General features: G+C 61.0%; 57 protein-coding genes and 1 other RNA gene. 22 read left to right on the forward strand and 36 right to left on the reverse strand.

What is annotated here, in order from left to right:
* On the reverse strand, positions 1-489 hold a 489-nt coding region (locus HX801_RS15685), incomplete at its 3' end, for a DUF523 domain-containing protein (RefSeq protein ID WP_177022451.1).
* Positions 490-491: 2 nt separating this feature from the next.
* Entirely contained in the window at positions 492-1124 is a 633-nt protein-coding gene (locus tag HX801_RS15690) for a 2OG-Fe(II) oxygenase (RefSeq protein ID WP_003213854.1), read from the reverse strand.
* Positions 1125-1255: 131 nt separating this feature from the next.
* Here HX801_RS15690 and HX801_RS15695 point away from each other — a divergent pair, with 131 nt between their 5' ends.
* A complete protein-coding gene (locus HX801_RS15695) occupies positions 1256-2008 on the forward strand; it encodes a DUF2059 domain-containing protein (RefSeq protein WP_008438922.1) in 753 nt (250 codons plus the stop codon).
* 104 nt (positions 2009-2112) lie between these two features.
* Here the strand turns inward: HX801_RS15695 and HX801_RS15700 are convergent, their stop codons facing one another.
* Positions 2113-3054, reverse strand: a complete 942-nt coding sequence (locus HX801_RS15700; RefSeq protein WP_177022349.1) for an alpha/beta hydrolase — start codon at positions 3052-3054, stop codon at positions 2113-2115.
* 111 nt (positions 3055-3165) lie between these two features.
* Here HX801_RS15700 and HX801_RS15705 point away from each other — a divergent pair, with 111 nt between their 5' ends.
* From HX801_RS15705 to HX801_RS15720, 4 genes are all read left to right on the forward strand, one after another.
* Complete coding sequence (locus HX801_RS15705; protein WP_003213861.1) at positions 3166-3750, forward strand: DUF6436 domain-containing protein; 585 nt, start codon at positions 3166-3168, stop codon at positions 3748-3750.
* Positions 3751-3857: 107 nt separating this feature from the next.
* Positions 3858-4214 carry an EamA family transporter gene (locus HX801_RS15710; protein ID WP_167664061.1) on the forward strand — a complete coding sequence of 119 codons (357 nt, stop codon included), beginning with the start codon at positions 3858-3860 and terminating at the stop codon, positions 4212-4214.
* Complete coding sequence (locus HX801_RS15715) at positions 4214-4627, forward strand: multidrug efflux SMR transporter (RefSeq protein WP_008438917.1); 414 nt, start codon at positions 4214-4216, stop codon at positions 4625-4627. The genes HX801_RS15710 and HX801_RS15715 overlap by 1 nt, the downstream gene beginning before the upstream one ends.
* Positions 4624-5850 carry a DegT/DnrJ/EryC1/StrS family aminotransferase gene (locus tag HX801_RS15720; RefSeq protein WP_008438915.1) on the forward strand — a complete coding sequence of 409 codons (1227 nt, stop codon included), beginning with the start codon at positions 4624-4626 and terminating at the stop codon, positions 5848-5850. The genes HX801_RS15715 and HX801_RS15720 overlap by 4 nt, the downstream gene beginning before the upstream one ends.
* Here HX801_RS15720 and HX801_RS15725 read toward each other — a convergent pair.
* Positions 5847-6722 (reverse strand): hypothetical protein, encoded by an 876-nt coding sequence (locus tag HX801_RS15725; protein ID WP_087693269.1) that lies wholly within the window; start codon positions 6720-6722, stop codon positions 5847-5849. The genes HX801_RS15720 and HX801_RS15725 overlap by 4 nt on opposite strands.
* Entirely contained in the window at positions 6719-7804 is a 1086-nt protein-coding gene (locus tag HX801_RS15730) for a GNAT family N-acetyltransferase (RefSeq protein ID WP_177022350.1), read from the reverse strand. Before HX801_RS15730 ends, HX801_RS15725 begins: the two co-directional genes overlap by 4 nt.
* Positions 7805-8043: 239 nt before the next feature.
* Between HX801_RS15730 and HX801_RS15735 the strand changes: the two genes are divergently transcribed.
* Positions 8044-10407, forward strand: a complete 2364-nt coding sequence (locus tag HX801_RS15735) for a penicillin acylase family protein (protein WP_177022351.1) — start codon at positions 8044-8046, stop codon at positions 10405-10407.
* A gap of 131 nt (positions 10408-10538) precedes the next feature.
* Here the strand turns inward: HX801_RS15735 and HX801_RS15740 are convergent, their stop codons facing one another.
* Complete coding sequence (locus HX801_RS15740) at positions 10539-11441, reverse strand: AraC family transcriptional regulator (protein WP_177022352.1); 903 nt, start codon at positions 11439-11441, stop codon at positions 10539-10541.
* 99 nt (positions 11442-11540) lie between these two features.
* Between HX801_RS15740 and HX801_RS15745 the strand changes: the two genes are divergently transcribed.
* Entirely contained in the window at positions 11541-11894 is a 354-nt protein-coding gene (locus tag HX801_RS15745; RefSeq protein ID WP_078739652.1) for a carboxymuconolactone decarboxylase family protein, read from the forward strand.
* On the opposite strand, the gene HX801_RS15750 is transcribed toward HX801_RS15745, so the two are convergent.
* The gene (locus HX801_RS15750) at positions 11872-12837 is read right to left on the reverse strand and encodes a GlxA family transcriptional regulator (RefSeq protein ID WP_177022353.1); all 966 of its coding nucleotides are present in this window, start codon (positions 12835-12837) and stop codon (positions 11872-11874) included. The two genes, HX801_RS15745 and HX801_RS15750, sit on opposite strands and share 23 nt — an antisense overlap.
* A gap of 264 nt (positions 12838-13101) precedes the next feature.
* Here HX801_RS15750 and HX801_RS15755 point away from each other — a divergent pair, with 264 nt between their 5' ends.
* Complete coding sequence (locus HX801_RS15755) at positions 13102-13743, forward strand: HD domain-containing protein (RefSeq protein ID WP_003213877.1); 642 nt, start codon at positions 13102-13104, stop codon at positions 13741-13743.
* A 144-nt stretch (positions 13744-13887) separates the two neighbouring features.
* Here HX801_RS15755 and HX801_RS15760 read toward each other — a convergent pair whose 3' ends face one another.
* The 8 genes from HX801_RS15760 to HX801_RS15795 form a co-directional block, all read right to left on the reverse strand.
* The gene (locus HX801_RS15760; RefSeq protein WP_008438909.1) at positions 13888-14775 is read right to left on the reverse strand and encodes an ABC transporter permease subunit; all 888 of its coding nucleotides are present in this window, start codon (positions 14773-14775) and stop codon (positions 13888-13890) included.
* Positions 14772-15692 carry an ABC transporter permease subunit gene (locus HX801_RS15765; RefSeq protein WP_003213882.1) on the reverse strand — a complete coding sequence of 307 codons (921 nt, stop codon included), beginning with the start codon at positions 15690-15692 and terminating at the stop codon, positions 14772-14774. The genes HX801_RS15760 and HX801_RS15765 overlap by 4 nt, the downstream gene beginning before the upstream one ends.
* A complete protein-coding gene (locus tag HX801_RS15770; RefSeq protein ID WP_003195240.1) occupies positions 15689-16831 on the reverse strand; it encodes an ABC transporter ATP-binding protein in 1143 nt (380 codons plus the stop codon). Before HX801_RS15770 ends, HX801_RS15765 begins: the two co-directional genes overlap by 4 nt.
* A gap of 75 nt (positions 16832-16906) precedes the next feature.
* Positions 16907-18001 carry a polyamine ABC transporter substrate-binding protein gene (locus tag HX801_RS15775; protein ID WP_177022354.1) on the reverse strand — a complete coding sequence of 365 codons (1095 nt, stop codon included), beginning with the start codon at positions 17999-18001 and terminating at the stop codon, positions 16907-16909.
* Positions 18002-18166: 165 nt separating this feature from the next.
* A complete protein-coding gene (locus tag HX801_RS15780; RefSeq protein WP_003213887.1) occupies positions 18167-19261 on the reverse strand; it encodes a polyamine ABC transporter substrate-binding protein in 1095 nt (364 codons plus the stop codon).
* A gap of 207 nt (positions 19262-19468) precedes the next feature.
* Positions 19469-20833, reverse strand: a complete 1365-nt coding sequence (locus HX801_RS15785; protein ID WP_003213889.1) for an aspartate aminotransferase family protein — start codon at positions 20831-20833, stop codon at positions 19469-19471.
* 58 nt (positions 20834-20891) lie between these two features.
* Positions 20892-22250 (reverse strand): glutamine synthetase family protein, encoded by a 1359-nt coding sequence (locus tag HX801_RS15790; RefSeq protein ID WP_003213891.1) that lies wholly within the window; start codon positions 22248-22250, stop codon positions 20892-20894.
* Positions 22251-22289: 39 nt separating this feature from the next.
* Positions 22290-23069, reverse strand: coding sequence for a gamma-glutamyl-gamma-aminobutyrate hydrolase family protein (locus HX801_RS15795; RefSeq protein WP_003213893.1), 780 nt, complete (start codon positions 23067-23069; stop codon positions 22290-22292).
* Between the two features lie 278 nt (positions 23070-23347).
* On the opposite strand from HX801_RS15795, the gene HX801_RS15800 reads away from it, so the two are divergent.
* Together HX801_RS15800 and HX801_RS15805 are read left to right on the forward strand one after the other, a co-directional pair.
* Positions 23348-24724 carry a glutamine synthetase family protein gene (locus HX801_RS15800; RefSeq protein ID WP_003213894.1) on the forward strand — a complete coding sequence of 459 codons (1377 nt, stop codon included), beginning with the start codon at positions 23348-23350 and terminating at the stop codon, positions 24722-24724.
* A gap of 252 nt (positions 24725-24976) precedes the next feature.
* Complete coding sequence (locus tag HX801_RS15805; RefSeq protein WP_003213896.1) at positions 24977-25615, forward strand: TetR/AcrR family transcriptional regulator; 639 nt, start codon at positions 24977-24979, stop codon at positions 25613-25615.
* A 171-nt stretch (positions 25616-25786) separates the two neighbouring features.
* Here HX801_RS15805 and HX801_RS15810 read toward each other — a convergent pair whose 3' ends face one another.
* From HX801_RS15810 to argE, 10 genes are all read right to left on the reverse strand, one after another.
* Positions 25787-26002, reverse strand: coding sequence for a molybdopterin-binding protein (locus tag HX801_RS15810; protein ID WP_003213899.1), 216 nt, complete (start codon positions 26000-26002; stop codon positions 25787-25789).
* 29 nt (positions 26003-26031) lie between these two features.
* Positions 26032-26838, reverse strand: coding sequence for an aliphatic sulfonates ABC transporter ATP-binding protein (gene ssuB / locus HX801_RS15815; RefSeq protein WP_003213901.1), 807 nt, complete (start codon positions 26836-26838; stop codon positions 26032-26034).
* Entirely contained in the window at positions 26835-27623 is a 789-nt protein-coding gene (ssuC, locus tag HX801_RS15820; RefSeq protein ID WP_008438905.1) for an aliphatic sulfonate ABC transporter permease SsuC, read from the reverse strand. Before ssuC ends, ssuB begins: the two co-directional genes overlap by 4 nt.
* A 9-nt stretch (positions 27624-27632) precedes the next feature.
* A complete protein-coding gene (gene ssuD, locus HX801_RS15825; RefSeq protein WP_003213905.1) occupies positions 27633-28781 on the reverse strand; it encodes an FMNH2-dependent alkanesulfonate monooxygenase in 1149 nt (382 codons plus the stop codon).
* 25 nt (positions 28782-28806) lie between these two features.
* Entirely contained in the window at positions 28807-29775 is a 969-nt protein-coding gene (locus HX801_RS15830; RefSeq protein WP_003213907.1) for a sulfonate ABC transporter substrate-binding protein, read from the reverse strand.
* Between the two features lie 108 nt (positions 29776-29883).
* Positions 29884-30477, reverse strand: coding sequence for an NADPH-dependent FMN reductase (ssuE, locus tag HX801_RS15835; protein WP_003213909.1), 594 nt, complete (start codon positions 30475-30477; stop codon positions 29884-29886).
* 317 nt (positions 30478-30794) lie between these two features.
* On the reverse strand, positions 30795-31433 hold the full coding sequence (locus HX801_RS15840; RefSeq protein WP_003213910.1) for a peroxiredoxin: 639 nt from the start codon (positions 31431-31433) through the stop codon (positions 30795-30797).
* Between the two features lie 273 nt (positions 31434-31706).
* Positions 31707-33065, reverse strand: coding sequence for an OprD family porin (locus HX801_RS15845; protein ID WP_003213912.1), 1359 nt, complete (start codon positions 33063-33065; stop codon positions 31707-31709).
* A 592-nt stretch (positions 33066-33657) separates the two neighbouring features.
* Positions 33658-34956, reverse strand: coding sequence for an amino-acid N-acetyltransferase (argA, locus tag HX801_RS15850; RefSeq protein WP_003213914.1), 1299 nt, complete (start codon positions 34954-34956; stop codon positions 33658-33660).
* Positions 34957-35092: 136 nt separating this feature from the next.
* On the reverse strand, positions 35093-36241 hold the full coding sequence (gene argE, locus HX801_RS15855) for an acetylornithine deacetylase (RefSeq protein WP_003213916.1): 1149 nt from the start codon (positions 36239-36241) through the stop codon (positions 35093-35095).
* A 158-nt stretch (positions 36242-36399) separates the two neighbouring features.
* Between argE and HX801_RS15860 the strand changes: the two genes are divergently transcribed.
* Positions 36400-37767 (forward strand): inorganic triphosphatase, encoded by a 1368-nt coding sequence (locus HX801_RS15860; protein ID WP_008438903.1) that lies wholly within the window; start codon positions 36400-36402, stop codon positions 37765-37767.
* A gap of 57 nt (positions 37768-37824) precedes the next feature.
* Here the strand turns inward: HX801_RS15860 and HX801_RS15865 are convergent, their stop codons facing one another.
* Positions 37825-38295: an Lrp/AsnC family transcriptional regulator gene (locus HX801_RS15865; RefSeq protein ID WP_008438902.1), complete on the reverse strand. Its 471-nt coding sequence runs from the start codon at positions 38293-38295 to the stop codon at positions 37825-37827.
* A 127-nt stretch (positions 38296-38422) separates the two neighbouring features.
* Between HX801_RS15865 and HX801_RS15870 the strand changes: the two genes are divergently transcribed.
* The 7 genes from HX801_RS15870 (at position 38423) to HX801_RS15900 (ending at position 44500) form a co-directional block, all read left to right on the forward strand.
* Positions 38423-38761 carry a hypothetical protein gene (locus tag HX801_RS15870; RefSeq protein ID WP_102604088.1) on the forward strand — a complete coding sequence of 113 codons (339 nt, stop codon included), beginning with the start codon at positions 38423-38425 and terminating at the stop codon, positions 38759-38761.
* 84 nt (positions 38762-38845) lie between these two features.
* Positions 38846-40549 (forward strand): GspE/PulE family protein, encoded by a 1704-nt coding sequence (locus HX801_RS15875; protein ID WP_177022355.1) that lies wholly within the window; start codon positions 38846-38848, stop codon positions 40547-40549.
* A 56-nt stretch (positions 40550-40605) separates the two neighbouring features.
* Positions 40606-41526 (forward strand): SPFH domain-containing protein, encoded by a 921-nt coding sequence (locus HX801_RS15880; protein ID WP_003213925.1) that lies wholly within the window; start codon positions 40606-40608, stop codon positions 41524-41526.
* Positions 41527-41536: 10 nt separating this feature from the next.
* Positions 41537-41983: an NfeD family protein gene (locus HX801_RS15885; RefSeq protein WP_008438897.1), complete on the forward strand. Its 447-nt coding sequence runs from the start codon at positions 41537-41539 to the stop codon at positions 41981-41983.
* Positions 41984-42052: 69 nt separating this feature from the next.
* A complete protein-coding gene (locus HX801_RS15890) occupies positions 42053-42370 on the forward strand; it encodes a DUF2388 domain-containing protein (RefSeq protein WP_008438896.1) in 318 nt (105 codons plus the stop codon).
* A gap of 160 nt (positions 42371-42530) precedes the next feature.
* Positions 42531-43202 carry an outer membrane protein gene (locus HX801_RS15895; protein ID WP_008438895.1) on the forward strand — a complete coding sequence of 224 codons (672 nt, stop codon included), beginning with the start codon at positions 42531-42533 and terminating at the stop codon, positions 43200-43202.
* A gap of 158 nt (positions 43203-43360) precedes the next feature.
* Positions 43361-44500, forward strand: a complete 1140-nt coding sequence (locus HX801_RS15900) for a DegT/DnrJ/EryC1/StrS aminotransferase family protein (protein ID WP_087693281.1) — start codon at positions 43361-43363, stop codon at positions 44498-44500.
* Positions 44501-44542: 42 nt separating this feature from the next.
* Here HX801_RS15900 and gcvH read toward each other — a convergent pair whose 3' ends face one another.
* The 9 genes from gcvH to HX801_RS15945 all read right to left on the reverse strand — a co-directional run bounded on the left by gcvH (position 44543) and on the right by HX801_RS15945 (position 53920).
* Complete coding sequence (gene gcvH / locus HX801_RS15905) at positions 44543-44926, reverse strand: glycine cleavage system protein GcvH (protein WP_177022356.1); 384 nt, start codon at positions 44924-44926, stop codon at positions 44543-44545.
* A 51-nt stretch (positions 44927-44977) separates the two neighbouring features.
* Positions 44978-46060, reverse strand: coding sequence for a glycine cleavage system aminomethyltransferase GcvT (gcvT, locus tag HX801_RS15910; RefSeq protein WP_003213938.1), 1083 nt, complete (start codon positions 46058-46060; stop codon positions 44978-44980).
* A 156-nt stretch (positions 46061-46216) separates the two neighbouring features.
* On the reverse strand, positions 46217-47833 hold the full coding sequence (locus HX801_RS15915; protein WP_177022357.1) for an iron ABC transporter permease: 1617 nt from the start codon (positions 47831-47833) through the stop codon (positions 46217-46219).
* A gap of 197 nt (positions 47834-48030) precedes the next feature.
* Positions 48031-49035 carry an extracellular solute-binding protein gene (locus HX801_RS15920; protein ID WP_003213942.1) on the reverse strand — a complete coding sequence of 335 codons (1005 nt, stop codon included), beginning with the start codon at positions 49033-49035 and terminating at the stop codon, positions 48031-48033.
* A 95-nt stretch (positions 49036-49130) separates the two neighbouring features.
* Complete coding sequence (locus HX801_RS15925) at positions 49131-50348, reverse strand: 2-octaprenyl-3-methyl-6-methoxy-1,4-benzoquinol hydroxylase (RefSeq protein WP_177020368.1); 1218 nt, start codon at positions 50346-50348, stop codon at positions 49131-49133.
* Positions 50349-50357: 9 nt separating this feature from the next.
* Positions 50358-50843 (reverse strand): DUF4442 domain-containing protein, encoded by a 486-nt coding sequence (locus HX801_RS15930; protein ID WP_177022358.1) that lies wholly within the window; start codon positions 50841-50843, stop codon positions 50358-50360.
* Entirely contained in the window at positions 50836-52023 is a 1188-nt protein-coding gene (ubiH, locus tag HX801_RS15935; RefSeq protein WP_177022359.1) for a 2-octaprenyl-6-methoxyphenyl hydroxylase, read from the reverse strand. The genes HX801_RS15930 and ubiH overlap by 8 nt, the downstream gene beginning before the upstream one ends.
* Entirely contained in the window at positions 52020-53342 is a 1323-nt protein-coding gene (pepP, locus tag HX801_RS15940) for a Xaa-Pro aminopeptidase (RefSeq protein ID WP_134327504.1), read from the reverse strand. The genes ubiH and pepP overlap by 4 nt, the downstream gene beginning before the upstream one ends.
* Positions 53343-53362: 20 nt before the next feature.
* Positions 53363-53920, reverse strand: a complete 558-nt coding sequence (locus tag HX801_RS15945) for a YecA family protein (RefSeq protein WP_003213952.1) — start codon at positions 53918-53920, stop codon at positions 53363-53365.
* 139 nt (positions 53921-54059) lie between these two features.
* Between HX801_RS15945 and HX801_RS15950 the strand changes: the two genes are divergently transcribed.
* From HX801_RS15950 to HX801_RS15965, 4 genes are all read left to right on the forward strand, one after another.
* On the forward strand, positions 54060-54269 hold the full coding sequence (locus HX801_RS15950) for a TIGR02449 family protein (protein WP_003213954.1): 210 nt from the start codon (positions 54060-54062) through the stop codon (positions 54267-54269).
* Positions 54266-54583, forward strand: a complete 318-nt coding sequence (locus HX801_RS15955; protein ID WP_003213956.1) for a cell division protein ZapA — start codon at positions 54266-54268, stop codon at positions 54581-54583. Before HX801_RS15950 ends, HX801_RS15955 begins: the two co-directional genes overlap by 4 nt.
* A 30-nt stretch (positions 54584-54613) precedes the next feature.
* A non-coding RNA gene (gene ssrS / locus HX801_RS15960) (6S RNA) lies at positions 54614-54792 on the forward strand.
* A 56-nt stretch (positions 54793-54848) separates the two neighbouring features.
* Positions 54849-55478: a 5-formyltetrahydrofolate cyclo-ligase gene (locus HX801_RS15965; RefSeq protein ID WP_102604083.1), complete on the forward strand. Its 630-nt coding sequence runs from the start codon at positions 54849-54851 to the stop codon at positions 55476-55478.
* Between the two features lie 7 nt (positions 55479-55485).
* Here HX801_RS15965 and HX801_RS15970 read toward each other — a convergent pair whose 3' ends face one another.
* Positions 55486-55635, reverse strand: a complete 150-nt coding sequence (locus HX801_RS15970; protein ID WP_003213959.1) for a hypothetical protein — start codon at positions 55633-55635, stop codon at positions 55486-55488.
* Between the last annotated feature and the right edge of the window lie 146 nt (positions 55636-55781).

Raw genomic sequence — 55781 nt, forward strand, 5'->3', positions numbered from 1 at the left:
CGGGCTTGAGCATTTTGCCAGGGCCGCTGCCGCTTCGGGCAATTCCAGCTCACTGAACACCAGCACCCCATGGCGCTTGAGCAATGCCGCCGTCACGCCTTCGCCCGTGACCTTCACGCCGGTGAAGGTACCGTCATAGGTCAGCAGATTGCCGCACGACGGGCTGTTGGCCTTGAGTACGGCGACGCGGATATTGTGACGCTGTACCAGCGCCAATGCCTGGCGGGCGCCATCGAGGAAGGCTTCGCTGAAGTCTTCCCCCTGGGCCGTCAGCACCTGGGCGCGGCCTTCCCACACGTCAATCCCCTGCCCGCCCGGGATTTCGGCAGACGGCCGTGGCGTCGGCAAGCCACCCGCCACTTCCGGGCACACGGCAACCACCCGGCCTTCGGCCTGCCACGCGGCCAGTTGGTCGAAAGGCCCGCTGGCCCCTCCGTCGTAGCGTACCCGGTGCCCCAGCAGGCAGCGGCTGACCAGAATTTTTTGCATCATCAAAACGGCTCGTTGCCCCGCCGGCGAAACCAGCCGGTGAGGGACAGGCGTTCGCGGGTGGCGGGCATGACTTCATGGGGGATTTCCCCCGACAGGAATACCACCAGGCAACCGCCGGTGGGCACCACATCGTATTCGACGTCGCCCTTGAGGTACATGCGCAACTGGCCGCCATGTTCCGGCAGCCAGGCGTTGTTCAAGTAGATCACTGCCGACACCATGCGCCGGTCGTCATCGCGAAAACGGTCCACATGCTTGAGGTAAAACGCCCCCGGGGGGTACATCGCGAAGTGGCTTTCGAAGTCTTCCAGGCCCAGGAACAGGCCACGGTTCATCGCCACCCGCAGGCTGTCCATCAGCTCCAGGTAGTTATCGCAGGCCACAACCTCGCCCGGCTCCAGCCACTGGATATGGTCACCCCGGATGCCCTCGCGAATCTCTTGGGACGGCCCCCGTCCGACCGCCGCGGGCGCCAATTCACCTTCGGCGGCGCGTTTTTGGCACTCAGCCGCCAGTTCGAGGGTCAGAGCCTCGGGCAGGAAGATATTCTGCTGCGACCAGCCTTGTGCGGCCAGGTCATCGACAATGCGTAACAGCAGCGGGTGATCGGAGGGTATGGGCATGGCGCGCATAGTATCCATACGCCTGTGAATCCGACAGAGCCGCCGAGCGTCTGAATACACTTTAGTCAGGTGACCGATAGGATTTCTCGACAAATCCTACGCCCGACACGGACAATAGTGGCCGACTGACAGGAGTCCATATGCGTCGTTTGTTTTTTTCCTTGCTGATGTTCTGCGTTTTGCCCGCCTGGGCAGACAGCCATGACCAGTTGTACAAGGTCGCCGGCTGGGCAGACCAGCGCGCGCATTTTAATGACGCCCTCAGTGCCGCCCAGCAACGCTACCGCAACAGCCTGCCGCCGGCGGTGTATCAGGCGCTGGTGGACAACAGCAATAAACGCTTCGCGCCCCAGTCGGTAGACCAGCGCGCCGAAGCGCAACTGCGCAAGAATTTGGCGGACCCTAAGCCGGCACTGGCCTTCTTCCAGTCGCCGCTGGGCCGCAAGATTGTCGCCGCCGAGTTGCTGGCCACCCGCCGCGATCAACTGGCGAAGAACGCCCAGGGCTTGCCGCACATGGAAGCCGATGCCACCCGCAGCCTGATCATCGGCCACCTGGCCCAGGCCCTGCCTGCGCGGGAAGCCGGGGCTGAAGTCAGCCTGGCGATTGCCGGCGTGGCGGCCGACAGCTTGAGCCAGATGATCCCCGGGCTGTTGGGCGGCGGCCAGGCGCAGGGCATGTTGAACGGCCAGCGTGAGCGCCTGATGCAGCAGATCGGCAACGATCTGAACAACACGCTGTTGTACGTCTACCGGGATTTGTCCGACCCGGAGCTGGAAGAGTTCGCGACGTTCGCGGAGTCGCCGGAGGGCAAGGCGTACTACAAGGCGGCACTGGCGGCGATTCGCGCCGGGCTGGCGGTCGGCCAAAGCACCTCGAGCCTGGCGCAGTAACCCTGTGGGAGCGGGCTTGCTCGCGAAGACGGTGTGCCAGTCACTGGTTATGCTAACTGATCGACCGCCTTCGCGAGCAAGCCCGCTCCCACATTTGGATTGCGTTATTTCAGGTGGTCGGTGAGAAACCCGAAGTATTGCTGCCGAATCTCCGGAATCTCATTCGCCAAGTGATGCCTGCCGCGCGGCAGCATCAACACCTCCGGTTGGTCGAACTTGCTGCGCAGCACCTTCAGGTTGTGCTGCCAGTCCACCGTCATGTCTTCCTCACCCTGCACGATCAACGGCCGCCGCGTGCTGCGTGGCGCCGCTTCAACACGTTTGATCCAGCGCGCCAGGGCGCCCACCCAGGCAGTCGGCAACTGCCGTGGCTGCAACGGGTCGGCCTCCAGGAACGGCTTGAACTGCGGGTCGTTGGTGTTATCGCTGAAACGCCGGGCAATGCCTTTGACGAAAGGCCTGAGCAGGTAATAGCTGAGCTGCGACCAACCCCAGGCGCGGGGCCGCACCAGCGGTGACAACAGGAACGTCTTGCCCTGGGCCGGGCTGTCGACGCCATGGCTAAGCAGGTGATCCACCACAATCGCGCCGCCGGTGCTTTGCCCGAACAAGTGCCACGGCTGCGGCAATTGCAGCGCCTTGGCCTGTTCAAACAACGCCTGCACCACGTCCTGGTACACCGCAAAGTCATCAATGCTGGCCCGCTCGCCGCTGGACAGGCCGTGGCCCGGCAAGTCGCAGGCGATCACCACAAAACCCTGATCCAGCGCCCAGTCCACGGCATGCCGGTACAGGCCCATATGGTCGTAGAACCCATGGAACAGGAACATCGTCGCCACCGGCACCGGTGGCCACCACACCTGGCAGACCACGTCGAACCCATCCACCGCAAACCGCCCCAGGCGGCTTGTCGCGGGCACCTTGCGGGCAGTGAGGTCCAGGCCGTAGAAGCGCTGGTAGACCCGGGCCTCGGCTGAAAGCGGCTGCGCGTCCACCAGTGGGCGCAAGCTTTCGCGTAGATGATCAGGGTCAAACGTAACGGGCATAAGAACTTCCAGAATGTGGCTTCAACGCATTGAACAGATGAATATCGAGCCGCGATATTCATCTGTCAGGGCAAGCATGGCAAGCTACGCGTCCTCCGAGGATTGATCCAAATGCGACAGCCCTACCGCACCACCCTCTTCGCCAGCCTGATCGTGATCATTTGCGCCGGGGTGTTGTGGGCGGCGTATGACTGGTTCCAGGGACGCTACCTGCGGGCATTCAGTGAGCATACGGCGGTGTTTTCCGGTGACAGCCTGAGCCTGCCGGCCGAGCTTGCCGGCCCGGGCCCGATCCGCCTGGTGCACTTCTGGGACCCCGCCTGCCCGTGCAATGTCGGCAACCAGCAGCACCTTGGCGAGTTGATCGAGCAGTACGCCCCCCAGGGCGTGGAGTTCTATTCCCTGCAGAAAGCCGGCAGCCACGGGCAGTTGCCCGCCACCCTGGGCTCGATGAAGGCCCTCAAGGCCGTGCCCGGTGCCCAGCATCTGCCGGCCAGCCCTGCCGTGGGCATCTGGGACCGCAGCGGCAAGCTGGCGTATTTCGGGCCCTACAGCGAAGGGTTGACGTGTAACTCCAGCAACAGCTTTATCGAGCCGATCCTGCAAGCCCTCGAAGGCGGACGCGAGGTCAATGCGACCCACACCCTGGCGGTGGGCTGTTATTGCGAGTGGAACGGGGAAACGTCTCCACCCTGACCCGGCAAGCTGAACAGACGCTGTTCGTTCGACAAACTCGAACAACTGTATCGGCACGCTCCTGTATCGTAAGCAACTAGCCGTACAAGCAGACGACACGGGAACACATGAGCCAATTAACCATCATCCTCTGGATACTCAACGTCATCGTTGATACGTCCGGCCAGTTGGCGTTTAAAGCCGCTGCCTCAGCCAGCGCCGAGCATGACGGCATGGCCCACTGGCGCCATATGCTCAAGCGTCCGTGGATCTGGCTGGGCATCATCTGCTATGTCTTCGAATTCGTGCTGTGGCTGGCCTTCCTGACGCTGGTACCGTTGTCGGTCGGGGTGATGCTGGGCTCCATCAATATTGTCGTGATCATGATTGCCGGGCGTTTCCTGTTCAAGGAAAGCCTGACCAAATGGCGGTTGATCGGCATCCTGCTGATCGCCTGTGGCGTGACCGTCGTGGGGTTCGAGTAATGAAACGGTTTTATATCCTCGGTTTTCTGTCGCTGATCATTTTCGATACCTTGGCGCAGGTCAGTTTCAAGTTCGCCTCGATTCATGCCGAACCGCTGACGATGGACGCCGCCTGGTTGATCCGCGTGTTCGGTGCGCCATGGATCTACGGCGCATTCGTGGGCTACATCGGCGCGTTTTTCACCTGGATGACGCTGTTGAAATACGCCCCGGTGGGCCCGGCGTTTGCGGCGTCACACCTGGAGCTGATCAGCGTGACGCTGATCTCCGTGTGGCTGTTCAACGACACCCTTACCCTGCCCAAAATCGTCGGTGGCGCGCTGATCATTGCGGGCATCCTGTGCCTGGCGCGCAGCGAAGACAAAGAAAGCAAGACCGTCGAGGCCGAACCCTCGCAGACGCTGGCGTCATGACGCCCGTTGTCAGCCAGCGGGAGATTCCGCCAACGGCGGGGCTTCCCCTGCGCTGGCAGGACTTGTTCAACCGCTCGGGCGACCTGGCCCGCGACCTGGCCCGACAGCTCGACATCCCGCTGCCGGCCCTGCCCTGCTCCGGCACCGCCGCGCTGATCATGGCGCTGCGGGTGTTGCAGCAGCGCACGCCGGGGCGCACCGAGCTTATCGTGCCGGCCTATACCTGCCCGCTGGTGGCCCTGGCGGCCCATCACTGCCCGCCTTTGCGCGTGGTGGCGTGCGATCTGCAGCCCGGCAGCATCGACCTGGACGAACACCAGCTGGCGCAGCTGTGCAACCAAAACACCTTGGCGATCGTCGTCACTCACCTGGCCGGGCGTGTGGCGGATGTGGAGGCTGCCAAGCGCATTGCCGAGCCACTCGGCATTGCGGTGATCGAAGACGCCGCCCAAGCCATGGGCGCACTGGATGATGGAAAAAGCGTCGGACTGAAAGGCGACATCGGCTTTTTCAGCATGGCGCTGGGCAAAGGCCTGACGACGGCTGAAGGCGGTGTGTTGTTCAGCCGGGATCCGGCGCTGCATCAGGCGTTGCACCAGCAATGCCGGCAGGACTTGCCCTTCAGCCTGCGCTGGGAAGTGCAACGCAGCGCCGAGCTGTGGGGCTATGCCGCGGCGTATCAGCCCCGCGGGCTGAAGTACGTGTACGGCAAGCCGCTGCGGGCGGCGTTGGCGCGGGGCGATGAAGTGGCGGCGGTAGGCGACGACTTTTCCGTCAACGATATTCCGTTGCACCGCCTCGGCGGCTATCGCCAGAAGGTCGGCGCCGCAGCCCTGGCACGCTTGCCCGAGCATTTGCAGCAAGGTCGCCTGCGGGCCTTGCGTCGCGTGGCGCAGTTGAGCAGCTTGCCCGGCGTGTCGGTGTTGACCGACAGCCCGGGCCAGCAAGGCACCTGGCCGTTCCTGATGGTGGTGATGCCCAGCGCACAAACCCGCGATACCGCGATGGCGCAGCTGTGGACGGCAGGCCTGGGCGTGACCCGCCTGTTCATCCACGTATTGCCGGGCTACCCGGCACTCACCCCGCTGTTACAGCAAGGCGCCGATATCCCCCGCGCGCAAAGCTTCGCCGCCCAGACACTGTCGATCAGCAATAGCCACTGGCTGACGGACGAGCTGTTCGAGCAAGTGCTGGATCATCTGCGGCGGATTCTTAAACGCTAGGCCCAGCTTTGATCGATACGGGTCAACAAGCGCGCATTCAGCTCATTCTGCTGCTGTTGCCAGATCACCACCTGGTTCTCCGGCAGCTCTTCCTGGCCATCCGACGCACTCAGCCAGCGCTTGAACTTGCTCTGGTAGTGGTAGGCGGACACGTCGCCGGTAATGTCCGCGCCAATAATGCTGCCGTGGCAGGCGTCGATCAGCGCATTCAAATGCTTCTCCAGAAACTCGCCCTGGTCCCAATTGGTATTCACCACCTGCGGGCTCAGCACGTCTTTGTCGATGGAGAGATACACCGGCAGCGAACGGTCTAGCTGCGCCAGGAACGCGCTCATCAACTCGTCCGCGCTGGTGAATGCACGATTGCTGCGGCCTGCGCCGATCCAGTTCAACCAGCGGGTATCGACGTTGGTGTTCCAGTAGGTCAGCTTGCGTTTCACCAGCGGCGACCAGTGATTCTCCCAGGCGTGCTTGAGGGAAATGTCCGGCGAGCCAATGCCCAGCACGTGAACGTGCTCGACCTGCGGCAGGCGGCTGGCCCAGTAGACCCAGGACCCACAATGGATGCCAAACGGATAACGCATGTTGTCCGGGTGGTTATCGCAAATGATCAGCTGGATCTTTTGCTGGGTGGGAAGACGGTTCAACAACAGCTGGCTGAGGTGGTGATAATCACCGCTGCCGGTAAACACACAGCCGTAATCGCTGGGCATCTGCGCGTGCAGGGCGCTCTCCAGCTCCTTGAACTGCGCCCAGCGGCAGCCGAAACGGATTTTCTCCTGCCAGGCTTGCAACGGCAGGGTAAGGGCGCCGGGAATGTTATTCACGGCCCCGTCAAAATCGAGGATCAATGCGGGACGGGCCTGGCTCATGCGGTTTGCTCCTGCTGCCACTGGGTATCGCTTTCAAAATGGTGCCGGAAACGGTTCATCACTTTGCGCAGCAGCGGGTTCCTCACCCACACCAGATGGCGGGTAAACGTGAACTTGGCGCCGAGGCTGGACTTGACCTGTGGGTCGGTCCACCCCGCGACATAAAACTGCAGGCCCTTTTCCAGGGCGAACTCCAGGTTCACAAACCAGCTGACGAAGTACAGGTTGTGCTCCAGCGCCAGCGGGTAGTTCAGGCCGATGTACTTGTCGAGCAACTTGCCGTCTTGCTGGTAGCACAGGTTATAGCCAACCAGTTCGTCTTCGTCCCAGTAGCAGAACACATGCCCGCCGCTGTCGGCATCGGTGAGCAACTGGATGAAGAATTCGGGCGTGAGCAAGTCGAAGTGGATTTCGCTCTGTGCGTACACCGCCTTGTACAGCCGATACAGTTCCTGCTGCCATTGCTCATCGCTGAAGCGGGCATCGCCGGTGTCCAGGATCTCGATGCGCAGCTCATCACGGCTGCGTAGCTTGCGGCGGATATTGCGGCGACGGCTGTGGGACAACCGCGACAGATACTCATCCGTCGAGCTGAAGTCGATCGGTACATAGGCCAGCGCCTGGCCCTCTACATTGATGAATCCGCGCTGGGTGCAGGCCTCGATCAACGCGTGTGCGTAGCGATTGTCCTCAACGCTGAGCAGCGGAGAATCCAGCGGCACATCCTTGACGATGGTGAGCTTGCGTTGCGGTGCACACTCCTGTTGCAGCCATTGCGCCATGTCCTGTGGCGGTACGTTCAGCGGGAACGGGGAATATTCGCTGACCGTGGTGCCGATAAAACAGGTGTCGATATGCAGCCATGACTGCCACAAACGGTACCCCGGCCAACTGCGCAGGCGGCTACGCAGCTCATCGTCGGCGGTGGTCTGCAGGTCGAACCGGGTAAAAAAGTACGGCAGTCCCTGTGCTGACAGCTGGGCAGTGAAACCCACCGGCGGGTATCGCAAAAAATTGCTGATCAGCGATGGCGTTTCCATGCAGCAGGCATAAGGCACCTGTGCACGGCTGGGATCTGTCATAAATTGCATTCCGAAAGTGATAGCAAAGGCGCGCCCGGATGACGGGGTGAATCATCGCGCCGCTGGTTTCATGTAACAGAGTAAACATAATACTCCGCCTACCCGCGGCGCACTTCAGAACCCCCACTTCATGCAGCTCAGGTTCAGGGAGCACGAACCCGAGAGCATTTTCCGCAGCGCTCGCCAAACCCACTAAACTGCCCGAATCTTCACGGTGACCGACTAATAAGGGACAACCCATGAAACGCATCCTGACCGCGCTGGCCATCCTGCTCGTAGCCCTTATGGTTGGCGCCGGCTGGTACGTGTACAGCAAGCAGCCGACCCGCCAGGGCACGGTGGAGCTGGCCCATCTGCAAGGTTCGGTCACGGTGCGCTACGACGACCGAGGCGTGCCGCATATCCGCGCCGAGAACGAGACTGACCTGTACCGTGCCCTCGGCTACGTACATGCCCAGGACCGGCTGTTCCAGATGGAAATCATGCGGCGCCTGTCCCGTGGCGAGCTGGCCGAGGTGCTGGGGCCCAAGCTGCTGGAGACCGACAAGCTATTTCGCAGCCTGCGCATTCGCGAGCGCGCCTTGAGCTACGTCGAGCACATGGACCATGAGTCTGCGTCCTGGAAGGCCCTGCAAGCCTACCTGGACGGGGTCAACCAGTATCAGGACAGCCACGCCAAACCCATGGAGTTCGACGTACTGGGCATCCCCAAGCGCCCGTTCACCGCCGAAGACACCATCAGCGTCGCCGGCTACCTGGCCTACAGCTTTGCCGCAGCCTTTCGCACCGAACCCTTGCTGACCTACGTACGCGATCAGTTGGGCAACGACTACCTGAAGGTCTTCGACCTCGACTGGCAGCCCAAGGGCGCGCTGAACCTGGCGGCCGGTGACTGGAAAGACCTCGGCGCCATTGCCCAGTTGAGCGAACAGGCCATGGCCGACAACGGCCTGCCGCAGTTCGAAGGCAGCAACGCCTGGGCCATCAGCGGCAGCCGCACCAAGAGCGGCAAACCTTTGCTGGCGGGTGACCCGCATATCCGTTTCTCGGTGCCGTCGGTGTGGTACGAGGCGCAGCTGTCGGCGCCGGGCTTCGAGCTGTACGGTTATCACAACGCGCTGGTGCCGGTGGCATTCCTGGGCCACAACAAGGATTTCGGCTGGAGCCTGACCATGTTCCAGAACGATGACCTCGACCTGATCGCCGAGAAGGTCAACCCGGACAACCCCAACCAGGTCTGGTACCACGACAAGTGGGTGGACATGACCAGCAGCGAGCAACAGATCGCGGTCAAGGGCCAGGACCCGGTAACCCTGACCCTGCGCACCTCGCCCCACGGTCCGATCATCAATGACGTGCTCGGCGAGAATGCCGGCAAGACGCCGATTGCCATGTGGTGGGCATTCCTGGATACCGAAAACCCGATCCTCGACGGTTTCTATCAGCTCAACCGTGCCGATACCCTCGCCAAAGCGCGTGCGGCGGCGGCCAAGGTCCAGGCGCCTGGCTTGAACATCGTATGGGCCAATGCCAAGGGCGATATCGGTTGGTGGGCGGCGGCGCAATTGCCGATCCGCCCGGCCGGGGTCAACCCGGGCTTTATCCTCGACGGCAGTACCGCCCAAGCGGACAAGCTCGGTTTCTACCCATTCAGCGCCAACCCCCAGGAAGAAAACCCGGCCCGCGGTTATGTGGTGTCCGCCAATGCCCAGCCCGCGTCACCCACCGGCATGCCGATCCCCGGGTATTACAACCTGGCGGACCGTGGCCAGCAGTTGAACGCGCAACTGAGCGACAACAGCGTGAAATGGGACGTGGACAACAGCCAGGCCTTGCAGCTCGGCACCACCACCGCCTACGGCCCACGGCTGCTGGCACCGCTGCTGCCGGTGCTGCGTGAGGTGGTCAAGGACCCGGCGCAGTTGAAGCTGGTGGAGCAACTGGCAGCCTGGAAAGGCGATTACCCGCTGGACTCCACCAGTGCCACGCTGTTCAACCAGTTCCTGTTCAACCTCACTGACGCGGCGTTCCACCCGAAACTGGGCGATGGGATGTTCAAGACCTTGCTCACCACTCGGGTAGTGGACGCAGCCTTGCCGCGCCTGGCCGCTTCAGCGGATTCGCCGTGGTGGGATGGCCACCGCGCCGAGACCGTCAAGCTTGCCTGGGACAACAGCCTGCAACACCTCAAGGCGACCTTTGGTGACGACCCATCGCAGTGGCAATGGGGCAAGGCCCACACCCTGACCCACGGCCATCCACTGGGCTCGCAGAAGCCGTTGGACAAGATCGTCAACGTAGGCCCGTTTGCCGCTCCCGGCACCCATGAAGTGCCCAACAACCAATCCGCACAGATCGGCCCGGCGCCGTGGCCGGTGACGTACGGGCCGTCGACCCGACGCCTGATTGATTTCGCCGATGCCGCCCATGGGCTGACCATCAACCCGGTCGGGCAGAGTGGTGTGCCGTTCGACAAGCACTATTCCGATCAGGCGGAGACGTACATCGAAGGCGGGTATGAGCAGGCGCATTTTAATGATGAGGAAGTGACGGCGAATACTCGTAGTACGCTCAAGCTATTGCCGGCCCGGACACCGCAATAACTGAAGAAACAAAAAACCAATGTGGGAGCGGGCTTGCTCGCGAATGCGGTGGATCAGTCAATACATCTGGTGACTGACACTCCGCATTCGCGAGCAAGCCCGCTCCCACATTTTGATCTGCGTTGTTGCTTCTAGCGGGTACGCAGCCGCCCCGGCGCCTCACCGTAGGTTTCCTTGAATTTCTTGCTGAACGCCGCCTGGGATTGATACCCCGCCCGAGCGGCAATATCCGTCAGGCTCAGCCGCGACTGATGCAGCAGGTTGAACGCCAGCTCCATGCGCAACTGCGTCAGCAACACCCACGGCGACACGCCCGCCACTTTGACAAACCCACGCATGAAGGTCGCCCGGGACATCGACGCGGCGCTGGCCAGGCTGTCGATGGTCCACTCATGCCCGGGATCCGCCAGCATCGCCTGCCAGGCCTTGCCCAGGCGTTTGTCGGTCAACAAGGCAAAGGTGCCCGCCACCGGTGCTTGCTGCGTCAGCCATGCCCGCAGGATCAGGGTGAACAACGCCGACGACAGCGCATCAATGAAAAACCGCGCCCCCAGCCGCTGCCCGTCCGCCTCGCTGCGCAGCAGTGCGATCAATGCCGCCAGCTGCCCATCGGCCTGCCATTGCCGGCTGGACACCACTAGGTAGTCCGGCAACGCACTGAACAGCAACGACTGGCGGTTGTAGCGAAAGCTGCCGCAGAGCATGTCCACGTCCGGCTGCTCACCGCCCAGGCGATGGATCGGCAGCAAGCCGCCTTCGATCACGGTCTGCGCCATCGGCTTTACCCGCGCGCCCTGGCTGCGCACCAGGTGCGTCGCGCCACCGGGCATCAACAGGATGTCGCCCTCCTCCAGCGTCACCTGCTGCCCGCCGGACAATTCGGCGCGGCAGGTGCCCGCCAGCACAATGTGATACGGCGCCACGCCCAGCGGCTCGGGCTCGTGGTCCATGGCCCAGGCGCCCTGGAACTGGCAACGCAGGTCCAGGCTGCCCTGCAGGTTGGCCAACGCGATGAGGGTGTCGATGGAGTTCATTTGCGAGCATCGGTCAAAAAGGTGAGTGGATCGAACAAAAGCGCCAAACCTGAACCGCGCACACTGGCTTCACACCCAACCCGTTCAGGAGTTAACACGATGTTCAATAACTGGTCCGACTTGCTGCCTACCGTGAAGAAAGCCTTTGGCGCGCTGGGCAAGAGCAACCCGAAGATGGTCAAAGCCTACATGGCGCTGGGGGAAGCAGCCGAGGAAAATGACGTCCTGGATGCCAAGACCCGCGAGCTGATTTCCATCGCCGTGGCCATCACCACCCGCTGTGACGGCTGCATCGGCGTGCATGCCGACGCGGCAATCAAGGCCGGCGCCACCCGCGAAGAAGTGGCCGCGACCCTGGCCACCGCAATCTCGCTGAATGCCGGCGCGGCGTATATCTACTCGCTGCGCGCCCTGGAAGCCTATGACACGCTCAAACCGGCGCCGCAAAGTTAAGCCGGAATTGTTGCGGCGTCACGCCCAGCCGGCGATTGAACACACTGCGCATGTGCTGGGCGTCGCGAAAGCCGCATTGATACGCCACGGTCTTGAGCGGTGCGTGGGTGCTTTCGAGCATCACCCGCGCCGCATCCACCCGCGCCCGCTCGACGAACTCCGCCGGAGTGATCTGCGCTTCCCGGGCAAATACCCGCGAGAAGTTGCGCGCGCTCATGTTGGCGGCTTTGGCCAGGTCGGCGATGGTCAGGTCGCCCGTCAGGTTGGCCAATACATACAGCTGCACCAGCGCCACCGCCGAGGTGGCTTGCGCGTGGGGTGTCAGGAACGGGCTGAACTGCGACTGCCCGCCGGAACGCTGGGTGAACACCACCAGGCGCTTGGCCACGCTGAGGGCGACTTCCGGGCCGTGGTCCTGGGCCAGCAGGTACAGCGACAGGTCGATGCCCGCCGTCACCCCGGCCGAGGTGTAGAGGTTGCCGTCCTGCACATAGAGGCGGTCGGCTTCGACCTGGGCCGATGGGCATAAGGCGGCCAGATCGGCAGCGTCGCCCCAGTGGGTGGTGACGGTGCGCCCGTCCAGCAACCCGGCGCGGGCGAGCATGAAGGCACCGTTGCAGATGGAGCCGAAGCGCCGGGCTCGCGCACTGGCGTCACGCAGCCATTGATTGAACACCGGGCCGAAATCCTCGAAGGGCAACTGCGGCCCGCCGGCCATCAATAGTAAATCGTAGGGCTCGACGGCCTCGCTGAAATGCCGGTGTGCCTGCAAGGACAAGCCGTTGGAACAGGCCATGTTGCCGTGCCCCAGGCCAATCACCTCCAGCTGGTAATGCGCCTCGGGCGGCAGAAAACGGTTGGCCTCGCAGAACACATCCAGGGGCCCGGTCACGTCCAGTGACTGGACGCCGGGGAAGATCAGGATGGCGACGGTTTTGCCCATGAGCAGGAACACCTTTTTCTAACTGAATAAACACAACCCTTGTAGGAGCTGGCTTGCCGGCGATGCAGACACCTCGGTGTAGCAGGTATACCGAGGTGATGCTATCGCAGGCAAGCCAGCTCCTACATTTGATCGCGCATAGCCTTGGCGCGATATCGCGGCACATTGGCCGGGATCGCATCCTCGCCGCGATGGCCCCTTCGCGGGCGCGCGACCAGACTGGACTCATCGGCGCCACCCGGCGCTTTCTTGAGGAGAACGACCATGAGCACCACCATCGCCGGCATCAAGATCCCGGACAGCGCCCTGGCCAAGGCCACCACCGAATACATCCGCGACATCGAATCCGACCTGTTGTACCACCACTCCCGCCGGGTGTTCCTGTTCGGCGCATTGAGCGGCGAGCGCCAGCAGTTGGCCTATAACCCGGAGTTGCTGTACGTCGGCGCGATGTTCCACGACCTGGGCCTGGTGGAAGGTCACCGCAGTGACGACGAACGCTTTGAAGTGGACGGCGCCAACGCGGCGGCGGACTTTCTCAAGCCTTACGGGTTGAGCGATGACGACATCGAACAGGTGTGGTTGTCCATCGCCCTGCACACCACACCGGGGGTGCCCAAGCACTTGCGTCCAACCGTGGCGCTGGTGACGGCGGGCGTGGAAATGGATGTGCTGGGAATGGAGTACGCGGCGTTTACCAGCGTGCAGCGCGAAGCGGTGGTGCATGCGCATCCACGGGGTGAAGGGTTCAAGGAGTGCATCATCTGCGCGTTTGCCGACGGCCTGCGCCATCGTCCGCAGACCACGTTTGGCAACGTGAAGACCGATGTGCTGGTGGATCAGGAGCCGGGGTTCAAGCCGATGAACTTCGTCGAGGTGATTCGCAAGTCGCCTTGGACTGCTTAACCCGAATTGGAATGCAATCAAAATGTGGGAGCGGGCTTGCTCGCGAAGGCAGTGGATCAGTCAATACATCCGGTGACTGACACTGCGCTTTCGCGAGCAAGCCCGCTCCCACATTTTTGATCCGGTTTCTTCAGGGCTACCTGATTAGACCGGCGCTGGAGCCCGACGCGAATCCGCCGGCTTCTCCCAACCATCCGCAGCCGCTTCTTCAATCGCCTGCTGGATCGCTTTCTTGCGGTGCTCTTCGGCACGACGGCTGAAGAACCACACCAGGAACGTCACGATCGACACCGCCAACAGAATCAGGCTGGCCACGGCGTTGATCTCGGGTTTAACCCCCAGGCGCACCGCCGAGAATACTTCCATCGGCAACGTGGTCGAACCCGGCCCCGACACGAAGCTGGCCAACACCAGGTCATCCAGCGACAGCGCGAACGACATCATGCCGCCCGCCGCCAGCGACGGCGCGATCATCGGGATGGTGATCAGGAAGAACACCTTCCACGGCCGCGCACCCAGGTCCATGGCTGCCTCTTCAATCGACAGGTCCAGCTCACGCAAGCGCGCCGACACCACCACCGCCACATACGCCGAACAGAACGTGGTGTGGGCGATCCAGATGGTCACCAGGCCACGTTCCTGCGGCCAGCCGATCATCTGCGCCATGGCCACGAACAGCAGCAACAGCGACAGGCCGGTGATCACTTCCGGCATCACCAGCGGCGCCGTCACCAGGCCGCCGAACAGCGTGCGGCCCTTGAACTGGCTGATGCGCGTCAGCACGAACGCCGCCAATGTACCGAGTGCCACCGCCGCAATCGCGGTGTAGCAGGCGATTTCCAGGGAGCGACCGACCGAGCCCATCAACTGGGTGTTGTCCAACAGGCCGACGTACCACTTGATCGACCAACCGCCCCACACCGTCACCAGTTTGGATTCGTTGAACGAGTAGATCACCAGGATCAGCATCGGCAGGTAGATGAACAGCAACCCCGCCACCAGCATGAAGCTTGAGAAACTGACGCGCTTCATATCTTGCCCTCCATCTCTTTGGCTTGGCTGCGGTTGAACAGGATGATCGGCACGATCAGGATCGCCAGCATCACCACCGCCAGGGCAGACGCCACCGGCCAGTCACGGTTGTTGAAGAATTCTTGCCACAACACTTTACCGATCATCAGGGTTTCCGGACCGCCCAGCAGTTCCGGGATCACGAACTCGCCCACCACCGGGATAAACACCAGCATGCAGCCGGCGATGATGCCGTTCTTGGACAGCGGCACGGTGATTTTCCAGAAGCTGTTGAAGGTACTCGAACCCAGGTCCGATGCGGCCTCCAGCAGGCTCTGGTCGTGCTTCACCAGGTTGGCGTACAGCGGCAGGATCATGAACGGCAGGTACGAATAGACCACGCCGATATACACCGCGATGTTGGTGTTGAGAATCTGCAGCGGTTCGTTGATCAACCCGATGGACATCAGGAAGCCGTTGAGCAACCCGTTGTTGCTGAGGATGCCCATCCACGCATAGACCCGGATCAGGATCGCAGTCCAGGTCGGCATCATGATCAGCAGCACCAGCACGGTCTGGATTTCCTTGCGTGCGCTGGCAATGGCGTAGGCCATCGGGTAGCCGATCAGCAGGCAGAGGATGGTGCTGAAAAACGCCATCTTCAGCGAGCCCAGGTACGCCGCGATGTACAACTCGTCATCGCCCAGCATCCCGTAGTTGGCCAGGTTCAGCACCAACTGCAGTTTCTGTTCAACGAAGGTGTAGATCTCGGTGTAAGGCGGGATCGCTACGTCGGCTTCGGCAAAGCTGATCTTCAAGACGATGAAGAACGGCAGCATGAAGAACAGGAACAACCAGAGGAAAGGGATCCCGATGACCACATGCCGGCCACCGGGGGTTATTCGTTGCAGCTGGCGTTTGAACTTCTTCATGTTCATGAGCGAAGTACCACGCCGCTGTCGTCTTCCCACCACACGTACACCTGGTCGCCCCAGGTAGGGCGCTGGCCACGGCGTTCGGCGTTGGCCACGAAGGATTGCACCAGCTTGCCGCTCGGCAATTCGACGTAGAACACCGAATGGCCGCCGAGGTAGGCGATGTCGTGCACCTTGCCGCTGGACCAGTTGTGCTCGCAGGTCGGCATTTCGGTGGTCACCAGCAGCTTTTCAGGGCGGATGGCGTAGGTCACCGACTTGTCTTCCACCGAAGTGGCGATGCCGTAGCCGACGTAGATATCGCGGTCCAGGTCCGGGCACTTGAGTACCGCGTGGCCTTCGGCGTCGTCCACCACCTGGGTGTCGAAGATGTTGACGTTGCCGATGAACTCGCACACCAGGCGGCTGGTCGGCGTTTCATAGATGTCGATCGGGCTGCCGATCTGGGCGATCCAGCCCAGGTGCATGATCGCGATGCGCTCGGCCATGGTCATGGCCTCTTCCTGGTCGTGGGTCACCATCACGCAGGTCACGCCCACGCGCTCGATGATCTCCACCAGTTCCAGTTGCATCTGCGAACGCAGCTTCTTGTCGAGTGCGCCCATCGGCTCATCGAGCAGCAGCAGTTTCGGACGCTTGGCCAGGGAACGCGCCAGCGCCACCCGCTGACGCTGGCCGCCAGACAGCTGGTGCGGCTTGCGCTTGGCGTACTGGCTCATCTGCACCAGCTTGAGCATCTCGGCCACACGGGCGTCGACCTCGGCCTTGGGGATCTTGTCCTGCTGCAGGCCAAACGCGATGTTCTGGGCCACGGTCATGTGGGGGAACAAGGCGTAGGACTGGAACATCATGTTGATCGGCCGCTCGTACGGCGGCATGTCGGTGATGTCCACACCGTCGAGGTAAATGCGTCCTTCCGTTGGGCGCTCGAAGCCTGCGAGCATGCGCAGCAAGGTGGATTTGCCCGAACCCGATCCGCCGAGCAAGGCGAAGATTTCGCCTTTCTTGATTTCCAGGGACACATCGTCCACCGCAATCGTCTCGTCGAACTTCTTCGTGACCCGGTCGATTTTGACCAGCACCTTTTTCGGTGTCTGGTCGCCCTCGAGGGCTTTCTTATAGGCGCCGGAGGCAACTGCCATTTACGAAACTCCCAGAATAAAAAGAGTGCAGCTCGCCCAATACGGGCCAGCCTTGGATAGTTTGAGCGTTAAGCCTTACTTGCCCGTCTTGACCTTGGTCCAGCTACGGGTCATCAAACGTTGCACTTTCGGGGGTAGCTCGAAGTTGACAAAAGTCCGGTCGAGAACCGCCTGCGGTGGGTAAACCGCTTCGTCGGTGCGTATCGATTGCTCCATCAGTTTGTCCGCCCCTGGGTTAGGGTTGGCGTAACCGACGTAATCACTGACCTGAGCGATCACTTCAGGTTTCAGCAAATAGTTGATGAAGGCGAGGGCCTCTTTGACGTTGGTGGCATCCTTGGGGATGGCCAGCACGTCGAACCACAGGTTGCCGCCTTCTTTCGGAATCACATAGGCGATGTTCACGCCCTTGCCCGCCTCGGCTGCACGAGCCTTGGCCTGGAACACATCACCGGAGAAACCGGCCGCCACGCAGATGTTGCCGTTGGCCAGGTCCGAGATGTATTTGGAAGAATGGAAGTAGGTCACGTAGGGACGAACTTTCAGGAGTTTCTCTTCAGCCTTCTTGTAGTCTTCAGGGTTGGTGCTGTTGGGGTTGAGGCCCATGTAGTTGAGCACCGCCGGCAGCATTTCATCCGCCGAGTCCATGAACGACACACCGCACGTGGCCAGCTTCTTCATGTTTTCCGGCTCGAACAGCACGGCCCAGGAGTCGATATGGTCGACGCCCAATACTTCCTTGACCTTGTCGACGTTGTAGCCAATACCGTTGGTGCCCCACAGGTACGGCACGGCGTACTGGTTGCCCGGGTCGTTCTTTTCCAGACGCTTGAGCAGCGCCGGGTCGAGGTTGGCGTAGTAGGTCAGTTGCGACTTGTCGAGCTTCTGGAACGCGCCGGCCTTGATCTGCTTGCCGAGGAAGTGGTTCGACGGCACGACCACGTCATACCCGGTACGCCCGGCGAGCAACTTGCCTTCCAGGGTTTCGTTGGAGTCAAACACGTCGTATACCGGCTTGATGCCGGTGGCCTTTTCAAAGTTGGCCAGGGTGTCCGGGCCGATGTAGTCCGACCAGTTATAAATATGCACAGTCGGCGCGGCCTGCACGCTGACAGCCAGCGTGATACCTGCACCCACCAGCAAGGCTTTGCGAAATAAAGAAATTGGCAAGTGGAGGTCCTCTTAAATAGTTGGGCCCGAAGTTGTTGCCCGGCAACAAAACCGGCGCGCAACTTACCCTCGATAAACCGATCCGGCAAAACTTTCTGTCATTTAATTGTTTCGCTAACCACCGCGCGCATCGCGGCAGTTAGCAAAACAGGTATCAACGCGGCTTTACTTGCCCGATTTGATTTTGGTCCAGCTGCGGGTCATTTCCCGCTGAGTAGCAGCCGGCAAGTCAGCAATGGCATACAGCTTGGCTTGCACGTCCGCTGGCGGATAAATGCCTGGGTCGCTGGTGATGTCTTTGTCGACCAACGCGGTAGCTTTCTCGTTACCGTTCGGGAAACGTACGCTGTTGGTAATGCCCGCCATGACTTCCGGCTTCAGCAGGTAGTTCATGAACTTGTAGGCAGCGTCGACGTTCTCGGCATCTTTAGGGATGGCGACCATGTCATAGAAGCTGCCGGCACCTTCTTTCGGAATGTCATAGGCCACCTTGACCTTGCCACCGGCTTCAGCCGCGCGGGACTTGGCCTGTTGCACGTCACCCGAATAACCCACGGCTACGCAGATGTTGCCGTTGGCCAGGTCGGAAATGTACTTGGACGAGTGGAAGTAGCCGATCGAAGGACGCAGCTTGAGGAACAGGGCCTCGGCTTGCTTGAGGTCTTCCTTCTTCTGGGTGTCGGTCGGCAGGCCCAGGTAATGCAGTGCCACTGGCAGCATTTCGGTTGGCGAATCGAGGAAGCTCACACCGCAGCCTTTGAGCTTGGCGAGGTTTTCCGGCTTGAGGATGGTGTCCCACGAGTCGATCTTGTCGATGCCCAGTGCGGCCTTGACCTTCTCCGGGTTGTAGCCGATGCCGATCGAGCCCCACATGTACGGGAAGGCGTGCTTGTTGTCCGGGTCGCTGATGGACACGGCTTTAAGCAGGGACTTGTTCAGGTTGTCGTAGTTCGACAGCTTGGACTTGTCCAGTTCCTGGTAAACACCGGCCTTGATCTGCTTGGCGAGGAAGTTGTTCGACGGCACGACAATGTCGTAGCCGGACTTGCCTGCCAACAACTTGGCTTCCAGGGTTTCGTTGGAGTCGAACACGTCATAGACCACCTTGATCCCGGACTCTTTTTCAAAGTTCGCGATGGTGTCCGGTGCGATGTAGTCGGACCAGTTATAAACGTGCAGCACTTTATCGTCGGCGTGCGCCGCGCCTGCCATGGCCCCCATCAGGGACAAGGCCAGGAGGGTCTTGCCAGCGTTCTTCAAACCTAATGCCTTCATTCGGTCATGCTCCAATTTTTTCTTTTTTGGGCCACGTTCGTTCTTTAATTACAACGTGTTTCGCAGCCCGTCTAAGGGCGACAAAACAGGGCGACAGTCTGGCAAGTTCAGGGGCCGGCTTTCAACCAATGCCCCGCTTTTCTAACACCCCAGAAGCAGCGCCCGACAGGCGCTGCGTTCTGAGCCTAGCATTTAGCCCTGCAATGCCGCCAAAGTCAGGTCCAGGCAGTGCCGCGCCTTGGTCACCAACTCGTCTATCTCGGCCTTGCTGATCACCAACGGTGGCGAAATGATCATGGTGTCGCCCACGGCGCGCATGATCAGGCCATTCTCGAAGCAGAACGTGCGGCAGATCATGCCAACACCACGGCCTTCATAACGCTTGCGCGTTGCCTTGTCCTGAACCAGTTCGATGGCACCGAGCATGCCCACACCGCGAACTTCACCCACCAGCGGGTGATCAGCCAGTTCCCTCAAACGCTTTTGCAAATAGGGTGCCGTTTCGTCGTGCACGTGCTTAACAATTTGTTCATCGCGCATGATGCGGATGTTTTCCAGGGCTACCGCTGCCGCCACCGGGTGACCGGAATAGGTGAAGCCGTGGTTGAAATCACCGCCTTCGTTCAGCACGGCGACCACTTCGTCGCGCACGATCAGGCCGCCCATCGGGATGTAGCCGGAGGTCAGGCCCTTGGCGATGGTCATCATGTCGGGCTTGAGGCCGTAGAAATCGCTACCGAACCACTCACCGGTGCGGCCAAACCCACAGATCACTTCGTCAGCCACGAACAGGATGTCGTACTTGGCGAGGATTTCCTTGATGCGCGGCCAGTAGCTGTCTGGCGGCACGATCACGCCACCGGCACCCTGGATCGGCTCGGCTATAAAGGCACCGACGTTGTCCACGCCCAGTTCCAGGATCTTCTCTTCCAGCTGGTTGGCCGCCCACACGCCGAATTCTTCCGGGCTCATGTCGCCGCCTTCGCCGAACCAGTAAGGCTGGGCGATGTGGACGATGCCCGGGATCGGCAAGTCGCCTTGTTCATGCATATAAGTCATGCCGCCCAGGCTGGCGCCGGCCACGGTTGAACCGTGGTAGCCATTCTTGCGGCTGATGATGGTTTTCTTGTTCGGCTGGCCTTTGATCGCCCAGTAGTGGCGGACCATACGCAGCATGGTGTCGTTGCCTTCGGAGCCGGAGCCGGTGAAGAACACGTGGTTCATGCCTTGCGGGGCGATATCGGAGATGGCTTTGGCCAGTTCCAGCACCGGCGGGTGGGCGGTCTGGAAGAACAGGTTGTAGTAAGGCAGTTCTTTCATCTGCTTGGCGGCCGCATCAGCCAGTTCATCGCGACCGTAACCGATCGCCACGCACCACAGGCCGGCCATGCCGTCGAGAATCTTGTTGCCTTCGCTGTCCCACAGGTAAACGCCGTGGGCTTTGGTGATGATCCGTGGGCCTTTCTCTTTCAATTGCTTGAAGTCGCTGAACGGCGCCAGGTGGTGATCGCTGCTCAAGGCTTGCCATTCACGGGTTTGCGGGTTGTTGCTGGACATACCAATCTCCTAGATGTTTCAGGTGAGGACGCGCCGTTTGAAGGGCGCGCCCGGCGCATCAGACGGCGAAGAGCAGGAATTCCCGCTCCCACGAACTGATCACGCGCTTGAAGTTTTCATGCTCGGCCCGCTTGACCGCGACGTAGCCTGTGATGAATTTGTGACCCAGGTATTTCTCGATGGTCTTGCTGTTTTCCATGCGTTCCAGGGCGTCTTCGATGGTCAGCGGCAGGCGCAGGTTGCGGCGCTCGTAACCACGCCCCACCACCGGTGCGCTTGGGCTGATGCCTTCGACCATGCCGATGTAGCCACACAGCAAGCTGGCGGCAATCGCCAGGTACGGGTTGGCGTCGGCACCGGGCAGGCGGTTTTCCACCCGACGGTTTTGTGGGCCGGCGTCCGGAACCCGCAGGCCAACGGTGCGGTTCTCTTCGCCCCACTCCACGTTGACCGGCGCCGAGGTGTCGGGCAGGAAGCGGCGGAACGAGTTGACGTTAGGGGCGAACAGCGGCAACAGCTCGGGGATGAATTTCTGCAGGCCGCCGATGTGGTGCAGGAACAGCTCGCTCTTGGTCCCGTCTTCATTGGAGAACACGTTCTTGCCGGTGGCGATATCGATGATGCTCTGGTGCAGGTGCATTGCACTGCCGGGCTCGCCGGTCATGGGCTTGGCCATGAAGGTGGCCGCCACGTCGTGCTTGAGCGCCGCTTCGCGCATGGTGCGCTTGAACACCAGGATCTGGTCGGCCAAGGACAGTGCGTCGCCGTGACGGAAGTTGATTTCCATCTGCGCCGTGCCGTCTTCGTGGATCAGCGTGTCGAGGTCCAGTTCCTGCAATTCGCACCAGTCGTAGACGTCTTCGAACAACGGGTCGAATTCGTTGGCCGCTTCTATAGAGAAGGACTGGCGGCCAGTCTCCGGGCGGCCGGAGCGGCCAATCGGCGGTTGCAGCGGGAAGTCCGGGTCTTCGCAGCGTTTGGTCAGGTAGAACTCCATCTCCGGCGCCACAATGGGCTGCCAGCCCTTGTCGGCGTAGAGTTTGAGGACTTTCTTGAGCACGTTGCGCGGCGACAGCTCGATCGGGTTGCCTTGCTTGTCGTAGGTGTCGTGGATCACCTGGGCCGTAGGCTCTATGGCCCAGGGCACGAGGTACACCGCGTTCTCGTCCGGGCGGCAGATCATGTCGATGTCGGCCGGGTCGAGCAATTCGTAATAGATGTCGTCTTCGACATAGTCGCCGGTCACGGTCTGCAACAGAACGCTTTCGGGCAGGCGCATGCCTTTTTCGGCGATGAACTTGTTGGTCGGCGAGATCTTGCCCCGGGTGATGCCGGTGAGGTCGCCAATCATGCATTCGACTTCTGTGATCTTGTGGTCTTTCAACCAATCGGTGAGCTGGTCGAGGTTGTTACTCATAAATGCCTCTGGGCTGTGTTTCCTGACATCCATTAAAGGTCAGGCGTAAGTTGACGCAGCATCCGCGTCGCGTTGCATCACCCGCTTTCGACAGGCATTGCCAAATGCCTGGAAGATTGCGAGGTAGTGCGGGTTAGAGCTTACCTGCCATTCGGGGTGCCATTGCACTCCTAAAGCAAAAGCCTTGCCCGCGGGCACTGAAAAGCCTTCGATCAGGCCATCCGGCGCGGTGGCCTCGACCTGGAAACCGGCCGCCAGGCGATCAATGCCCTGTGAATGGATCGAGTTGACCTGGATCGTCGACGGCAAGCCCAGGCTTGCCAATACCCCATTCGGGGAGATGGTTACCGGATGTGCCGGGCCGTACTGGATGTCCAGCGGCTGGGTGTCGTCTTCGCGGTGATCCATCATGCCCGGCACTTCATGAACCTTCTGGTGCAGGCTGCCGCCAAACGCCACGTTCATTTCCTGGAAGCCACGGCAAATCCCCAGTACCGGAACGCCGGCCGCTATGGCTGCACGCAGCAGCGGCAGGGTAGTTTGGTCCCGTGCAGAATCATGAGCAGTCCCGGGCGCGCTGGCCGGACCGTCGTAGTGAAAGGGTTCGATATTGGAAGGTGAGCCGGTAAATAGAATGCCGTCCAGGCCGTCAAGAATATTGGCCGGGTCGAGCAGATCCGCCAGGGACGGAATAATCAACGGCAAGCCCTTGGCAGCGGTGGCCACTGCACGGACGTATTTGTCGCCACTGATGTGATAAGCATGCAGACCGACCTGTTTGGAGCAGGCGGTGACGCCGATTAACGGCAGGCGAGACATGAAGCACCCCGGTATTATTGCTGTTATGGGTTTGAATCGAGCTTAGCCTTGTTCATTTTTTTACACAACACCCCCGTAAAAAATACAACACGGCCCGCTCAAACGTGCTGGTTACAAGAGCCCCAATCCCAAAAAATTGCCCCAAAAAGCCCCAAAAAAGCCCTCACGGCGCTTTTTTAGGGCAAAAAAGGCCTCGCTTGACTTCGGCATGCCGTTCGGGTTGACTGAAACCCGAAGAGATCAATGATTGATATTTTTAACAACAAAGGTGTTGCATCATGTCGGTACCCCCGCGTGCCGTTCAGCTTAACGAAGCGAACGCGTTCCTTAAGGATCATCCTGAGGTTCTGTACGTAGACCTTCTAATTGCGGATATGAATGGTGTGGTGCGCGGCAAGCGCATCGAACGCACCAGCCTCCACAAGGTTTACGAGAAGGGCATTAACCTGCCTGCCTCTCTATTTGCCCTGGATATCAACGGCTCAACGGTGGAAAGCACCGGCCTGGGTCTGGACATCGGTGATGCTGACCGAATCTGTTATCCAATCCCCGACACCCTGTGCAATGAACCCTGGCAAAAGCGCCCAACCGCGCAACTGCTGATGACCATGCACGAACTCGAAGGTGAACCTTTCTTCGCCGATCCTCGCGAAGTACTCCGCCAAGTTGTAAGCAAATTTGACGACCTCGGTCTGACCATCTGCGCCGCATTCGAGCTGGAGTTCTACCTGATTGACCAGGAGAACGTGAATGGCCGGCCACAACCGCCCCGCTCGCCGATCTCCGGCAAACGCCCGCACTCGACACAGGTCTACCTGATCGACGACCTCGACGAATACGTCGACTGCCTCCAGGACATTCTGGAAGGTGCAAAAGAGCAAGGCATCCCTGCCGACGCCATCGTCAAGGAAAGTGCCCCGGCGCAGTTCGAAGTGAACCTGCACCACGTTGCCGACCCTATAAAGGCCTGCGACTACGCGGTACTGCTCAAGCGCTTGATCAAGAACATCGCCTACGACCATGAGATGGACACCACCTTCATGGCCAAGCCTTACCCGGGCCAGGCAGGCAACGGCCTACACGTGCACATTTCGATCCTGGACAAGGACGGCAAGAACATCTTTGCCAGCGAGGATCCCGAGCAGAACGCCGCATTGCGTCACGCGATCGGCGGTGTGCTGGAGACCCTACCCGCCCAAATGGCGTTCCTGTGCCCTAACGTCAACTCCTACCGTCGTTTCGGCGCACAGTTCTACGTGCCGAACTCGCCGTGCTGGGGCCTGGATAACCGCACCGTGGCGATTCGCGTACCGACCGGCTCGTCCGACGCCGTACGTATCGAACACCGTGTGGCCGGGGCTGATGCCAACCCTTACCTGCTGATGGCTTCGGTATTGGCGGGCGTGCATCACGGCCTGACCAACAAGATCGAGCCTGGCGCACCGGTGGAAGGCAACAGCTACGAGCAGAACGAACAGAGCCTGCCGAACAACCTGCGTGATGCCCTGCGCGAGTTGGACGACAGCGAGGTGATGGCCAAGTACATCGATCCTAAATACATCGATATCTTCGTCGCCTGTAAGGAAAGTGAGCTGGAGGAGTTCGAACACTCCATCTCCGACCTTGAGTACAACTGGTACCTGCATACCGTGTAAGCGGTTGCCGAGCTAAAAAAAACGCCGCAGGCCTTTGGCCTACGGCGTTTTTTTATGGCTGTTGTGGCGAGGGAGCTTGCTCCCGCCGGGCTGCGAAGCGGCCCCAATAAGAACACCGGGTTCTTTCAGGCGGAACCGAGGTGCAGGTCTTGGGCCTGCTGCGCAGTCCAGCGGGAGCAAGCTCCCTCGCCACAGGGTATGGATCATCCAGTGGCTCTGCGTACAATGCCCGCTGCCCTGTAGGAGACTTCAATGAATCGCCCTGCCACTCCTCGCAAACCCCGCGCCCGCAGCCAGGCCCGGATCGACGCGATCCTCGATGCCGCCCGCACCTTGCTGGCCGCCGAAGGCGTGGCCAGCCTGTCGATCTACAGCGTGGCCGAGCGGGCGCAGATTCCACCGTCATCGGTGTATCACTTCTTCGCCAGCGTGCCGGCGTTGCTGGAGGCGCTGACCGCTGACGTTCATGCGGCCTTTCGCGCGGCCATTCAGGCGCCCATCGATCATGATTCACTCAAGCACTGGCGCGACCTGTCCTGCGTGGTGGAGCAGCGCATGCTCAGCATCTACAGCAACGACGCCGCCGCCCGCCAATTGATCCTGGCCCAGCACGGGTTGACCGAAGTGACACAGGCCGACCGCCAGCACGACCTGGAGCTGGGAAACCTGATGTTTGAGGTGTTCAACCGGCACTTTGAGGTGCCGAGCCTGCCCGCCGATGTCGACGTGTTTGCCCTGGCCCTGGAACTGAGCGACCGCGTCTACGCACGCTCGGTGCATCAGCACGGGCAAATCACCCCGCGCATGGCCGAGGAAGGCATGCGGGTGTTTGATGCGTATGTGGGGCTTTATCTGCCGGCGTTCTTGCCCAAGCGGGTGGCTGCGCTCTGATTTTTTGTTGCCTGTCCGGGCCTCTTCGCGAGCAAGCCCGCTCCCACATTCGACCGTATTCCAAAGGTAGAACTCGGTCAAATGTGGGAGCGGGCTTGCTCGCGAAAGCAATCTTGAGAACGACAAAAACCCCGACAGGCTTTCACCTTCGGGGTTTGTGCGAACCATTGATCACAACTTGGCGATCGACACCTCGGTGGATTTCACGAAGGCAATCACTTCACTGCCGATCACCAGTTCCAGCTCTTTCACCGAGCGGGTGGTGATCACGGAAGTGACGATGCCGGACGCGGTCTGTACGTCGATTTCCGACAGCACGTCGCCTTCGACGATTTCCTTGATGGTGCCTTTGAACTGGTTACGCACGTTGATGGCTTTGATAGTCATGGTCGTTCTTCCTGTGTAAGACAAGTGAGTTATTGAGCCCAACGCAATTGCGTAGGCAGCGGTGAAACAGGTTCGGGTTCCGGCGGGGTGCCGGGCAGCGACAACACACGGTTAAGCACTTCGGTTTCCAGCGCCGCCAGGCGGTGGGAGCCACGCACCCGCGGACGTGGGAGTTCCACGTGCAGGTCGAGGCCGATTTCGCCGTCTTCGATCAAAATCACCCGATCGGCAATGGCCACGGCTTCGCTGACGTCGTGGGTCACCAGCAACACGGTGAAGCCGTGCTTCTGCCAGAGGTTCTCGATCAGTTGCTGCATCTCGATCCGGGTCAGGGCATCCAGCGCCCCCAGCGGTTCGTCCAACAGCAACAGGCGCGGTTGGTGGATCAGGGCGCGGGCCAGGGCCACGCGCTGCTTCTGGCCACCGGACAACGCCGCCGGCCACTCATTGGCGCGCTCGGCCAGGCCGACCGCTTCCAGCGCTTCCAGTGCCTGCGGGCGCCAGTTGCCCTTGAGGCCAAGACCCACGTTGTCGATGATCTTTTTCCACGGCAGCAGGCGCGCTTCCTGGAACATCAACCGCGTGTCTTCAATCGCTTCGCTCAGCGGCGCGGAGCCGGCGAGCAGTTCGCCGCCGCTGGCTTTGTCCAGCCCGGCCAGCAGGCGCAGCAAGGTACTTTTGCCGCAGCCACTGCGGCCCACGACTGCCACGAATTGACCGGCAGGAATATGCAGGTCGATTTCCTTCAGCACTTCCCGCGAACCGAAAGCCTTGCGCAACTTGCGCACTGCCAGGGGAATGCCCCGCAGCAGGCGTGGAGGTTGTTGAGCGGTCATGCCGCACCTCCTTTATTCACTTGATAAGCCGGGTGCCAGCGCAGCCAGACTCGCTCCAGGCCTCGCGCCGCCAGGTCTGCCAGCTTGCCGAGGACCGCGTAAAGCACGATCGCCAGAACCACCACGTCGGTCTGCAGGAATTCCCGGGCGTTCATCGCCAGGTAGCCGATACCGGAACTGGCGGAGATGGTTTCCGCGACGATCAACGTCAGCCACATAAAGCCCAGCGCGAAGCGCACGCCCACCAGAATCGAAGGCAAGGCGCCCGGCAAAATCACTTGGCGAAACAGGCTGAAACCGGACAGGCCATAACTGCGGGCCATTTCCACCAGCGCCGGGTCGACGTTGCGGATGCCGTGGTAAGTATTGAGATAGATCGGGAACAGCGTGCCGAGGGCGACCAGGAATATCTTCGCCGTCTCGTCGATGCCGAACCACAGGATCACCAGCGGGATCAGCGCCAGGTGCGGCACGTTGCGGATCATCTGCACCGAGCTGTCCAGCAGGCGTTCACCCCAGGTCGACAGGCCGGTGATAAACCCCAGGGTCAGGCCGATGCTGCCGCCGATCACAAAGCCCAGGCCCGCACGCCAGCCGCTGATGGCCAGGTGGGTCCAGATTTCGCCGCTGCGCACCAGGCTGACACCCGCTTCGATCACCGCGCTGGGTGCCGGCAGAATGCGCGTCGACAACCAGCCGGCCGAGACGGACAGCTGCCATACCGCCAGCAACAGGATCGGCAGCGCCCAGGGCGCCAATCGATGACTTAACTTTTCAAGGTTCATGGCGGCGCCTCAGCTCTGGGACGCAGCTTTGGGAAGAATGTCGTTGGCGACCATTTCGCCGAACGGGCTGACGTAGCCGGCGCCTTTCGGCAACTCGGGACGCTCGATGTCTAGATGCGGGAACAGCAACTCCGCTACGCGATACGACTCTTCCAGGTGTGGATAGCCGGAGAAGATAAAGGTGTCGATACCGAGGTCCGCGTATTCCTTCACCCGCGCGGCCACGGTCGGGCCATCGCCCACCAGTGCCGTGCCGGCGCCACCGCGTACCAGGCCTACGCCCGCCCACAGGTTGGGGCTGACTTCCAGGTTGTCGCGACTGCCGCCGTGCAAGGCGGCCATGCGTTGCTGGCCTACGGAATCAAAGCGCGACAACGACGCCTGGGCGCGGGCGATGGTTTCATCGTCCACGTGGGAGATCAGTTTGTCGGCGGCCTGCCAGGCTTCGGCGTTGGTTTCACGCACGATCACATGCAGGCGAATGCCGAAGCGCAGGGTACGTCCGAGCTTGGCGGCCTTGGCGCGAACCTGTGCAATCTTTTCCGCCACCGCGGCCGGTGGCTCGCCCCAGGTCAGGACCATTTCCACTTGTTCGGCTGCCAGGTCCTGGGCCGCTTCGGAAGAGCCACCGAAATACAGCGGCGGACGCGGTTGCTGGATCGGCGGATAGAGCAACTTGGCGCCTTTGACGCTGATGTGCTGGCCGTCGTAATCGACGGTCTCGCCTTCCAGTACGCGGCGCCAGATGCGGGTGAACTCCACCGACGCCTGGTAACGCTCTTCATGGCTCAGGAACAAACCGTCGCCGGCCAATTCATCCGGGTCTCCACCGGTCACCAGGTTGAACAACGCGCGGCCGCCGGACAGACGATCCAGGGTCGCGGCCTGACGCGCAGCCACCGTCGGGGAAATGATCCCGGGGCGCAGCGCGACAAGGAATTTCAAGCGTTGGGTCACCGGGATCAGCGACGCCGCCACCAGCCACGAATCCTCGCAGGAGCGGCCGGTGGGGATCAGTACCCCGCCGAAGCCAAGGCGGTCGGCCGCCTGGGCCACTTGCTGCAGATAACCGTGGTCTACGGCGCGAGCGCCTTCGGCGGTGCCAAGGTAATGGCCGTCGCCGTGGGTAGGCAGAAACCAGAAAATATTGAGGCTCATGGAGTTGTCTCCTGAAGAAGTCGGATTACGGCGCTTTGGCAACGGCGGCAGGTGGTGTCCAGATCACGTCCTTGATGCTCAAGGGTTTGGGGATCAATTTGAGTTGGTAGAAGCTGTCGGCGATTTTCTGCTGCGCCGCGATCACTTCAGGCGTCAGGAACTGCGCACCGTAGCCCTGGCGTTTTACCGAGGTCAGGGTGATGTCAGCCGGCAGGCCCAGCAGCGGAGCAACTTGTTCGGTGACTTGTTCCGGGTTGGCCTTGGACCATTCGCCCACGGCGCGGACTTCTTCCACCAGCGTCTTGATCACTTCAGGGTGTTTTTCGGCGTACGGCTTGGTGGCCAGGTAGAACTGATGGTTGTCGGCAATGCCGGTGCCGTCACGCAGGGTGCGGGCTTGCAGTTGCTTCTCGGCGGCTGCCTGGTACGGGTCCCAGATCACCCAGGCATCGACGCTGCCACGCTCGAACGCGGCGCGGGCATCGGCGGGCGGCAGGAACACGGTCTGCACGTCGGTGTATTTCAGGCCGGCATCTTCCAGGGCACGTACCAGCAGGTAATGCACGTTGGAGCCTTTATTGAGGACGACTTTCTTGCCCTTGAGGTCTTGCACCGATTTGATCGGCGAGTCTTTCGGTACCAGGATCGCTTCGCTGGTAGGCGCCGGCGGTTCATAGGCGACGTAGAGCAGATCGGCACCGGCAGCCTGGGCGAACACTGGCGGGGTTTCACCCGTCACGCCGAAGTCGATGGAGCCTACGTTCAATCCTTCCAGCAGCTGCGGGCCGCCGGGAAACTCGGTCCACTGCACTTGCACGCCCTGCTCGGCCAGGCGCTTTTCCAGCGAACCCTTGGCCTTGAGCAGCACCAGGGTGCCGTATTTCTGATAGCCGATCCGCAAGGTTTCGGCGGCCTGGGCTTGAACAATGGCACCGAAGGACACAGCCGCAGCAAACAGTGCGACCAGACCACGACGCAAGATGACAGTGCGCATGGCGCTCTCTCCAAATATACGATTAGGGGGTTGGCTGCACCTGCTTGGCCGTTGGCGGCTGAGTAAGGTGAGTAGTACTTGTCGAATTCAGGTAAAGCTGGGTAAGGCTTAAATGCTCCAGCGAGCACTCAACAAACGTTCATTCAACACATTGGGGTCAAGGGGTTTCGGGCGGCGGGCCATGGCGCTGTAGAACGTCTCCAGGGCCTCGCTCAAGCGTTGTTCCAGCACCGGCACCAGTTGCGCCTGGGCGCTGCCTTCGCCGTAGGCGATCTGGCTGTCTTCGGCGAAAATCCCGTGGAGCAATTCCTGGGCTTTCAATGCCGACAGCACCGGCTTCAGCGCGTAGTCCACCGCGAGCATGTGGGCGATGCTGCCGCCGGTGGCCATCGGCAACACTATTTTGTGGGCCAGGGCGCGTTCAGGCAGCAGGTCGAGGATGGTTTTCAGCGCGCCGGAAAACGAAGCCTTGTACACCGGCGTGGCGATCACCAGGCCATCGGCGTTCGCCACTTGCTGCAACAGGTCGATGATTTTCGGGCTATCGAACCGCGCGTGCAGCAAGTCTTCGGCCGGGAAGTCCCGTATCTGATAACTCACCACTTCCACGCCTTGTTGCTGCAACCAGTTGCGGGTGTGATCCAGCAAGACCCCGGACCGGGAACGTTGGCTGGGGCTACCACCAAGTGTTACGACCAGCATGTAGGAAATTCCTTTGGAAAGTGTCGGCGGTTCGCTATGTGGCGATGGCGCCAAGATGGGACAGACCATATCAGCCAATTTATATATCTATAAATCTTATTTTTTCATTTGTTTATTCTTTAAATGCATATGCTGCCGACTAAATCGCAGGCATAAAAAAAGGCCGTCGAAACGGCCTTAAAACCCCTGCTATGTGAGACTTGAAATGCGCGCAAGTGTGGGAGCGGGCTTGCTCGCGAAAGCGGTGTGTCATTCAAAGATGCATCAACTGACAGTGCGCATTCGCGAGCAAGCCCGCTCCCACATGTGGTTGTGTGTCAGCGATTCGGTTGAGGGGTGAGCCGCAGGTACGGCTTCACCGCCCGGTAACCCTTCGGAAAGCGTTTCTTGATCTCTTCCTCGTCCTTGAGCGACGGCACTATCACCACTTCGTCACCGTCCTGCCAGTTGGCCGGGGTCGCGACTTTGTGGTTGTCGGTCAGTTGCAGCGAGTCGATCACCCGCAGGATTTCGTGGAAGTTGCGACCGGTGCTGGCCGGGTAGGTGATGGTCAGGCGAATCTTTTTGTTCGGATCAATCACGAACAGCGAACGCACGGTAAGGGTGTCACTGGCATTCGGGTGGATCAGGTCGTACAGGTCGGAGACCTTGCGGTCAGCGTCGGCCAGGATCGGGAAGTTGACGATGGTGTTCTGGGTTTCGTTGATGTCTTCGATCCACTTGTGGTGGGAGTCCACCGGGTCCACCGACAGCGCAATGGCCTTGACGCCCCGCTTGGCGAATTCATCCTTGAGCTTGGCGGTGAAACCCAGCTCGGTGGTGCACACCGGGGTGAAGTCCGCCGGGTGGGAAAACAGCACGCCCCAGCTATCGCCCAGCCACTCGTGGAAGCGAATCTTGCCGGCGCTGGAATCCTGTTCAAAGTCGGGGGCGATGTCGCCCAGTCTGAGGCTCATGGTGTGGCTCCTGATGAGTGCTTATGGAGCCCACTGTGCCTGTGTCGCGGATTATTTAAAAAGAATAAATATCGATTTATCTAGACGATAAAGGAATATTAAAAATCTGTTCATTGGACTTGGCAACGGGCGTGGATCAACATCCGCTTCAAGGTTCGAGAAGGCCTTGAGACGCTGTACAAAGAGGGGTTCAGGACGGGCTTGCGGGGGTTGAGCCCGGCTTGAAAAGTAAAGCACCCTGCCCGGCATTGCGCCGGGCAAGGTTTTACGCTCTTACTTGAACGCGTAGGTGTAGCTGAGGATTACGCGGTTTTCGTCCTGGGAACGGGTGTTCGCCAGGTCGGTACGCCACATCGCGTTTTTCCAGGCAACGCCCAGGTTTTTCAGCGGACCTTCTGGAACAACGTAAGCCAGGGTCAGGTCGCGTTCCCACTCGTTACGCTCGCCGACGGTGGTGTCGATGTTGCTACCTTTGAGGTAAACCACACCGGCAGTCAGGCCAGGTACGCCGATCTTGGCGAAGTCATAGGCGTAGCGAGCTTGCCAGGTACGTTCGCCAGCACGGGCAAACTTCTGGATTTGCATGTCGGTGATGGTGCTGTTCGACGAGCCGTCACCTTGGTTCAGCCAAGGGAAGTCGCTGTCGCCCTTGGTGTACTGGTAGCCAGCACCGAAGGTGTGACCGGCAACCGAGTACAGCGCCAGGTAGCTGTACAGGTCGTTGTCGACCTTACCTTTGACCTTGGTGGCGTTGGTCGGATGATCCGAGTAGTAGCCGGAGGTGTAGTAACCGGCAGTATCACCGTTGGCACCGTTGTCACGGCTGCGGTAGTAGCGCAGGTCACTTTTCAGGACGCCAGGACCGATCGCCCAGTTGTGGACCAGGCCCAGGAAGTTCTGAGAGTAGAAATCCTTCAGCTCGCCGAAGTAGTACGAAGCGGTCAGGTCTTTGTTGATTTTGTAGTCAGCACCGGCGTAGTAGAACTTGTTGACGAAGTTACCAGCGTCGTAGTTCGAGCTGCCGTTGGCACCGGCCAGGGACAGACCTTCATTGTTGCTGGAGTTACGGCCTTTGGAGTGCTCGATCTGACCAGCAGTCAGGGTCAGGTCCTTGAACTCGTTCGAAGAGATCTCGCCGCCCTGGAAGGTTTGTGGCAATAGACGACCGTCGTTGGTCTTGATCACCGGGTTGTTCGGCTGCAAGGTACCGATCTTCAGCACGGTTTGGGAGATCTTGACCTTACCGGTCACGCCCAGGCTGGCGAAATCGTGAACGGCCTTGTTGCCATCACTTGGGAACACGGTGCCGCCGGAAGCAGTACCAGTGTAGTTGCCGTGATCAGCGCGGCTGGAATCCAGACGCACGCCGTACAGGCCGATGGCGTCAAGACCGAAGCCCACAGTACCTTGGGTAAAACCCGAGATGAAACGCAGGTCGAAACCCTGACCCCATTCAGCGTTTTTGCTGCGGGTGTTCGAGGTAGCCGATGGCTTCAGATCGCGGTTGTCGGTGTTGATGTAAAAGTTACGTACGCCCAGCGTGATCTTGCTGTCATCGATAAAACCAGCGGCGCCTGCTTGTTGGGCGATTGCCCCCAAAGCTACGGCCAACGCCAATGTTGACTTCTTCATGTACCGCTCCTCTCATTTCTAATTTTTGTATTTCTTAGGTCTCGGGTCTGACGCCCTCGATCCACAGATGCGCGATTAGCACCGGATAGTGACTGACAAGTCAATCGTAACCTTGTGTGTCTACTACTTTCGTCTAACCGCAGTTAATTTGGTCCTTGCAGGGTAATGAGTTTTTCATACACCCAAAAAGAATTGTTTCGTCCTTTTTCATACCATTCAGGAATAACGCTTTCCATGGGACGGTCAAGCCGACAGGCGATGCCGCTCCATAAGCGTTTTCCGAAAGAGTATGTCTTTGCGCTTTTTTAGATCGTTTTGTGTTGACCAAACGGGGTCATACGTCACTCACGATCAAAAACGCGACGCCATCATGGCCAAACGCACATCATTCCGTCAATTTGTTACAGTTTTTGTATCGATGAAACTTTTCTGCCGTCCCAGCAATCCACCTCACCGTACCCGGTGATAATGTCACTTTGATGTCAGTTATATGTATAAATTGGCAAACCCTGTGTTCAGGGCCGATGCGTCCGCCGAGGAGCACGACTCGCCAAAGTGACAGGCGAGAGGATTGCCCCCTCGCCCCTTAGCCTTACAACGCCTTTTCGAAAATCTTCGAATTACGCTGATAGTTGTATAACGACGCCCGCGCCGACGGCAGGCGATCCACCGTGCTCGGCACAAAACCACGTTCGCGGAACCAGTGGGCGGTACGGGTCGTCAACACGAAGAGCGTCTTCAAACCCTGGGCCCGGGCACGGGTCTCGATGCGCTCCAGCAGCTCGTCACCGCGACCGCCATGACGGTACTCCGGGTTCACGGCCAGGCACGCCAGCTCCCCTGCGTCGGAGTCGGCGATCTGATACAGCGCCGCACAGGCGATGATCATGCCTTCACGTTCCACCACGCTGAACTGCTCGATTTCCCGCTCCAGCACTTCCCGGGAACGACGCACCAGAATCCCCTGCTCTTCCAGCGGGCTGATCAGGTCCAGCAACCCGCCGACGTCTTCAATCGCCGCTTCGCGCACCAGTTCGAACTGTTCCTGGGCCACCAGCGTACCGCCGCCATCCCGGGTGAACAGCTCGGTCAGCAAGGCACCATCTTCGGCATAACTGACAATGTGGCTGCGCCCTACGCCGCCCCGGCAAGCCTCGGCGGCCGCGTCCAGCAATTCGGCCTGGTAGTTGTTGCCCAGGCGTTGCAGGTGCGCAGGCACCTGTTGCGGCCGCAACTCACGCACCAGGCGGCCGTGCTCGTCGATCAGACCGAGATCGGCACCGAACAGCAGCAACTTGTCCGCGCCCAGGTCGATGGCCGCGCGGGTGGCGACGTCTTCACAGGCGAGGTTGAAGATTTCGCCGGTAGGCGAGTAGCCCAGCGGCGAAAGCAGCACGATGGAGCGCTCGTCCAGCAGGCGGTTGATGCCCTTGCGGTCGACCCGGCGCACTTCGCCGGTGTGGTGATAGTCGACGCCTTCAAGTACACCGATCGGGCGCGCCGTCACCAGGTTGCCGCTGGCCACCCGCAGGCGCGAGCCCTGCATCGGCGAAGAGGCCATGTCCATCGACAAACGCGCTTCGATAGCAATGCGCAGATGGCCGACCGCATCGATCACGCACTCCAGGGTTGCGGCATCGGTGATGCGCAAGCCTTCGTGGTAAGCCGGGGTCAGGCCGCGGGCGGCGAGGCGGGTTTCAATTTGCGGGCGCGAACCGTGGACCAGCACCAATCGCACGCCCAGGCTGTGGAGCAGCACCAGGTCGTGGACGATATTGCCGAAGTTCGGGTGCTCTACACCATCGCCCGGCAGCATGACGACAAAAGTGCAATCCCGGTGGGCATTGATGTAAGGCGAAGCGTGACGAAGCCAATTGACGTATTCGGGCATAAAAACCTGGGCCTGTAATAAAAAGCAGCCAAAAATGGATGAATCGCAAAAACGCACAGCGGGCTGTTGGTTATCGTCGGAACAGGCTTGGCGACACGCTCGCGCTCCTTCTATGTACGGATGGGCAGGGGTTAATTTATGCAGGTGTCAGGCAGTAATGTTGAATCAGTTCACGCAATAGACGCACTGTAGGCGTCAAGCGTGACATTTCAAGGTACTCGCCTGGCTGGTGGGCGCAGGCGATATCGCCAGGGCCAAGCACCAGGGTCTCGCAACCAAGGCGCTGAAGATAAGGCGCTTCGGTGCCGAACGCCACTGCTTCGGCGCGATGACCGGTAAGTCGTTCAGCTACCCGCACCAACTCTGCATCCTCGGCCTGCTCGAACGGCGGCACTTCGGGGAACAGCGGCGCGTAGTCGATCTTCACCTGATGGCGCTCGGCCAAGGGTTCGAGCTTCTGCCGGATGGCAGCGCGCAGCACCTGGGGATCCATGCCCGGCAGGGGCCGCAGGTCGAATTCCAGGGAGCATTGGCCGCAGATGCGGTTGGGGTTGTCGCCACCGTGGATGCAGCCGAAGTTCATGGTCGGCTGCGGCACGCTGAACTGCGGATTGCGGTATTCGCGCTGCCAGGCCAGGCGCAGGCCACGCAGTTCGCCAATGGCGTCGTGCATGGCTTCGAGGGCGCTGTGGCCCAGGCTTGGGTCCGACGAATGGCCGCTGCGCCCGAGGATATCGATGCGCTCCATCATTACGCCCTTGTGCAGGCGGATGGGTTTGAGGCCGGTGGGTTCACCGATCACCGCCGCACGGCCCAAGGGACGACCCGCCTCGGCCAGTGCACGAGCACCGGCCATGGAGCTTTCTTCATCGCAGGTAGCAAGAATCAGCAGCGGCTGCTTGAAAGGCTGGTCGAGCAACGGCTGGACGGCTTCGATCACCAGGGCGAAAAAGCCCTTCATGTCACAGCTGCCCAGTCCTACCCAGCGGCCGTCGACTTCCGTCAACTTGAGCGGATCGGTCTGCCATAGGGCGCCGTCGTACGGCACGGTGTCACTGTGGCCCGCCAGCACCAGGCCGCCAGGGCCGGTGCCGAAACTGGCCAGCAGGTTGAATTTACCGGGGCTGACCTGCTGGATGTCGCAGGCAAAGCCCAGGTCTGCCAGCCAGGTGGCGAGCAAATCGATGACCGGGCGGTTGGATTGGTCGAGAGAGGCCTGGGTACAACTGACCGAAGGCGCGGCAATCAGCGCGGCGAATTGTTCTTTCATGGACGGTAAAGGCATGCGCTGTCTCTCAACTTCCCGGACGAACCCCATCATAGAGCTATCTGAGTGACACAATAAACCGTTGCGGCACGTTGCCGGGCTCAGTCCTGTACACTGCACGACCTTGGCAGCCACTCTTTTCCCCGGCTGCGCTCCCGATCCTGGATTTTCCGGCCATGCAGAAAGAAACCGAAATCAAGCTCCGTGTCAGCCGCGAAACCCTCGCCGCGCTGCGTGAGCACCCGTTACTGAAAAAACGCAACAAAAGTGGCTGGGAACGCCGTGAGTTGATGAACCAGTACTTCGACACCCCGGAACGCGACCTGGCCCAGGCCAAAGTGGCCCTGCGCCTGCGCAAAGACGGCGACGAAGTGATCCAGACCCTCAAGACCCGTGGCCAGAGCGTCGCCGGCTTGTCGGAACGCAATGAGTACAACTGGGACCTGGCCAAAGCCAAGCTCGACGTGAAGAAACTCGACGGCGAATGCTGGCCCGAGCAACTGGCCGAGCTGGACAAAAAGACCCTCAAGCCGATCTTCACCACCGATTTCGTCCGCGAACGCGCTGAAATCGCCTGGGGCCGCGGCAAGGCCAAGGTGGTGATCGAGGCCGCCCTGGACCTGGGCCACGTGGTTGCCGGCAAGCAGAAAGAAGAAATCTGCGAGCTGGAACTGGAACTGCGCGAAGGCGACCCGGCCGCCCTGCTGGAGCTGGCCGCTGAACTGGCGGCGACCCTGGCGCTGATGCCGTGCGATATCAGCAAGGCCGAGCGTGGCTATCGCCTGTTCGACGCCAACAGCTACTCCCTGAGCCTGCCGGCACCGCTGCTGCACGCCGAAATGCCGCTGGACGACGCATTTGCTGCCGTCATGTGGCATCTGTTGGGCAGCAGCCAGCGCCTGGCCGAGCAATACCGTTTCAACGGCCACTGGCGCCTGCTGCAGGACTGGGTGGAAAACCTCGGCGAACTGCGGGCCCTGCTCGGCAGCCTCGGCCAGGCCGCACCGCGTCAGTCCACCAGCGAATTGCGCGCCGCACTGGACGCCTTGCTGGAAGACTGGCGTCCGCTGGTCCAGGCCGGTGACGACGATGAAGACATCCGCAAGGCCGCGCCGGAGCAGTTCGCCGAAGAACTGGAAGACGTGCGCTGGGGTTTGTTCTCCCTGACCACTTCCCGCTGGCTGCTGGCCCGCACCTGGGCCGCGGATCGCAACGTGCGTGGCAATCGCCAGGGCGCTGCACAGCTGGCCAACTGGCTGCCGCGCCTGCTGGCCGATGACGCCGTTGCCCTGCAACTGCCGCGCTACCAGCAACAGCCGGAAGACCTGGCCGAGCAACTGCCGCGTATCGAACGCATCCTGGCCTGGCTGCACCATGCACGCCAGGTGCTGGATATCGCCGAGCTGGACCGTTTGTATGGCGAGCTGAACAAGCTGGCGCACCTGGCCAACCAGCCGATCACCGATGAGTCGCTGGATGCGCGGATGCATCAGGCGATTGCGGTGTATCAGAATCGCGCCTGGAAAACCCTGCTGCGCCTGTAAAACCCTTATGGCGAGGGAGCTTGCTCCCTCGCCACTAAAGTCAGGCCATGGCAACTATCAGCGCAACACCGGCAAACTCGTGGTGGACTTGATCTCCGACAAGGCCACTATCGAGTTGACCTCCTGAATCCCCGGCACCATCGACAGCTTCTCAAAGAAAAACCGCTCATACGCCTCGATGTCCGACGTGACGATCCGCAGTAAAAAGTCCACCGCCCCCATCAGCACATAACATTCCAACACTTCCGGAAAACCGCGAATCGCCTCGGTGAATTCAGTGAAGTTGGAACGGCCGTGGGCGTTGAGTTTCACCTCGGCAAAAATCTGCGTATTAAGGCCGATTTTCTTGCGATCCAGCAGGGTGACCTGGCCGCGAATCACACCCTCCTCTTTCAGCCGCTGAATCCGGCGCCAGCACGGCGACTGCGACAGGCCGACCTTTTCGGCGATCTGCGCGCTGGAGAGCGAAGCGTCTTCCTGCAACAGCGCGAGAATGCGCCGGTCGTACACGTCCAATTCAGCGTGCATAGAAATACCCATTAATCATGATTTAAAGAATTACATGATTCTCTTATAAGCCAATACAGGCTGTTTTAGATAAGAAATCTCCCGCGACGAATGCAAAAATTTCTCCAGTCGAATCCGGAGAATCATCATGCACGTCGTCGAAGCCTCCCACCCCGCCCAACGCGTTGACGCCTGGGCCGTCAGCAATGCCCACTGCCAGGCGCACTATCAAATCCTCGCCGAGGCTGAACCCGACGTGTTGTGCCGGGTGCTCAACTATTTTGCCCTGCAGTTCCTGGTGCCACGTCAGGTGAGCGTGCAGCGTGAAGACGACCTGCTGGCGATCGATATCGTGATGGATGGCCTGAGCTGGCACCGGGCCCAGGTGATCGGCGAAAAACTTCGTAACCTGATCAGTGTGTGCTCGCTGGAGCTGCGCCCGGCAGATGCTGCGCGGCCTCTGGCGGTCCAGGCGGCAGCTCAGTAAATGCCTGCAATAAACTCCGGAGGCCGAAGCGCAAAGGGTGACTAGCCTGAGGACTACGCCTAATCGTTGCCCAGGAACGTCACCATGTCCGTTGCGCCAAATCCCCAGGATCGCTGGCTGGAAATCCATCAGTTGTTGCCTGCCCTGATCGACCAGAGCCTGGTGCCCGCCGACCTGGCCCTACCGGCGAACAGTGGTCTGCATCCCCTGGAATGCATTGCCAGCCAGGGGCCGTCTCTGGAAATGCTGACCGAATGGCTCGCCCGCCACTGCGGCCAGCCCTACCTGCGTATCGATCCGTTGAAAATCGACGTCGCGGCGGTGGTGCCGCTGATGTCCTATGCCTTTGCCCAGCGCCACAAGATCCTGGCCGTTGCGGTCGACGCCCACAGCGTTACCGTCGCCAGTGCCCAGCCTTACGTGTGCAGTTGGGAAGCCGGCCTGGCTCAGGTGTTGAAGCGCTCCATCAAGCGGGTGCTGGCCAATCCCCAGGAGATCCAGCGCTGCACCGTGGAGTTTTACCGACTGGCGAAATCGGTCAGCGGCGCCATTGATCAAAAAACCTCCGGCGCGCCGAATATCGAACAACTGCTCAATCTCGGCGCCAGCGACCAGGAGCCCGACGCCAACGACGCGCACATCGTCAACATCGTCGACTGGCTGTTGCAGTACGCCTTTGGCCAGCGGGCCAGTGATATCCATATCGAACCCGGACGTGATCAGGGGCGCGTGCGTTTTCGCATCGACGGGCTGCTGCATGACGTCTATCAATTCCCATCCCAGGTGACGATGGCGGTGGTCAGCCGCCTGAAAAGCCTGGGCCGGATGAACGTGGCGGAAAAACGCAAACCCCAGGACGGCCGGGTGAAGACCAAAAGCCCCACGGGCGGGGAAGTGGAACTGCGCCTGTCGACCTTGCCCATAGCCTTCGGCGAAAAGCTGGTGATGCGAATTTTTGACCCGCAGGTGCTGCACAAGGATTTCCAGCAACTGGGACTTTCCAGCGACGACCTGCAACGCTGGCAATCCATGACCGGCCAGGCCAACGGCATCATCCTGGTCACCGGCCCTACCGGTTCCGGCAAGACCAGCACGCTGTACACTACGCTCAAGCAATTGGCCACTCGCGAGGTCAACCTGTGCACCGTCGAAGACCCGATCGAGATGGTGGAGCCGGCCTTCAACCAGATGCAGGTGCAGCACAACATCGACCTGACCTTCGCCAGCGGCATCCGCGCCCTGATGCGCCAGGACCCGGACATCATCATGATCGGCGAGATTCGCGACCTGGAAACCGCAGAAATGGCGATCCAGGCCGCCCTGACCGGGCATCTGGTGCTGTCGACGTTGCACACCAACGATGCGCCCGGCGCCATCAGCCGCTTGCTGGAACTGGGCATTCCCCATTACCTGATCAATGCCACGCTGCTGGGGGTGATGGCCCAGCGCCTGGTCAGGCTGTTGTGCCCGCACTGCAAGCGGCAAGCCGGGCAGGTCCATCAGGCAGTGGGTTGCGGCGAGTGCCGGGAAAGTGGCTATCGGGGTCGAGCCGGGGTCTACGAGATCATGCTGATGAACGATCGCCTCAAGGCCCTGGTCAGCCCGGGCACCGACCTCCAGGCCCTGCGTCTGGCGGCCCTTGAACAGGGAATGTGCAGCTTGCGGTCCGCCGGTATGCGCAAGGTAATGGCAGGACTGACAACACTTGAAGAGGTACTGCGAGTGACGCCTGGGGATTCAGAAACAAATCCTTTGATCGATGGCGCGGTAATCCGTCCTTATCCGTGACAACACCGTTACAATCGGAAAAACCTCGCTTCACCGTCACCAGACAAGGAATCGTTATGCAGATCGGAACCGTACTGCTTCTTTTTGTAGGCTTGGCCGTCGCCATCCTTTTCATGGGTTTCAAGGTGGTCCCGCAGGGTTACCAGTGGACAGTCGAGCGCTTCGGCCGCTACACCAACACCCTCAAGCCCGGCCTGAACATCATCATTCCGGTCATGGACCGCATCGGTCGCAAGATCAACGTGATGGAAAGCGTGCTGGATATCCCACCCCAGGAAGTCATCACCGCTGACAACGCCACGGTGCAAATCGACGCCGTGTGCTTCTTCCAGGTGGTCAATACCGCCCAGGCTGCCTACGAGGTGAACAACCTCGAACACGCCATCCGCAACCTGCTGCAAACCAACATCCGTACCGTGCTCGGCTCCATGGAGCTGGATGCGATGCTCAGCCAGCGTGACGGCATCAACGAAAAACTGCTGCGCACCGTCGACGAAGCCACCGCACCGTGGGGCATCAAGATCACCCGGATCGAGATCAAGGACATCAGCCCGCCTGCCGACCTGATGGCCGCCATGTCCGGCCAGATGAAGGCCGAGCGGATCAAGCGTGCGCAGATCCTCGAGGCCGAAGGCCTGCGAGCCTCCGCGATCCTGACCGCCGAAGGCAAGAAGCAGGCGCAGATCCTGGAGGCCGAAGGTGGTCGTCAGGCCGCCTTCCTGGAATCCGAAGCCCGCGAACGTCAGGCCGAGGCCGAAGCCCGCGCCACTCAAGTGGTATCGGAAGCCATCGCCACCGGTAACGTGCAGGCCATCAACTACTTCGTCGCCCAGAAATACATCGACGCACTGGGCAAGCTGGCCTCGGCCAACAACAGCAAGGTGATCCTGATGCCGCTGGAAGCCAGCCAGGTGATTGGCGCAGTCGGCGGCATCGGCGAAATCGTCAAGGCAACCTTCGACAACAAGAAAGCCTGAGGCACGCACCATGTGGGAATTCCTGCAGCACCTGTCGTTTTGGGACTGGCTGGCACTGGGCACGGTGCTGTTGATCCTTGAAGTGTTCGGTGCCGGTGGTTATCTGCTGTGGATGGGCATCGCCGCGGCAGCCGTGGGCGTGATCAAGTTCCTGGTGCCGAGCCTGGGGCTGGAGTGGCAACTGCTGCTGTTCGCCGTGCTGTCGATCCTCACGGCGGTGTACTGGTGGCGACGCCAGCGCAGCAGCGCCAAGGTCAGCGACCAGCCGGGGCTGAACATGCGCGGCTCCGAGTTGATTGGTCGCACCTTTGTGGTGCATCAGGCCATCGTCGAGGGCCGTGGCAAGATCAAGGTGGGTGACGGTGTGTGGATGGCATCCGGGCCGGACGCGCCGGCTGGGGCACACGTACGTGTCATTGGTCAGGAAGGCGTGATTTTGCAGGTTGAAACTGTTTAGTCATCCATGGAACTCGGCTGGGCTATCTACAATCAAACTGTTCAGATAACCCAGTCGGAGTCACCCATCATGCGTCTAAAATATGCTGTCGCAACCCTCGCTGTGCTTTCCCTTCCCGTCGGTTCAGCCATGGCCGACAGCTTCTGGCGTAATGTCATCTCATCGGGTGCCACGACCGGCTCGACGTACCTGACCTTCAAGGACCACAAAATGGTAGTCGCCGCCCAGGACGACGCCGGTAGCTTCGTCGCCAGTGACGGCAACATCCGTGGCCCATACCTGGAAGCTGCGATGCAGAAAGTCCGCGCCGATAACCCTGGCCTCAAGGCCACGGATATGGACCTGGCGAACGCAATCCTGGCAAAAAACGCCATTGCTTCCGAGTAATACCGCCGCATAAAAAATGCCGTTCCTCGAGAGCGGCATTTTTTTGCCCTGATTTCCTACGCCAGACGCTGGCGATTCCGCATCTGAACAGGAAAAGTCCTGTCGAGTTGCAGGCGCGCCCGGCAACAAGCTATCGATTCCCTTCAGACTGAGTGAATCGATGACCATGCAAAAACTCTCCTACGCCCTGCTGCTCGCCGCGGTTGCCACGCCTTATGCCCAGGCAGAAAGCTGGTACGGGTCGGCAAAGCTCAACAGCGCCCGGCAGAATCTCTCAAGCTCACTGCTGACCAGCCCACGCGTAACCCACCGGGTAGAAGCCCCCGACAGCAGCAAGACGTTCACCGGCTCATTCGCCGTGGGCTATGCCTTTGCCGATGGCTGGCGCCTGGAGGGGGAATACACGATGCCCAGCCACTCGACCTTCAAATCCCATTGGGCACCGTTCAATGCCAACGTCAACAGCCTGCGCACCGACAGCCAGCGCCTGATGCTCAACGGTTATAAAAACATCCCGATCAATGAATGGCTGTCGTTCTACGGTATGGCGGGAGTCGGCGTGGCCCAGGTTGACGCCGAGGGTTACCAGACCAACGACACCCGCCGTTTCGCCAGCAATCGCCAATACAACTTCGCCTACAGCGTTGGCCTGGGGCTGGATGCCAAGGTCAGCGAAACCCTGACCCTGGGTACCGGCTGGCGTTACGTGGACATGGGCGGGATCGAGACCGGCTACAACACGTTCGCCAATCGGATAAACGCCCGGGACGAACAGCTCAAAGGCAAGCTCAAAGAGCAGAACGTGTTTCTTGAGGCACGCGTTGCCTTCTGACACCGATGCTGAAATGCCGCTCCCGAGGCGGCATTTTTTGTTTCAGGCGGGACGATTCATTCACAGACGACAGGCTATATTCAGTCGAGCCGTGCAACCATGCCCGGCATTGATATGCTTTTTTCTCATCGCCTTCTGAAACGGATGCCTTCAACGTCATGAGCCAACTGCCCTTTCTGCCGTTCTCCAAGCCCACCATTGATGAAGCCACCATCTCGGCGGTAGGCGACGTACTGCGCTCCGGCTGGATCACCAGCGGGCCGAAAGTGCAGGCGTTCGAGGCGCAGTTGTCGGAATATTTTGGGGGGCGCCCGGTGCGTACCTTCAACTCGGGCACCTGCACCATGGAGATTGCCTTGCGCATCGCCGGTATCGGGCCTGGTGACGAAGTCATCACCACCCCGATTTCGTGGGTAGCCACGGCCAACGTGATTCTGGAAGTCGGTGCCACGCCGGTGTTCGCCGACATCGACCCGGTGACCCGCAATATCGACCTGGCCAAGGTGGAAGCCGCAATCACACCGCGGACCAAGGCAATCATCCCGGTATACCTGGCGGGCCTGCCGTTGGACATGCCATTGCTCTACGCGCTGGCCAACAAGTACAACCTGCGCATCGTCGAAGATGCAGCCCAGGCCCTGGGTTCCAGCTGGGATGGCCAACGCATTGGCGCTACCGGCGATTTCGTATCGTTCAGCTTCCAGGCGAACAAGAACATCACCTCGTCCGAAGGCGGCTGCCTGGTATTGAACAACGCTGAAGAAGCGCGCCTGGCGGAAAAATATCGCCTGCAGGGCGTGACCCGCACCGGCTTCGATGGCCTCGACGTGGATGTGTTGGGCGGCAAGTTCAACATGACCGACATCGCAGCAGCCATCGGCCTGGGCCAGTTTGCCCATATCGAGAAGATCACTGCCCACCGCCAGGAACTGGCGCGTCACTATTTCGAATGCTTCGGCAGTGATTTTGAAGCGCAGTACGGTGCGCAATTGCCACCGGCAGACTTCGAAAACAGCAACTGGCACCTGTTCCAGCTGGTACTGCCGGAGCGTCAGGACGGCCTGCCCGCACGCGCCACGTTCATGGAGCAGATGCAGGCCCATGGCGTCGGCATTGGCTATCACTACCCACCGATCCACCTGCTGAGCTTGTACAAGGCACAGGGATTCAAGGAAGGCATGTTCCCGGTAGCGGAAAAAGTGGGGCGTTTGATTGTGTCGTTGCCGATGTTCACGGCGATGACGAAAGCGGACGTAGAGCGTTCGGTAGCGGCGGTAAAAGCGGTGTTGAAGCGCTGACAAAACCTTTGCGGGAGCCGGTTGCCGGCTCCCGCAGCGGGATCACTCGCCGATGGCAGCCTTGTAGCCGGCAGCGTCCAGCAATTTTTTCAGTTCATTCGGGTTGCTTGGCTTGAGCTTGAAGATCCAGGCGCCGTAAGGGTCGGAGTTCAACAGCTCTGGCTCACCGCTCAAGGCGTCGTTCACCGCGATCACTTCGCCAGCAATTGGCGAGTAGATATCCGAAGCGGCCTTCACCGATTCAACCACGCCGGCCTGGTCAGCCGCCTTGAACACGTTGCCGACTTCGGTCAACTCAACGAACACTACATCCCCCAATGCTTCCTGGGCATGGTCCGAGATCCCGACGGTCACGGTGCCGTCAGCTTCCAGACGGGCCCATTCGTGACTTTCGGCAAAACGCAGGTCGGCAGGGATATCGCTCATAGTCTGTGTCCTCAAGGAAAAATGTCAGCGGCCATTGGCCCGCCGGAAAAGTTAGATCAATGTTTTGCCATGGCGCACGAACGTCGGTTTGACCACCCGAACCGGGTACCACTTGCCGCGGATTTCCACCTCGGCCCGGTCAGCAGTCGCCGACGGCACACGTGCCAGGGCAATGGATTTGCTTAGCGTAGGAGAGAAACTACCACTGGTGATCTCTCCTTCGCCAACATTGGCGATACGAACCACCTGGTGAGCGCGTAAAACCCCGCGCTCTTCCAGCACCAGGCCGACCAGCTTGGACTTCACACCCGCAGCCTTTTCGGCTTCCAGGGCGGCGCGGCCGATGAAATCCCGCTCGGCCGGCTCCCAGGCGATGCTCCAGGCCATGTTGGCTGCCAGGGGCGAGACGTCCTGGTGAATATCCTGACCGTAAAGGTTCATGCCGGCCTCGAGGCGCAGCGTGTCGCGGGCGCCGAGGCCGATGGGCGAAATGCCTGCGCCTACCAGGTCGTTGAAGAACGCCGGGGCCTGATCGGCCGGCAGGACAATTTCAAGACCGTCTTCGCCGGTGTAACCGGTGCGCGCGATAAACCAGTCGCCGTCAGCCAGGCCTTCAAAGGGCTTGAGCTGATGGATCAGGGTGGCGCGGGACTGGGTCACCAGTTCAGCGATCTTTTGCCGGGCATGGGGGCCTTGAATGGCGAGCATGGCCAATTCGGGCCGCTCGCGGAGCTGGGCCTGATAGCTGCCGAGCCGAGCCTGCATCCAGGCCATGTCCTGGTCACGGGTGGCAGCGTTGACCACCAGCCGGTAACCGCCCTCGGTACGGTAGACGATCATGTCGTCCACCACGCCGCCCTGCTCGTTGAGCATGGCGCTGTATAACGCGCGGCCGCAGCCGTGCAATCGGTCAACATCATTGGCCAGCAAATGCTGGAGCCATTCCTTGGCCTGGGGGCCTGTGATATCGATCACGGTCATATGGGATACATCGAACACCCCGCAGTCGCGTCGCACCTGATGGTGCTCCTCAACCTGCGAGCCGTAGTGCAAAGGCATATCCCAACCGCCAAAATCGACCATTTTCGCGCCAAGGGCGAGATGCAGGTCATACAGAGGCGTGCGCTGTCCCATGGGTTTCTCCTTCCGGGCGTGGCGAAGGTGCGGACGGTCGCCGTTCGGGCCGCACGCCTTGAAATACAAGGCCTGTAGCCGCGTTCAGCAACCCGATCTGAAAGATCGACCGCACCGAATGCCGCGCATTGTAGCCTCAAGCCGTAGGACTGGCACCTAACCGATTCGTCGCGCCGAACGTCGGATCAACCCGATGACCGGTAACAGCCCCACCAATACCAGGGTCAGGGCCGGCAGCGAAGCCCGCGCCCACTCCCCTTCGCTGGTCATCTCGAAAATCCGCACCGCCAGCGTGTCCCAGCCGAACGGGCGCATCAGCAGGGTCGCCGGCATTTCCTTGAGCACATCGACAAACACCAGCAGCGCCGCGCTCAGGGTGCCCGGCAGCAAAAGTGGCAGATACACTTTGCAAAACAGTCGCGGCCCGCTGACCCCAAGACTGCGGGCGGCTTCCGGCAAGGACGGACGGATTCGCGCCAGGCTGTTTTCCAGCGGCCCGTAGGCCACCGCAATGAAGCGCACCAGATAGGCCAGCAGCAAGGCCGACAAACTGCCCAGTAACAGCGGTTTGCCGGCGCCCCCCAGCCAGCCGGAGACCGGGATCACCAGTTCACGATCCAGGTAGCTGAACGCCAGCATGATCGACACCGCCAGTACCGAGCCGGGCAGCGCGTAGCCTACGTTGGCCAGGCTGATGCCGGAGCGGATGGCCCGGGTGGGCGCCAGGCGATGGGCGAACGCCAGCACCAGGGCCACGCTGACGGTGATCAGGGCAGCCATACCGCCCAGGTACAGGGTATGGACGATCAAACCGGCGTAGCGCTCGTCCAGGTCTAAACGGCCACGCTGCCAGAACCAGGCCACCAGTTGCAGCATCGGGATCACGAACGCGCAGGCGAACACCAATCCGCACCAACCGCTGGCCAACGCCGCCTTGAACCCGCGCAGATGGTAAAGCGCCTTGCCGCGAGGTCGCTCGTTGCTCGGCCGGCTGGCGCCCCGGGCACGGCGTTCGCCGTACAGCACCAGCATCACCAGCAACAGCAACAGGCTGGCCAGTTGCGCGGCACTGGAGAGGCTGAAAAAGCCGTACCAGGTCTTGTAGATGGCGGTGGTAAAGGTGTCGAAGTTGAACACCGAGACGGCACCGAAATCCGCCAGGGTTTCCATCAGCGCGAGGGCCACGCCCGCACCGATGGCGGGACGCGCCATGGGCAGGGCCACCCGCCAGAACGCTTGCCACGGCGACTGCCCCAAGACACGCGCCGCTTCCATCAGGCCTTTGCCCTGGGCGAGGAACGCGGTGCGGGCCAGCAGATAAACATAGGGGTAGAACACCAGCACCAGCACGATGATCACACCGCTGGTCGAGCGCACACGCGGCAGGCGCAAGCCTGTACCAAACCATTCGCGCAGCAGGGTTTGCACCGGGCCGGAGAAGTCCAGCAGGCCGACGAAGACGAAGGCGAGCACATAGGCGGGAATCGCGAAGGGCAGCATCAACGCCCAGTCCAGCCAGCGCCGGCCGGGGAATTCGCAGAGGCTGGTCAGCCAGGCCAGGCTGACGCCCAGCAGCGTAACGCCCACACCGACGCCCAGCACCAGGGTCAAGGTGTTGCCCAGCAGACGTGGCATCTGGGTTTCCCACAGGTGGGACCAGATTTGATGGTCGATGGTCTGCCACGACAGCAACAGCACGCTCAACGGCAGCAGCACCAGGGCGGCGACGGTGAAGACCGGCAGGTACCAGCGGCGTTGGGCGGGATGGGCCAAAGGTTAATTCTCAGAGAATGAATAGCTTGAAGCCAGCGCTAACCAATGTGGGAGCGGGCTTGTGTGGGAGCGGGCTTGCTCGCGAAAGCGGCGTGTCAGTCAACGCCTATGTGACTGATACACCCTCTTCGCGAGCAAGCCCGCTCCCACACAAACCCGCCCCCACATTTAGATCGGCGGCGCCTTGCAAATTGTATCTAGTTCCAGCCAGCGCGATCCATCAAGCGAATCGCCTCAGCCTGACGCTTGCCCGCCACTTCCACCGGCAATGTGTCAGCTACAAACTTGCCCCAGGTCGCCACTTCCGCCGACGGCGGCACCGCCGGGTTGGCCGGGAATTCCTGGTTCACATCCGCAAAGATCTTCTGCGCTTCCGGCGTGGTCATCCACTCCACCAGCGCCTTGGCTGCTTCCGGGTGCGGTGCATGCTTGGTCAGGCCGATGCCCGACAGGTTGACGTGCACCCCGCGGTCGCCCTGGTTCGGCCAGAACAACTTCACCGCCAGGTCCGGCTTCTGCTTGTGCAGGCGGCCGTAGTAGTAGGTGTTCACGATGCCCACGTCACACTGCCCGGCGTTGATCGCTTCCAGCACGGCAATGTCATCGGAGAACACGTCGGTGGACAGGTTGTTGACCCAGCCCTTGACGATTTCTTCGGTCTTGGCCGCGCCGTGGGTTTCGATCAGGGTGGCGGTCAGCGACTGGTTGTAGACCTTCTTCGCGGTGCGCAGGCACAGGCGGCCTTCCCACTGTTTGTCGGCCAGGGCTTCGTAGGTGGTCAGGTCGCCCGGTTTCACGCGATCGGTGGAGTAGGCGATGGTCCGCGCTCGCAGGCTCAGGCCAGTCCAGGCATGGGCCGAAGAACGGTATTGAAGGGGAATATTCTTGTCGATCACCGCAGAGGTGAACGGCTGCAGGATGCCCATCTGCTCGGCCTGCCAGAGGTTGCCGGCGTCGACGGTGAGCAGCAGGTCGGCGGTGGCGTTTTCACCTTCGGCCTTGATGCGCTGCATCAGCGGCGCTTCCTTGTCGGTGATGAACTTCACCTGCACGCCGGTCTTCCTGGTGTAGGCGTCGAACACCGGCTTGATCAGTTCGTCGATGCGCGAGGAGTAGACCACGACCTCATCGGCCGCCTGCACGGTGGTGCTGCCGATAAGAGTGAGTGCCAGGGCAGTCAGGAGGCGCTTGGGTGCCAGCATGGGTGCGGTCTCTCATTTGCAAAAAGAGCGCAAATGATAAGGACTCACATTTGGTAACGCTCAACGGAGCCGTTACCAGATGTTGCACAGCACCCTCAGGCCTTGGCCAGCTCCGGCAAATCCCCGGTCAAACCCAATGCCTGACGCACAAACAACGCCTTGGCCTCCGGCATCTGCTCAACCACCTTCAGCCCTGCATTACGCAGCCAGCGCAACGGCAGTTGATCGGCCTGGAACAACCGCTCAAAGCCTTCCATCGCCGCCATCAGCGCCAGGTTGTGGGGCATGCGCCGACGCTCGTAACGGCTCAGCACCTTCACATCCGCCAGGCGCTCGCCGCGCTCGTTGGCCGCCAGCAGCACCTCGGCCAGCACCGCCGCATCGAGGAAGCCCAGGTTCACGCCCTGCCCCGCCAGCGGATGAATGACGTGGGCCGCGTCGCCAATCAATGCCAGGCCTTCGGCCACGTAACGTTTGGCGTGGCGCTGACGCAACGGCACGCACAGCCGTGGATCGGCGCTTATCACGCTGCCCAGGCGGCCTTCGAAGGCATTTTCCAGTTCACGGCAGAAGCTTTCATCGTCCAGCGCCATCAAGCGCTCGGACTCACTCGGGGTGGTCGACCAGACGATCGAACACCAGTCTTCCTGCCCGTCCCGCACCAGCGGCAGGAATGCCAGCGGGCCATTGTCGGTAAAACGCTGCCAGGCCGTCTTTTGATGCACCTGGCTGCTGCGCACACTGGTGACGATGGCGTTGTGCAAATAATCCCACTCACGGGTAGCGGTGCCGGTCAGGCGACGTACTGCCGAGTTGGCACCGTCCGCCGCGACCACCAGCGGCGCGCGCAAGGTGCGGCCATCGGCGAGGGTCAGCAGCCAGTCATCGCCGGAGCGGCGCATCTGTTCCAGGCGCGCATTGGCCAGCAGGCCGAGGTCGCAGTCGTGCAGGCGGTCGAGCAAGGCGTCCTGGACCACACGGTTTTCAACGATATGCCCCAGCACCTCGGCATGCACGCTGGCCGCCGAGAAGTGGATCTGCCCGGTGCCGCTGCCGTCCCACACCTGCATCTCGCCGTACGGGCTGGCACGTCGCTCGACAATGCCGCCCCACACGCCAAGGCGCTCGAGGATGCGCTGGCTGGCGGCCGACAAGGCGCTCACCCGCGGTTCGAACGCAGCATGAGGGTCGAACGGCTTGACGCTCAGGGGGCTGCCGTCGAGCAGCAGCACCTGCAGGCCACTGCCCTGCAACGCCAGCGCCAGGGCGCTTCCGACCATTCCGGCCCCGACAATCAGCACATCTGCGCGCATGTCCATGCTTTAAGCCTGTCTCGATTGCAGCTTGCGCCGCACGTAAAGGGTTTTGTCGACCCGCGCCACCAGGGTGCCGGAGCCGTCATGAATCTGTACCTTGAGCTGCTGTAAATACTTGTCGCCGCTGGCGGTGTGCTGGCGAATCTCGTCCAGCAACGCTTGGTCGATGGAAAATTCGGCGAACACCGGGCCTTTGCCCGGCGAGATAAAGTCGATAGCGGCAGCCTTGTCCCAGACAATGTAGTCGCCGCCCAGGTTCTCCATCAGCATCAGCATGTAGAACGGGTCGACCATCGAATACAGGCTGCCGCCAAACTGCGTGCCGACGTAGTTGCGGTTGTACCAGCCCAGGCCCATGCGCACCTTGACCTCGCGGAAATCGCTGCCGATGTGCAACACCCGAACTCCGGCCCCGAGGTACGGCGGGTACAGGGTCATGATCCAGCGCAACAGCCGCGCCTTGCCCAGGCGTCGGGTCAGCCACTCACGCATCGGGACGGGTGCCCAGGCCCATGGCCTGGCGCGCGAACCAGCGCTTGGCCGGCGGCAGCAAGTCGAGGCCCAGCAAGCCCATGTTGCGGCCCAGCGCGACCAACGGTTGCGCACTGCCAAACAGGCGGGTGACCTGATCGGAGAAGCCGACGGTGAGTTTCTGGTCCATGCGCTGACGCTCGCGGTACGCCTGCAGTGTCGCCAGGTCGCCCGGAATCGCCGGCCCGGCCAGCAGCGCCTCGGCCAACGCGTAGGCATCCCGCAGGGACAGGTTGAAGCCCTGACCGGCAATCGGGTGCAGGCTGTGGGCGGCATTGCCAAGTACGGCCAGATGAGAGCGCACTTGTTCTTCCGCTTCCACGAGCGTCAGCGGGTACAGGTGGCGCGCACCGACTTGCTTGAGGGTGCCCAGGCGGTAGCCGAACACGCCCTGCAGTTCACTCAGGAAGCTGCGTTCGTCCAGCTCGGCCAGGCGCTTGGCGTCCATGCCGATGCGGGTCCAGACCAGCGCGCAACGGTTGTCCGGCAACGGCAGCAAGGCCATCGGGCCTTCGTCGGTGAACCGCTCGAACGCCTCGCCGTTGTGGGCCTCGCTTGGGGTGATGTTGGCGATCAGCGCGCTCTGGTTATAAGGCCGCTTTTTAACGCCGATGCCCAGTTGCTCGCGCAAACCTGAGCGACCGCCATCGGCCAGCACCGCGAGGTCGCACTCCAGCACGGTTTCGTCATTGAGGGTCAGGCGGTAGCCATCGGTAAGCGGCTCCATGCGCGTAACTTCCGCCGGGCAACGCCAACTGACCACGTCCTTGTCCAGGCCTTGCCACAGGCATTGGCCGAGCCAGGCGTTTTCCACCACGTAGCCAAGCGCCGGCACGCCCTCTTCCATGGCCGACAGGCGCGCAGTAGAGAAGCGGCCACGGTCCGACACATGAATCTGTTTGATCGGCTCGGCGCGGCGAGAGATTTCCTGCCACACGCCCAACCGTTGATAGATCTGCCGCGCGCCAAAGGACAGCGCTGAAGAACGCGCGTCATAGCTCGGCTGGTAGCTGTCGCCGGGGGCAAACGGCTCGATCAGCACGATCTTCCAGCCCCGGGCCTTGGCCCCGGCCTGCAAGGCCAATGCGAGGCTGGCACCCACCAGGCCGCCGCCGATAATCGCCAGGTTGACCCGGCTCATCGGGCGCTCGCCATCAATGCTTCGATCTCGGCGACGGACTTGGGCACGCCACCGGTCAGAATTTCACAGCCTTGCTTGGTCACCACCACGTCGTCCTCGATGCGTACGCCAATGCCACGCCATTTCTTCGCCACGTTCTGGTTGTCCGGCGAGATGTAAATCCCCGGCTCCACGGTCAGTGCCATGCCGACTTCCAGCACCCGCCACTCGCCGCCGACCTTGTATTCGCCGACATCGTGCACATCCATCCCCAGCCAGTGGCCGGCGCGGTGCATGTAGAAGGCTTTATAGGCTTCACTGGCGATCAATTCGTCGACGTCACCCTGCAACAATCCCAGCTTCACCAACCCGGCAGTGATCACTTGCACCGTCGCCTCGTGGGCCTGGTTCCAATGCTTGTTCGGGGCGATTTCGGCAAAGGCGGCTTCCTGGGAAGCCAGCACGATTTCATAAATCGCCTTCTGCTCGGCGGAAAACTTGCCGCTCACCGGCCAGGTGCGGGTGATGTCGCTGGCGTAGCAGTCGATCTCGCAGCCGGCGTCGATCAGCACCAGGTCGCCGTCCTTGAGCAGCGCGTCATTCTGCTGGTAATGCAGGATGCAGCTGTTGCGCCCCGAGGCGACGATGGAACCATAGGCCGGCATCTTCGCCCCGCCCTTGCGAAACTCGTAGTCGAGCTCCGCTTCCAGGCTGAACTCATGCAACCCGGCGCGGCTGGCCTGCATCGCCCGTACATGGGCCGCGCAGGAAATCCGTGCCGCCTCGCGCATCACCTTCACTTCTGCCGCCGATTTATACAGGCGCATGTCGTGAAGCAGATGATCCAGGGCAACAAATTCGTTCGGTGGCTGGGCGCCGAGGTGCGCTTTGGAGCGGATCACGTTGATCCACTCCATCAGGTGCCGGTCGAATTCGGCATTGCTGCCCATGGCCGAATACACTCGGTCACGGCCTTCGATCAGGCCGGGCAGGATGTCGTCGATATCGGTAATCGGGAAGGCGTCATCGGCGCCAAAATCGCGGATCGCGCCTTCGGTGCCCGCTCGCAGGCCGTCCCACAGTTCGCGCTCGGCGTTGCGTTCGCGGCAGAACAGCACGTACTCGCCGTGTTGGCGGCCGGGCATCAGCACGATCACCGCCTCCGGTTCGGGGAAGCCGCTCAGGTACTGGAAGTCGCTGTCCTGGCGGTAGACGTGCTCGACGTCACGGTTGCGGATGGCTACCGCGGCCGCCGGCAGGATGGCGATGCTGTTGGGTTCCATCTGCGCCATGAGCGCCTTGCGGCGCCGGGTGTATTCCGCTTTGGGGATATGGATCATGGGCAGATGGGCTTCCTTTCTTAGTGCAGCGACGGCTTGGGTGCAGCGGGCTCAGCCGATTTACGGGTCTCGGTGAACAGCAGCAGCGGCGCGACGCGCAGGTATTCCATGACTTCCATGTAGTCGCTTTCGCCGTCTTCGGACTCTTCCAGGGCGTCTTGCACCTGAGAGATGGCGGCCAGGTCCTGCAGCACTTCCTGGGCATCGGTGCTCAGGTCGAGGCCGCCGGCGTTCACGCCGAAACCGTGGAGGAAGCCTTGGCACCATTGGCCCAACGCGGCGGCGCGCTCGGTGAGCGGCGCGTCATCGGTAGGCAGCAGCAGGACGACGGTGACGTCATCACCGGTCAGCTCGCCTTTAACCATCTCTTGCAGGCCGATGAGCGCATTGCGCACGTTTTCGGTAGGCTCGGTTTCCAGCAGCTCGGCGACGTCGGCCAGCCAGTTGTCGGCATCAAAGCCGACACCGGTGCAACTGCGGCCCAGCAGCACGCCGTGCAGTTCGGCAGGCGAGCAAGGATGACCGCTGGAACTCAGCAGTTTGGAAAAAGCATCGTACGGGGAGTTCTGAATGGGCATGGTGAGCTAGGCGCCAGACGGCGCAATGTCTAGAATGAAGCGCTGTATCCTAGCATCGGCAGACGTACCAAGACTATCGAGGGCGTCAGATCGTTTATCCAGCAGTTGCCATTCATCAGACAAAATCCAGTGGAACCCAATGGAAGACACCGACCTGCAAGCGCTGATGGCCAGACTCGAGCTGCTAATTAACCGGGTCGAGCAACTTAAGAGCCAAAACGGACTCCTATTAGCTCAGGAAAAGACCTGGCGCGAGGAACGCGCTCACCTCATTGAAAAAAACGAAATCGCCCGGCGTAAGGTCGAATCGATGATTTCGCGCCTGAAGGCCCTGGAGCAAGACTCATGAGTTCAAGCAATAGCGTCACCGTGCAGATTCTCGACAAAGAATATTCGATCATCTGCCCCCAGGAAGAACGCAGCAACCTGGTGAGCGCTGCCCGCTACCTGGACGGCAAGATGCGCGAAATCCGCAGCAGCGGCAAAGTCATCGGCGCCGATCGCATCGCCGTGATGGCCGCCCTGAACATTACCCACGATCTGCTGCATAAGCAGGAACGGCCTGACGTGCAGGCCAGCGGCTCGACGCGCGAGCAGGTGCGCGACCTGCTGGAGCGGGTCGATCTGGTACTTTCTACCGATCCAGAGCCACCCAAGGGCTGATTGCGGCGTCGGTTTCGGGTATACTCGCCCCACTCCCTGGCGTGCTTGCCAGTCGGCGATGTCCCTGAGCCGATTCGCACTACCCTGGAAGTTACACGTTGGGCTGGTGTGCATGTCCGCTAGACGGAAAGCCTTAAAGCCTACTGTTTCTTCCACCTTGAACTTTCGGGTTCAAGGGCTAAGTCGACAGCGGTTCTGTCGGGGAGCCTGATTCCCAAATCCAATGCCAGTCCCAGGACTGGCATTGTTTTATGAGCCGAAAACCATGACCGAACCTGCGCCGCTTTCCCGCCCGCAACTTCGACGCATGCTGCGCAAAGCCCGCCGCGCCCTGACGCCAAGCGAGCAACGCCAGGCCGCCCTGGGCCTGTATCGGCAACTGGCACAGCACCCGCTGTTTCGCCGGGCCAAACACCTATCCTTATATCTACCGACGGACGGTGAAATCGACCCGCGCCTGCTGCTGCGCGCTGCACAGCGCCGGGGCAAGGCGACGTACCTGCCGGTGCTCAGTGCATGGCCGCGAACCAAGATGGTATTCCAGCGAGTGCGCCCCGGCGAAAAGCTGAGGCCCAACCGTTTTCGCATCCTCGAGCCCCAGGTAAATGCCAGCCGGCAACGCAAGGTCTGGGCGCTGGACCTGGTGCTGCTGCCACTGGTTGGTTTTGATGATGTGGGCGGACGGTTGGGCATGGGCGGCGGGTTTTATGACCGCAGCCTGGCCTACATGGCTCGCCGGAAATCCTGGCGCAAGCCGACGCTGTTGGGCCTGGCCCATGAATGCCAGAAGGTCGAACGATTGGCACAGGCAAGCTGGGATGTACCGCTTGAGGGCACAGTCACCGATAAGGATTGGTATATAGCAGAGACGCTACTGGAATCAGCAGCGCCTTGAAGACGGGTCAGCGTTTGAACGGTTGCGGCTGTTGCTGTGCGAGTTCAATCGGTGCGTCAGTCTTGTTCGACCACAAGCTCTGCGCATAGCCGGTGGTCACAACGCCCAGGCCGAACAAAATAACCAAAATCCATAGTAAATCCGGTTTGCGTTTCATCGATTGCCCCCCTTCAGGCATCTTGCACACGATGACAGCAACGTTCCATTAGTAGTCCGTGCCAGCTGCGTCAAGCTCAAAACCCCGGCATTCTGCGTTAACGTGAACCAACACGCAAACCTTGACGCCAACCGACTGTCGGTTTG

The organism is Pseudomonas sp. G1002, assembly GCF_013385455.1.
In the GTDB taxonomy this organism is placed as follows: Bacteria; Pseudomonadota; Gammaproteobacteria; order Pseudomonadales; family Pseudomonadaceae; genus Aquipseudomonas.

Coding starts and splice junctions, on each gene's coding strand:
- HX801_RS15760 (WP_008438909.1), bottom strand. CDS start 14,775: ATGAAGCGCGTCAGTTTCTCAAGCTTCATGCTGGTGGCGGGGTTGCTG.
- HX801_RS15950 (WP_003213954.1), top strand. CDS start 54,060: ATGGAAGACACCGACCTGCAAGCGCTGATGGCCAGACTCGAGCTGCTA.
- HX801_RS15840 (WP_003213910.1), bottom strand. CDS start 31,433: ATGAGCCTCAGACTGGGCGACATCGCCCCCGACTTTGAACAGGATTCC.
- HX801_RS15705 (WP_003213861.1), top strand. CDS start 3,166: ATGCGACAGCCCTACCGCACCACCCTCTTCGCCAGCCTGATCGTGATC.
- HX801_RS15880 (WP_003213925.1), top strand. CDS start 40,606: ATGCAGATCGGAACCGTACTGCTTCTTTTTGTAGGCTTGGCCGTCGCC.
- HX801_RS15845 (WP_003213912.1), bottom strand. CDS start 33,065: ATGAAGAAGTCAACATTGGCGTTGGCCGTAGCTTTGGGGGCAATCGCC.
- HX801_RS15875 (WP_177022355.1), top strand. CDS start 38,846: ATGTCCGTTGCGCCAAATCCCCAGGATCGCTGGCTGGAAATCCATCAG.
- HX801_RS15865 (WP_008438902.1), bottom strand. CDS start 38,295: ATGCACGCTGAATTGGACGTGTACGACCGGCGCATTCTCGCGCTGTTG.
- gcvH (WP_177022356.1), bottom strand. CDS start 44,926: ATGAGCGATATCCCTGCCGACCTGCGTTTTGCCGAAAGTCACGAATGG.
- HX801_RS15755 (WP_003213877.1), top strand. CDS start 13,102: ATGAGCACCACCATCGCCGGCATCAAGATCCCGGACAGCGCCCTGGCC.
- gcvT (WP_003213938.1), bottom strand. CDS start 46,060: ATGGGACAGCGCACGCCTCTGTATGACCTGCATCTCGCCCTTGGCGCG.
- HX801_RS15810 (WP_003213899.1), bottom strand. CDS start 26,002: ATGACTATCAAAGCCATCAACGTGCGTAACCAGTTCAAAGGCACCATC.
- HX801_RS15715 (WP_008438917.1), top strand. CDS start 4,214: ATGAAACGGTTTTATATCCTCGGTTTTCTGTCGCTGATCATTTTCGAT.
- HX801_RS15895 (WP_008438895.1), top strand. CDS start 42,531: ATGACCATGCAAAAACTCTCCTACGCCCTGCTGCTCGCCGCGGTTGCC.
- HX801_RS15930 (WP_177022358.1), bottom strand. CDS start 50,843: ATGCGTGAGTGGCTGACCCGACGCCTGGGCAAGGCGCGGCTGTTGCGC.
- HX801_RS15730 (WP_177022350.1), bottom strand. CDS start 7,804: ATGACAGATCCCAGCCGTGCACAGGTGCCTTATGCCTGCTGCATGGAA.
- HX801_RS15885 (WP_008438897.1), top strand. CDS start 41,537: ATGTGGGAATTCCTGCAGCACCTGTCGTTTTGGGACTGGCTGGCACTG.
- HX801_RS15725 (WP_087693269.1), bottom strand. CDS start 6,722: ATGAGCCAGGCCCGTCCCGCATTGATCCTCGATTTTGACGGGGCCGTG.
- argA (WP_003213914.1), bottom strand. CDS start 34,956: ATGCCCGAATACGTCAATTGGCTTCGTCACGCTTCGCCTTACATCAAT.
- HX801_RS15920 (WP_003213942.1), bottom strand. CDS start 49,035: ATGCTGGCACCCAAGCGCCTCCTGACTGCCCTGGCACTCACTCTTATC.
- HX801_RS15790 (WP_003213891.1), bottom strand. CDS start 22,250: ATGAGTAACAACCTCGACCAGCTCACCGATTGGTTGAAAGACCACAAG.
- pepP (WP_134327504.1), bottom strand. CDS start 53,342: ATGATCCATATCCCCAAAGCGGAATACACCCGGCGCCGCAAGGCGCTC.
- ssuE (WP_003213909.1), bottom strand. CDS start 30,477: ATGCTGGTCGTAACACTTGGTGGTAGCCCCAGCCAACGTTCCCGGTCC.
- HX801_RS15925 (WP_177020368.1), bottom strand. CDS start 50,348: ATGCGCGCAGATGTGCTGATTGTCGGGGCCGGAATGGTCGGAAGCGCC.
- HX801_RS15945 (WP_003213952.1), bottom strand. CDS start 53,920: ATGCCCATTCAGAACTCCCCGTACGATGCTTTTTCCAAACTGCTGAGT.
- HX801_RS15900 (WP_087693281.1), top strand. CDS start 43,361: ATGAGCCAACTGCCCTTTCTGCCGTTCTCCAAGCCCACCATTGATGAA.
- HX801_RS15710 (WP_167664061.1), top strand. CDS start 3,858: ATGAGCCAATTAACCATCATCCTCTGGATACTCAACGTCATCGTTGAT.
- HX801_RS15700 (WP_177022349.1), bottom strand. CDS start 3,054: ATGCCCGTTACGTTTGACCCTGATCATCTACGCGAAAGCTTGCGCCCA.
- HX801_RS15770 (WP_003195240.1), bottom strand. CDS start 16,831: ATGGCAGTTGCCTCCGGCGCCTATAAGAAAGCCCTCGAGGGCGACCAG.
- HX801_RS15765 (WP_003213882.1), bottom strand. CDS start 15,692: ATGAACATGAAGAAGTTCAAACGCCAGCTGCAACGAATAACCCCCGGT.
- ssuB (WP_003213901.1), bottom strand. CDS start 26,838: ATGACCGCTCAACAACCTCCACGCCTGCTGCGGGGCATTCCCCTGGCA.
- HX801_RS15800 (WP_003213894.1), top strand. CDS start 23,348: ATGTCGGTACCCCCGCGTGCCGTTCAGCTTAACGAAGCGAACGCGTTC.
- ssuD (WP_003213905.1), bottom strand. CDS start 28,781: ATGAGCCTCAATATTTTCTGGTTTCTGCCTACCCACGGCGACGGCCAT.
- HX801_RS15795 (WP_003213893.1), bottom strand. CDS start 23,069: ATGTCTCGCCTGCCGTTAATCGGCGTCACCGCCTGCTCCAAACAGGTC.
- HX801_RS15745 (WP_078739652.1), top strand. CDS start 11,541: ATGTTCAATAACTGGTCCGACTTGCTGCCTACCGTGAAGAAAGCCTTT.
- HX801_RS15740 (WP_177022352.1), bottom strand. CDS start 11,441: ATGAACTCCATCGACACCCTCATCGCGTTGGCCAACCTGCAGGGCAGC.
- HX801_RS15955 (WP_003213956.1), top strand. CDS start 54,266: ATGAGTTCAAGCAATAGCGTCACCGTGCAGATTCTCGACAAAGAATAT.
- HX801_RS15830 (WP_003213907.1), bottom strand. CDS start 29,775: ATGCGCACTGTCATCTTGCGTCGTGGTCTGGTCGCACTGTTTGCTGCG.
- HX801_RS15860 (WP_008438903.1), top strand. CDS start 36,400: ATGCAGAAAGAAACCGAAATCAAGCTCCGTGTCAGCCGCGAAACCCTC.
- HX801_RS15870 (WP_102604088.1), top strand. CDS start 38,423: ATGCACGTCGTCGAAGCCTCCCACCCCGCCCAACGCGTTGACGCCTGG.
- HX801_RS15890 (WP_008438896.1), top strand. CDS start 42,053: ATGCGTCTAAAATATGCTGTCGCAACCCTCGCTGTGCTTTCCCTTCCC.
- HX801_RS15695 (WP_008438922.1), top strand. CDS start 1,256: ATGCGTCGTTTGTTTTTTTCCTTGCTGATGTTCTGCGTTTTGCCCGCC.
- HX801_RS15735 (WP_177022351.1), top strand. CDS start 8,044: ATGAAACGCATCCTGACCGCGCTGGCCATCCTGCTCGTAGCCCTTATG.
- HX801_RS15720 (WP_008438915.1), top strand. CDS start 4,624: ATGACGCCCGTTGTCAGCCAGCGGGAGATTCCGCCAACGGCGGGGCTT.
- ubiH (WP_177022359.1), bottom strand. CDS start 52,023: ATGAGCCGGGTCAACCTGGCGATTATCGGCGGCGGCCTGGTGGGTGCC.
- HX801_RS15750 (WP_177022353.1), bottom strand. CDS start 12,837: ATGGGCAAAACCGTCGCCATCCTGATCTTCCCCGGCGTCCAGTCACTG.
- HX801_RS15970 (WP_003213959.1), bottom strand. CDS start 55,635: ATGAAACGCAAACCGGATTTACTATGGATTTTGGTTATTTTGTTCGGC.
- HX801_RS15965 (WP_102604083.1), top strand. CDS start 54,849: ATGACCGAACCTGCGCCGCTTTCCCGCCCGCAACTTCGACGCATGCTG.
- ssuC (WP_008438905.1), bottom strand. CDS start 27,623: ATGAACCTTGAAAAGTTAAGTCATCGATTGGCGCCCTGGGCGCTGCCG.
- HX801_RS15690 (WP_003213854.1), bottom strand. CDS start 1,124: ATGCGCGCCATGCCCATACCCTCCGATCACCCGCTGCTGTTACGCATT.
- HX801_RS15785 (WP_003213889.1), bottom strand. CDS start 20,833: ATGTCCAGCAACAACCCGCAAACCCGTGAATGGCAAGCCTTGAGCAGC.
- argE (WP_003213916.1), bottom strand. CDS start 36,241: ATGCCTTTACCGTCCATGAAAGAACAATTCGCCGCGCTGATTGCCGCG.
- HX801_RS15805 (WP_003213896.1), top strand. CDS start 24,977: ATGAATCGCCCTGCCACTCCTCGCAAACCCCGCGCCCGCAGCCAGGCC.